Source organism: Pseudomonas sp. S150 (genome assembly GCF_004526365.1).
Lineage (GTDB): Bacteria > Pseudomonadota > Gammaproteobacteria > Pseudomonadales > Pseudomonadaceae > Aquipseudomonas > Aquipseudomonas putida_A.
The window spans coordinates 4,132,399-4,189,519 of record NZ_CP038207.1 but is presented as its reverse complement, the minus strand read 5'-3'; the positions used below and the strand labels follow the sequence as shown (position 1 = coordinate 4,189,519).

Genomic DNA, 57,121 nt, shown 5'->3' with positions numbered 1-57,121 from the left:
GTGAACTGAAGGCGCTGGCGGTGAGGCCGACGATCTGGCCGTCATCGTCCAGCGTGGTGATGACGGTGACGCCGGACGGAAACGAGCCCATGACTTGTTTGTAGATGGCAGCATCGATCATTGGACGGTCCTCGGGTGTTGTGACGCGATTTTTATGTATTTGTTGGTCTGATGGTATACCAGTATTTTTTCTTTGCAAGGGCTTTTAGGCTGAACCGATAAACGTGGTGCTTTCGTCGGAAACTCAGCGTTTATTGGGCTTTCGGCTGGCCTGCAGGCCACGGTATCAGTGAGGATGGCGTATCAGATGGCGCCACAAACTACGTATCAGTCTTGTGAAATGTTTGGAATACCATAATATGGTCTGCATCTGAGGGGCGACCCAGAGTTCCCCCGGTTTGGCTTCATACAAAGATAAGAACAGACAAACTCGAGTTCATGCATATGTCCCAGATGTCCCGGCAAGATCCGTTGATCGAGAATCACACGGTCGACTACGTCCCACTCGCGGAACGCCACGGGAAGGCCCGCGACCTTTTCACTTTATGGTTCAGCACCAACATCGCGCCACTGCCCATCGTCACCGGCGCCATGGTGGTTCAGGTGTTCCATCTCGACTTGCTCTGGGGCCTGCTGGCGATTGCGCTGGGGCACCTGATCGGCGGCGTGGTGATCGCACTGGCCTCGGCGCAGGGGCCGCGCATGGGCATTCCGCAAATGGTTCAGAGTCGTGGCCAGTTCGGGCGTTACGGCGCACTGCTGATTGTGTTTTTTGCGGCGCTGATCTACATCGGCTTTTTCATTTCCAACATCGTGCTGGCCGGTAAGTCGATTGTCGGCATCGCACCTTCGGTACCGGCGCCGCTGAGCATTCTGATCGGCGCACTGGCGGCCACGGCGATTGGCGTGATCGGCTACAACTTCATCCACACGCTCAACCGCATCGGCACCTGGGTGATGGGCAGCGCGCTGCTCGCCGGTTTCATCTACATCTTCGCCCACGACTTGCCGGCAGACTTCCTGACGCGCGGCAGCTTAAACCTGTCGGGCTGTCTGGCAACGGTGTCGCTGGGGATCATCTGGCAGATCAGTTTCTCGCCGTACGTGTCCGATTATTCGCGTTACCTGCCGGCGGATATCGGTATCGCCAAACCGTTCTGGGCCACTTATCTGGGGGCGACGCTGGGGACGATTCTGTCGTTCAGCTTTGGCGCCGTGGCGGTGTTGGCGACGCCGGAAGGCACCGAGGCGATGGCCGCAGTCAAGCAGTCCACCGGGTGGCTGGGGCCGATTCTGATGGTGCTGTTCCTGCTCAACATCATCAGCCATAACGCGCTGAATCTGTACGGCGCGGTGCTGTCGATCATCACCTCGATCCAGACGTTCGCCAGTCAGTGGACGCCGAGCATCAAGGTGCGCGTGGCGTTGTCGAGTGTGGTGCTGGCGGGTTGCTGCGTGGTGGCGCTGGGTGCCTCGGCGAATTTCATTTCGCAGTTCATCGGGCTGATTCTGGCGTTGCTGCTGGTGTTGGTGCCGTGGGCGTCGATCAACCTGATCGACTTCTACCTGATCAAGCGCGGCAGCTATGACATCACCTCGATTTTTCGCGCGGACGGCGGCATTTACGGGCGCTTCAATCCGCACGCGATCATTGCCTATTTCATCGGGATCATTGTGCAGCTGCCGTTCGCCAATACCTCGTTGTATGTCGGGCCGTACGCCAATCTGGTCGATGGCGCGGACCTGTCGTGGCTGTTCGGCCTGGTGGTGACAGTGCCGTTGTATTACTGCCTCGCCACACGTGGGCAGACCCAGAAGCAACGTGGCGAGGGGATTTATCCCCGATCGACTGCGAAGCAGTCGTGAAATCAGCGAGTGCGGGCCCCTTTGAGATGTAAAGGGGGCCGCTTCGCGCCCCATCGGGGATGAATCCCCTCACCACAAGTGATCCTCGCCCAGCCTCCGCATTCCAGTGGTCATTCAAATTGGCCATTTCGATCCCCTTTTGGCCCATCCCCCACTGTGCCGCGACTCCGCGGTCGGCAAGAATCAAACCACAACAAAACGCTGGACTTTGCTTGCCCTTGGCTACCTTTACAGCCGCTGCCGTGTACAGAACATAAAAACCATCGATCTCACGTCGCATTCCGGGGAAACAACCATGGTCACTATGAAACGCATTCTGGGTGCCACCGTGTGTGGGCTGACGCTGCTGGCCAGCGCGGTACACGCCGAACAGCGCGAGCTGCGGGTGTACAACTGGGCGGATTACATCCTGCCGTCGGTGCCCAAGGATTTCGCCGCGAAGACCGGCATCAAAGTGACCTGGGACACCTTCGACACCAACGAATCGCTGGAGGCCAAGTTGCTCACCGGCAACTCCGGCTACGACCTGGTGGTGCCGTCGAACCAGTTCATCGACACTCAGATCAAGGCCGGGGTATTCCAGAAACTCGACAAGTCAAAACTGCCGAACTGGAGTCATCAGGATCCGGCGCTGCTCAAACTGCTCGACGCCAATGACCCTGGCAACCAGTACGGCGTGCCCTACATGTACGGCACGGTACTGATCGGTTTCAACCCGGCCAAAGTCAAGGCAGCGCTCGGCGACAACGCGCCGGTGGACAGCTGGGATCTGGTGTTCAAGCCGGAGAACATGGAGAAGCTCAAATCCTGCGGCGTGGCGATGCTCGACTCGCCGTCGGAAATTCTGCCGCTGGCCCTGCATTACCTCGGCCTCGACCCGAACAGCCAGAACCCGGCCGACTATGAAAAGGCCAAGGACCTGATGCTGAAGATTCGTCCTTACGTGACCTACTTCAACTCGGCCAAGTACATGACCGACATCGCCAATGGCGACATCTGCGTGGCCATCGGTTACTCCGGCAGCTTCTACCAGTTCGGCAACCGCGCGAAAGAGGCGGGCAACGGTGTGGTGGTTGACTGGCGCTTGCCGAAGGAGGGCGCGCCGATCTGGTTCGATACTTTCGCCATTCCGAAGAGCGCGAAGAACGTCGAAGAGGCGCATGAATTCCTCAACACCTTGCTCGATCCGAAAGTCATTGCGCCGATCAGCGACTTCCTCGGCTACCCGAACGTGAACAAGGACTCGATGCCGCTGGTGAACAAAGACATCACCGGCAACCCGAACCTGACGCCGACGCCTGAGGCCCTGAAAACCCTTTATGTAGTCCAGCCACTACCGCAAAAACTCGAACGGGTACGCACGCGGGTGTGGACCAGCATCAAGTCCGACAAGTAACGCCGCGGTCACCTGTAGGAGTGAGCCTGCTCGCAAAGGCGCCGGACCAGGCAACATGGATGCTGAATGTGCCGGCCCCTTCGTGAGCAAGCCCACTCCCACCCTTTGATCTCGGCCAGCTCCGGATCCTCCATCCACTGACTATCACCTGTGGGAGCGGGCTTGCTCGCGAAGGCGTCGGGTCAGCCGACACCTTTATTGAATGTCGCACCGCATTGTGAGCAGGCTCACTCCTACAGGTTTTGTGACGCGTTTTTACTCATCACCAGACTCAACACCACCGACCCCAGAATAACCCCGCCCACCACCGCCAGTGACCATTCCACCGGCATGTGAAACCAAGGCATCAGCGTCATCTTGCCGCCGATGAACACCAGCACAATCGCCAGTCCATACTTGAGCAAATGAAAGCGGTCGGCCATGTCGGCCAGCAGGAAATACAGCGCGCGCAGACCCATGATCGCGAAGATGTTCGAGGTGAACACGATGAACGGATCGGTGGTGACCGCGAAGATCGCCGGGATGCTATCGACTGCAAACATCAGATCGCTGGCCTCGATCAGCACCAGCACCAGGAACATCGGCGTGGCCCAGCGCACGCCGTTCTGCAGCACGAAAAAGCGCTCGCCGTGAAAGCCTTGGGTGATCCGCATGTGCCCGCGCACCCAGCGCAGCAGCGGGTTTTTGTCGAGGTCCGGTTGCTGCTCGGCGAACATCAGCATCTTGATCCCGGTGATGATCAGGAACACCCCGAAGGCATACAACAGCCACTCGAACTGCGACACCAGCCACACACCGGCGAAGATCATCGCCGCGCGCATCACGATCGCCCCGAGTACGCCGTACAGCAGCACCCGGCGCTGCAATTCCGGTGGCACGGCGAAGTAGCTGAAGATCATCACGAAGACGAACATGTTGTCGATCGACAGTGACTGCTCGATCAGATAACCGGTGAGGAATTCCAGCGTCTTGCGTTGGGCAATTTCGGCGCCGAACTCGCCGTTCAAGTACCACCAGAGCAACCCGGCGAAGGCCAAGGCCAGTGCGCACCAGGCGATCACCCAACAGGATGCTTCCCGCACTGAAACGCGGTGTGCCTTGCGTCCGCCGAAGACGAACAGGTCCAGTGCAAGCATGGCGAGGACGAAGACGATAAACGCGCCCCACATCCACGGTTCGCCGATATTGATATTGTCAGTGGGCATGGCAATCTCCCTGTCTTTTATGTCGTTGGAGGCAGACCGTGACATGCTAGCGAGGAGTGAATGCCAAGGAAAAATCGTATATTCCTCAGGTAAAGTTCGATAAAAACGAAGTGTCTGGCGTTTTTTGCGGCAGGCATCTTTGCAATGGCAAGCGGCATTGATGCGTTTATACGAGAGAAATTTCAGTGCGAGTTAATTTAGAAGGCAGAGTTGCCAAACACTGCGGGCAGGCACTTACCCGTTTGGCATTGATGCGTGTTTGCGAATGACTTTCCTATTTTGGAGGATTTTAAAGAGGACCCGTCGCCAGCAGTTCTAATATGCCCTTTACTTTGTAAGATGTTCCACTGGACTCTATTTGAAAATCAAATTCTGCGTATATCGATTCCTTTATGTTGTCTCGCTTAAGTTTGATTTCGCCCTCGTCACTCGAAATGATCCCTCCAGCGGAAATGACGTTGGCACGCACAAGGCTTTTGTCATCTTTCTTAATCAGGTATGTGCCGCTTTCGAGCTTCTGATCAATGATGATAGTAATCTGGTAGAAATCGTCCGCTGTGTGATATCGGCCGATGACACTGACTGTGCCGGGAAACAAGGAAGCATAAATAAACAGATTCGGTTCGAAAATCGGAATGGACGGAAAATCAGGATTGAATTTGGCGTTGTAGTATTTGCCAACGGGTTGTTGCTTTACTTCGATGGGTAATGGCTTCAAGTTTTCATCGACGCCATGTTGTTTAAGCAGAATGTCATTGCTCATGGTTGCGTTCCTTCAGTGCTCAACGGTTTCAGGGATTTTCCAAATGGAAGTCCATCGAGCGAGAACGTTACTCGCCGTCCTGTTCGACCGCTACTGTCAGAACTGTCAGTTGCCAGTTAGGGGAGAGTGTGTTGGCAGGGTTGTATTGATGCAGAGATGAGTGACAGGGCAAGGCAGCCGAAAGCGGATTGAGACCCTTTCGAGCCTCAATCCAACCCACCTTGTTACTTGCGGGCAGCCAACGGCGGAGTACGCGGCGGCACCTGACGCTTCGAACCGGTCGCCTCGAACGCCGAGGCCAGACGCAACAGATTCGAGTCATCGTAAGCACGACCGGCGAAAGTCAGACCAACCGGCATGCCGATGTCGGCCATGATCCCCATCGGCACAGTGACAGTCGGCACACCGAGATGCCGGATCGCCAGATTGCCGTTGGCGACCCAGACGCCATTGCTCCAGGCGATGTCCGCCGATACCGGATTGATATCGGCATCCGCCGGGCCGACGTCGGCGTTGGTCGGGAACAGCACCGCGTCGAGTTTCAGCGCATCCATCCAGTCTTCCAGATCAAGCTTGCGGGTCTTTTCCAGACCGCGCAGGCCGTCCGGCAGCGTCGGGATCTGATCCCACGGAGTGATCCCGCGCTCGGCCATGCGCACGTATTCGTCCATGCCGGCGGCCAGATCGCCTTCACGGTTGGGCAGGGTGCCCGGATCGTGCGGGAAGATCTTCGGCCCGTCGACATCGGCCAGGCGATTGAGCTTCGGATCGTCGTTGGCGCGCAGGAAATCATCGAAGGCCCAGGCCGACAGATCCCACAGTTCGTGGTGCAGGAATTCCTTGGAAACGATGCCGCGATTGAACACGGTCGGCGCGCCGGGGCGGTCGCCTTCGCAGTTGGAAACCAGCGGAAAATCCACTTCGATGATGTCGGCGCCGGCCGCTTCCAGCGCGGTGCGGGCCTGTTTCCACAGGTCGATCACCGAAGCGCGAGTGTTGATGCGCTGCCCGGTCGGGCCGCCGATGCCTGGGGCTTCGCTGGTGCCGGCTTCAGGGTCGGCGTTGATGTACATCTTCGGTACACCGAGGCGTTTACCGGCCAGTGCATTGGGTTTCACTGCCAGTTCGGCGTAGGAGGCCGGGCGCACCGAAGCAACGCTCGGGATCGGCACCCACGGCTGCAGGCGCCACAGATCGCCACGGGTGTCGAGGTCTTCGGCGACCACCACGTCGAGCACCTCAAGCAGATCGGCCATGGTGCGGGCGTATGGCACGACCACGTCCATGGTCGGCGTCAGCGGCCAGTTGCCACGCACCGAAATCACCCCGCGCGACGGCGTATAGGCGCACAAACCATTGTTCGACGCCGGGCCGCGACCGCTCGACCAGGTTTCTTCCGCCAGACCGAACGCCGAGAAGCTCGCCGCGGTCGCGGTGCCGGCACCGTTGGATGAGCCGGAAGCAAACGGTGCAGTCAGATAAGCAGCGTTATACGGGCTCTCGGCCCGGCCATAGACGCCACGCTGCATGCCGCCATTGGCCATCGGCGGCATGTTGGTCTTGCCCAGACAGATCGCCCCGGCGCCGCGCAGGCGTTCGATGGTGAAGGCGTCGCGATGCGCCACCAGATCGGCGAAGGCCGGGCTGCCCGAGGCGGCGGTCAGCCCCTTGACCAGATAACTATCCTTGGCGGTGTAGGGGATGCCGTCGAGTGGGCCGAGGGTTTCGCCCTTGGCGCGGCGTGCATCGGACGCCTGGGCCTCTGACAGTGCTTCGGGATTGCGTACGACCACGGCGTTCAGTGCAGTGGCCGTGTTCGGGCCGTCATAGGCGTCGATCCGGGCCAGATAGGCCTGCACCAGTTCAACCGCGGTGGTCTGGCCGGCGTCGAGCGCCGCGCGTAATTGAGCAATGGAGACTTCAGTGACTTCGATCATGCTGTTACCGCCGACAGGTTCGCTAAAGGGGTGGGTCATTATGGTTATGGTCGAGACGTGTAGAAAATTGCGTATGGGCGAAACTCTACCCTGAAGTTTGCCGAATGGCATGTGCTAATTCGATAAATATCGACAAAGCTCAGCGAAAAAATTCCCCCGGTGTCTCGCCAAACTGTTGGCGGAAGGCTGCGATGAAGGCCGAGGTCGAGTCATAACCGCAGGCCAGAGCCACGTCGGTGACGCGTTCGCCACGTTCCAGCGGGGTCAGTGCGCCGAGCAATCGCAAGCGCTGACGCCAGGCACGGAAGGTCAGGCCGGTGTCACGTAAAAACAGGCGGCTGAGGGTTTTTTCGGTGACGCCGAATTTGTCGCTCCAGTGCTGCAGTGTGGTCTGCTGTTCCGGATGTTGCTCCAGGCTTTGATAGATCTGTCGCAGACGGCTGTCCTGCGGCAGTGGCAGCATCAGGTCGATCTGCGGCGCCTCAGCCAGTTGATCGAGGATCACCTGGGCCAACCGACCATGTGCGCCACTCTCGTCGTATTCCACCGGGACCAGACTGAACGCGCGGATCAGTTCGCGCAGCAGGTCGCTGACGCCCAACACATGACAACGTTCAAGCGCCCAGCCGGCCACGCTGCAATCGATGTACAGGCTGCGCATTTCGGTGTGCGGCGAGCTGAACACGCGATGCGGCACGCCTGCCGGAATCCACACCGCACGCTCCGGTGGCGCGACGAAACGCCCGGCGCTGGTCTGCACTTCGAGCACGCCCTGAATCGCGTACGACAATTGCACCCACGGGTGACTGTGACGCCGGGTCAGTGCGCGATTGGGCAGCGATTCGGTGCGCCCGTACAGCGCACGGGGCAGGCTGGGCAACCCGGGAATGCTGCGCCGGAAGCTTTTCTCATGTCCTTTAGGCGGCATCTGTTGGCTCTTCGGCGTTAGTCGGTAATTCCTGCTCACGTTAGAGTCGCAGTCACGTACTGGCAACCCCCGGATGAACAGACCCATGACTCGCCCAAGATTCCTGCCCGACAACTTCACCCTGACCCTGATCGGCGTCGTGCTGCTGGCCAGTTTTCTGCCGGCCAGCGGGCAGGTCGCGGTGGGGTTCGGCTGGCTGACCAATATCGCCATCGCGCTGCTGTTTTTCCTCCACGGCGCCAAGCTGTCGCGTGAGTCGATCATCGCCGGTGCCGGCCACTGGCGCCTGCACCTGTTGGTGTTCGGTCTGACCTTTGTGCTGTTCCCGCTGCTCGGGCTGGCGTTGAAACCGCTGCTGTCACCGCTGATCGGCGACAAGCTGTACATGGGCATGCTGTATCTCTGCGCGTTGCCCGCCACCGTGCAGTCGGCAATTGCCTTCACCTCGCTGGCCCGAGGCAATATCCCGGCGGCGATCTGCAGTGCAGCGGCGTCGAGCCTGTTCGGGATCTTCCTCACGCCATTGCTGGTGACGCTGCTGCTGAACGTGCACGGCGACGGTGGCTCGACCCTGGATGCGATCCTGAAGATCAGCGTGCAACTGCTGCTGCCGTTTATTGCCGGGCAGATCGCTCGGCGCTGGATCGGCGCGTGGGTCGGGCGCAACAAGAACTGGCTGAAGTTTGTCGATCAGGGTTCGATTCTGCTGGTGGTGTACGGCGCGTTCAGCGAGGCGGTCAACGAAGGTATCTGGCATCAGATTCCGGTAGTCGATCTGCTGGGGCTGGTGGTGGTCTGCTGCATTCTGCTGGCGCTGGTGCTGTTGGCGTCGACCTTGCTTGGCAAGGCGTTCGGTTTCAGCCAGGAAGACCGCATCACCATTCTGTTCTGCGGTTCGAAGAAGAGCCTGGCCACCGGCGTGCCGATGGCACAGGTGTTGTTTGCCGGCAGCACGATTGGTGTGTTGATTCTGCCGCTGATGCTGTTCCATCAGATTCAACTGATGGTCTGCGCGGTGTTGGCGCAGCGCTATGCCAAACGGCCGGAATCGGTGCCGGAGCTGATGGCGCAGGTTGATCCATAATGCAGTGATGCCCGGCGGTCAGCCATCGCGAGCAGGCTCGCTCCCACAGTTGACCGCGCAGGGCATTACAGCGCAAGAATCCTTCAGTCCTGAGTCACGTGTTTCGGGCCGGCCAGTGCCCAGGCAATCAGGCCAAACAACGGCACGAACACGATGGCGATAATCCACACGCCTTTGTTGCTGCCTTTGCCTGCGCTCTTGCGCACGCGGTTGATCGCCCACAATTCAACGATCACAAGAACGACGGCGAGTACGATCCAGACGGGTTCAATTTGCATGGGCTACCTCCTGATGGTCTTTCAGTTAGGTGGGTCCAAGCGCGCAGGGTTCATTTAAATTGTGCCGCTGCCTCCCGAATATTTCACCGCAGCGGCCGCCCGCGACGGCACATTGAGCGTTCGCAACAGCGACGACACGTGGATGCGCACGGTGAACGGCGAGATATCCAGTTCTCGGGCGATCTCCTTGTTGGTCTTGCCTTGGGCGATCAGCCGCAATACATCCTGCTGACGCGGGGTGAGGGCGGTGCCGGTCTCCAGCGGCAACAGCCCGGAAGGCGCAAACCTGACCAGCACTTCGCCTTCGCGGATCGCCAGAATCGCCTGGCCGATCTCATCCGGGACAATGTTCTTGCCGATGAAACCGTCGATGCCGGCCGCCATCACCTCACCGATCAACGCCTCGTCGTCGACCATCGACACCACAATCAGCGTGGTGCGCGGCAGTTTTCGGCGCAGTTCGGCGAGTTGGCTGATGCAGGTCAGGCCGGGGAAGCGCAGGTCGAGAATCAGTGTGTCCGGCTCGCTGCCGTCGGGCAGCAAGGCCAGCACGGCGTCGAGGTCGCCGGCCTCCTCGATAGTCGCCTCGGGCAACAGGCGCTGCACGGTGCGCCGCATGGCTTCGCGAAACAACGGGTGATCGTCGGCTATGATGATGCGGCATGTCATGACGTGACCCTCCCTGGATCAGCGTGGTTTACGGCATGCACCTTAGCACCGCGTACGCAGATTGCCTGCCGGCCGCTGCTGAATCTGACGACTGTCGCACAAGGACGTTGCCCATGAAGTTCGAGAAAAACACCGAGCTGGATCAGGCCAATCTGCGGATCATCATCGCCAGCATTGCCATGGTTTACATCTGCGTGCTCGGTGTATTGCCGGGTCAGCGCTTCGATGTCTATCTGCCGGTGGTGGTCTACATCACGCTGTTTCTGCTGGCGTCGATTGTCCTGCGCCAGGCCATCGCGCGCTGGCCGGGGCATTACCCGGCGCGACGAATATTCGCGATGATCCACGATTACACCGGCACCTGTTTCGGCCTGGTGCTCGGCGGTGAAGCGGCGTTGCCGCTGTACGCGGTGATCATCTGGGTCAACCTGGGCAACGGCATGCGCTATGGCTCGCGCTATCTGGCGATTGCCACGGGGTTGGCGCTGCTGGCGTTGCTGGCGGTCTATCGGTTGACGCCGGTGTGGCAGGCGCAGCCGTACATGGTGCTGATGTTGATGCTCACCAGCACCGTGATTCCGTTCTACGCGCACTTGCTGCTGGAGCGCACGCGCAAGGCCTCCGAAGAGGCGGTCGCGGCCAATCTGGAAAAGTCGCGGTTTCTCGCCCAGGCCAGCCATGATCTGCGCCAGCCGATTCACTCCATCGGTCTGTTCACGGCGTGCCTGCGTGAATCGAGTCTGGGCGAGCAGGAACGGCAACTGGTCGACAACATCGACCGTTCGCTGCTCAACGTCTCGCAGTTGTTCCGTTCGATTCTTGACCTCTACACCCTCGACAACGGGCGCATTCTGCCGAGGCTGCAGGTGTTCAATCTCGGCGAGTGGCTGGCCGACCTGATCCGCCAGAACGCCGAGGCGGCACGCTGGGCCGGTGTGGAATTGCGCCTGCGTCCGTGCCAGCACTGGGTGCAGAGCGATCCAGCGTTGCTCGCGACCATGGTGCAGAACGTGCTTTCCAATTGCTTCAAATACGGCGCGCAACGCCCGGTACTGATCGGCGTGCGCAAACGCGGTGTCGGGCTGGCCATCGTGATTTATGACCGCGGCAGCGGCATTGCCGAGGAGCATCTGCCGAAGGTCTTCGAGGAGTTTTATCGAGTGCGTCAGGTGCGCGACAAGGACGTGGAAGGCGTCGGCCTCGGGCTGTCGATCGTCAAGCGTCTGGGGCAGTTGATCGGCGTCGATGTGGCCTTGCGCTCGCAGCTTGGGCACGGCACGGCGGTCTCCCTGTATGGCTTGCCGGTGGCCGTGGCGCCGCAGTTGCCGGTCATGCGTGACGATGTGCGGCAGGCCGGCCTGTTGACCGGGCTGAAGGTGTGTCTGGTGGAGGATGATCGCAACGTCTTGCTGGCGACCTCGGCGCTGCTCGAGCGCTGGGGCTGCGTGGTGCAAGGCGAATTGAGCGGGCAGGGGCTGGTCACCGATTGCGACATCATCGTCGCCGATTACGATCTGGGTCCACATTCCACGGGCATCGAGTGCATTGACGAGGTGCGGCGCCAGCGTGGTTTTGCGGTGCCGGCGATGATCATCACCGGGCATGACATCGAGAAAATACAGGCGGCCTTGCACGACCGCCAAATTGCCATCCTGTCCAAACCGGTACGCCCGGCCGAGCTGCGCGCGACCTTGCGCAGCCTGCGCGACCGGCAAACCGAGCCGGCCGAGCAGGTTTGACTCAACGCTTGCAGAGGTAGTCCTGAGTGATGGTGGTTTGCAGGCAGTTGAACTGGCCCATGGCGCGGCAGATGTTCTTCTCGGAACCGGTCACCTCGGCGTTCTTGTAACCCCAGGTCTTGCAGCGCTCCATCGCCACAGTCAGGCCTTGCGCGGCGTTGGTCTGGCCGCTTTCGAACTGACCCAATTCGTAGGAGACCTGGACCACGCCGTCGTTCTTGCTGCCACCGGTGGCTTCCCATTGTTTGGGCGTGGCGCAGCCTGTCAGAGCGAGGGCGGTGAGAGTGAGAGTTGCGATCAGGATTTTCATGATGGAACGTAGTCCTTTACCGGGGATGAAGGTTTACTGGAACGGAATCGGCGAGGCGCCTTTGGGCAGGCACGACAGCGGCGGGGTCATGATGCCCATGCTCGCCACCGCGATAATCGCGCCGCTGGGCAACTCGCAGTTGTACTCGCCGGCGGGGGTGTACGCGGTGTAGTAGGTGAGGGTACTGTCGCTGCGGATGTTGTCGATTTTCGACACCGGCTTGCCGATGACCGTCTGGGCGCGTTCTTTCATGCTGGCTTCGGTAGGTTTGGCGGTCTGGCAGCCGCTGGCACCAAGCAGCAGGGCGCTGACGATCGCCACTTTGAGAAGGTTGGAATGCAGTTTCATGGTGTTTCTTCCTTGGTGTTGTTCTGATTTCCAGGCACGACGATCCCGCGCACTGCACAGCGGCAATGTTGGGGAGCATCGGGGGTTGCGAGGGAATATAACGCCGGTGGGCGGGGCGGTCGATTAGCACAAATGTGCTAGTGCGGCGGAGGGAGAGGCGACCCAACGGGTCGCCCCGCGCCGATTACTGAGGAGAGTTGAACTGGTCGGAATAGCTGCCGGTCATCAGCGCCGAAGCGACGCGATCAGAACCGACGCCGACGCGTGAGTAGGCATAGCGATTGGCGCCGACCTTGTCGGTGCCGTCGGAAGCCAGTGCGCCTGCGCCGACGTGATCGGAGCCATCAGAGGCGACTGTGCCAGCCCCGACGTGATCGGAACCATCCGAGGCGACTGCACCAGCCCCGAGATGATCAGAACCGTCCGAGGCGACTGCACCAGCCCCGACATGATCCGAACCGTCCGAGGCGACTGCTCCAGCGCCGACATGATCGGAACCGTCCGAGGCGACTGCACCAGCCCCGACATGATCGGAACCGTCCGAGGCGACTGCGCCAGCGCCGACACGATCGGAACCGTCCGAGGCGACTGCGCCAGCGCCGACGTGATCGGAACCGTCCGAGGCGACAGCACCAGCGCCGACATGATCGGAACCGTCCGAGGCGACAGCACCAGCGCCGACATGATCGGAACCATCCGAGGCGACTGCGCCAGCCCCGACATGATCGGAACCGTCCGAGGCGACTGCTCCAGCCCCGACATGATCCGAACCATCAGAGGCCACCGCCTGCGGCTGCGCAGCCCAAACCGTTGGCAGCATCACGGTCGCCGCGACCGCAAGGATGGCGCCTGACAAAAGCGTGTGTTTCATGATTTTCTCCACGACCCATCAGCCACACAGCATTCGTTGGCCCGGGGTTGACCAAGTTGGCAATTGGCACGGGCGCGCTCGATGGGCGCACGGGTGTCGACGTTTTTGCATGAAACCGCGTTAGCGAACTGAAAAGTATAGATCGGCAAAATGCAGGCGCAGGTGCAACAACATGCAAGCGATAGTCGGTTAACTTCCTTGCACAGGGGCGCTTGAAGGAAATCAGTCTAAAAACACCACCCGCGACTCGATGGCTTTTGCTAGCCTCAAAGGTGTAGGCGAAGACGCAGACTGATGCGCAAGCGGATAGCAAGGGGACGTGGGGCGCGTTCCGAAGGGTACACGGTTAGAAAGATCTCCGCGCTGAGATCCAGCCCTTATGCCGTGTGAGGCAGCAAAGCACCGCTCTTTTTCCATGGTTGCTTTTGTACTGTGAGAGGCCCGATAAACCTTGTAAGCCAGAGACCAGCACTGGCCGCCTACTCGAATAAACCAAAGCCCGCATTACTGCGGGCTTTGTCGTTGTTGCGGGATCAGATTTTGGTCAGTGCGTACGCCAGATCAGCGCGCAGGTCTTCGAGATCTTCGACCCCCACCGACAGACGCACCAGGCCGTCGCCGATGCCCAGTTTGGCGCGGGTTTCAGCTGGAATGGTCGCGTGGGTCATGATCGCCGGATGCTCGATCAGGCTTTCAACACCGCCCAGACTCTCGGCCAAGGCAAAGATCTTCACGTTTTCCAGAAAGCGCCGTGCACCCTCCAGATCACTGTTCAGATCCACCGAGATCATCCCGCCAAAACCATGCATCTGCCGTTTGGCCAACTCATGCTGCGGGTGCGACGGCAGGCCCGGGTAGTAGACGCGTTTGACCTGTGGCTGCTGCTCCAGCCACTTGGCCAGTTCCAGCGCGTTGCTGCAATGACGCTCCATGCGCAGCGCCAGAGTCTTCACCCCGCGCAAGGTCAGGAACGCGTCGAACGGCCCGGAAATCGCGCCGACGGCGTTCTGCAGGAAGCCGAGTTTGTCCGCCAGTTCGGCATTCTGCCCAACCACCGCGATACCACCGATCACGTCGGAGTGACCGTTCAGGTACTTGGTGGTCGAGTGCAGCACGATGTCGAAACCCAGCTCCAGCGGGCGCTGGATATAGGGGCTGGCGAAGGTGTTGTCGGCAACGCTGATGATCCCCCGTGCGCGGCAGATGCGCGCAATCGCGGCCAGATCCGACAGGCTCAGCAGCGGGTTGGTCGGCGACTCGACAATCACCAGGCGGGTGTCGTCCTGCAGCGCCGCTTCGAACGCCGCCAGGTCAGTCAGATCGACGTAGCTGAAGCGATGCCCGGCGCTGCGCTGACGGACCTTGTCGAACAGGCGGAACGTGCCGCCGTACAGGTCATTGCCGGAGATCACGTGCGAACCGGCATCGATCAGTTCGAGCACGGTGGAAATGGTCGCCAGCCCGGAAGCGAACGCGAACGCGCGGGTGCCACCTTCCAGATCCGCCACGCAACGCTCCAGCGCAAAACGCGTCGGGTTGTGCGAGCGCCCGTAGTCGAAGCCCTTGTGCACGCCGGGGCTGTCTTGCAGGTACGTCGAGTTGGCGTAGATCGGCGGCATCAGCGCGCCGGTGGTCGGGTCAGGCGTTTGCCCGGCATGGATCACCCGGGTCGCGAAGCCTTGGGATTTATCGTCGTGCTGACTCATGCGAGGGATCTCCGTAATTGGTTGAGCATGTCGGTGCGGGTAATCAGGCCGTGGAAGCCCGAAGCATCGGCAATGATCGCGACGAGGCCGCGACTGAGCACCGCTTCCAGCTCGGCGAGGTTGGCACCGGGGGCGAGGGTTTGCAGTTTGTCGGTCATCACGCTGGACACCGATTGACTGAAGCGCGCAGCGTCTTCGTGCACGGGCAGCAGGATGTCCGATTCGTCGATCACACCGACCAGTTGTTTACCTTCAACCAGCACCGGCAACTGCGAGACATCCGCCAGGCGCATGCGCTGGAACGCGGTCAGCAGGGTGTCGTCGGGGCCGACGCTGATCACGCGGCCATCTTCGAAACGGCGGGCGATCAGATCGCGCAGGTCGCCATAGCGTTTGCGCTGCAACAGGCCCTGATCGGTCATCCACTGGTCGTTGTAAACCTTGGACAGATAGCGCGTGCCGGTGTCGCAGACGAAGCTGACCACGCGTTTCGGCTCGGTCTGTTCGCGGCAATAACGCAGCGCGGCGGCGAGCAAGGTGCCGGTCGACGAGCCACCGAGAATGCCTTCGGCGCGCAGCAACTGGCGGGCGTGGTCGAAGCTTTCTTCATCGCTGATCGAGTAGGCGTGACGCACGCTGCTGAGGTCGGTGATCGACGGAATGAAGTCTTCGCCGATGCCTTCCACCGCCCACGAACCGGGCGTCGGCATCGTGCCGTCGCGGCTGTACTGAGCCATCACCGAACCGACCGGGTCGGCGAGGACCATTTGCAGATCCGGCTGTACCCGTTTGAAGAAGCGGCTCAGCCCGGTCAGGGTGCCGGCGGAACCGACGCCGACCACGATCGCGTCCAGATCATGTTCGGTCTGCGCCCAGATCTCCGGCGCGGTGCTGCACTCGTGGGCCAGCGGGTTGGCGGGGTTGTTGAACTGGTCGGCGAAGAACGCGCCGGGAATGTCTTTTGCCAGGCGTGCGGCCACGTCCTGGTAATACTCGGGGTGGCCCTTGCCGACGTCCGAGCGAGTGATGTGCACCTCGGCACCCATGGCTTTCAAGTGCAGGACTTTCTCGGTGGACATCTTGTCCGGGACTACCAGCACCACGCGGTAGCCTTTGGCCCGGCCGACCAGCGCCAGACCCAGACCGGTGTTGCCGGCGGTGGCCTCGACGATGGTGCCACCCGGTTGCAGGCGCCCGTCGCGTTCAGCGGCATCGATCATCGCCAGACCGACGCGGTCCTTGATCGAGCCGCCGGGGTTTTGTGATTCCAGTTTGAGAAACAGTGTGCAGAGGCCGGTATCGAAGCGGGTAACTTGTACCAGCGGCGTATTGCCGATCAGCCCAAGTACGGCAGGGCGTGAATCCTTTGACATTTCTTCACCTCTTGTAGTGGTGTTGATCGCGTTCCATTCGCGGGGAAAAGCTCGCGTGCAACATAGGCTTAGACATGATCCGTCGCAACCTTTAACCCGCCGCTGCGCCAGCCATTTCGATCTAACCATAGAACAGAATCGCAGCCTGCAAGGGCGCGGGTTCAGAGGGTTTACATCAAGGCGCCATCGAGTATTCAAAGGGCGTCGTGAGCTTCGCCGGCAGCTTGATCTGCGGATGAATATCCTGCAGGGCAAACCGTGTTTTCAGCGGAAAAACAGCTCACATCTGATCATGAGAGAAACTCGTGATCATCAAGATTAAAATGAGTTTGTCTCACTAGTGCCCGATCCTGACAATGACCGTCATCAACAAGACATTGGAGTTGTTTGTCATGGCACTGGCCCATTCCCTCGGATTTCCGCGCATTGGTCGCGACCGCGAACTGAAAAAAGCGCAAGAGGCGTTCTGGAAAGGAGAACTGAACGAGGCCGGCCTGCGTGAAGTGGGTCGTGAATTACGCAAGGCCCACTGGGACCTGCAGAAAAACGCCGGCATCGAGCTGCTGCCGGTAGGCGATTTCGCCTGGTACGACCAAGTGCTGACCCACTCGCTGATGTTCGGGGTGATCCCCGAGCGTTTCCGTCCGCACGATGGCAAGGCCAGCCTGCAGACCCTGTTCAGCATGGCCCGTGGTGTCAGCGACAGTTGCTGCGGCGGTGCCCATGCGCAGGAAATGACCAAGTGGTTCGACACCAACTACCACTATCTGGTCCCGGAATTCAGCGTTGATCAACAGTTCCAGCTCGGATGGGAACAGTTGTTCGAAGAAGTCGAAGAGGCCCGTGCCCTCGGTCATAACGTCAAACCGGTGATCATCGGCCCACTGACTTATCTATGGCTGGGCAAGGCCAAAGGCGCCGAGTTCGACAAGCTGGAATTGCTTGATCGTTTGCTGCCGCTGTACGGGCAGATCTTCGCCCGGCTGGCCGCACTCGGTGTGGAATGGGTGCAGATCGACGAGCCGATTCTGGTGCTTGACCTGCCGCAGGAATGGAAGAACGCTTTCGAGCGTGCGTACAACCAGATCCAGCGTGATCCGCTGAAGAAACTGCTCGCCACTTACTTCGGTGGTCTGGAAGAGAACCTCGGTCTGGCCGCCAATCTGCCGGTCGACGGTTTGCACATCGACCTGGTGCGTGCAGCGGAACAGTATCCGACCATTCTTGATCGCCTGCCGACCTACAAGGTGCTGTCGCTGGGTGTGGTCAACGGCCGCAACGTCTGGCGCTGCGATCTGGAACATGCGTTGGCGACGTTGCAGCATGCGCATGAGCGTCTGGGGGATCGGCTGTGGGTCGCGCCGTCCTGCTCGTTGCTGCACAGCCCGGTGGATCTGAGCCGCGAAGACCAGCTCGATGCCGAGCTGAAAAGCTGGTTGGCGTTTGCCGTGCAGAAGTGCGAAGAAGTCGCCGTGCTGGCGCAGGCGGTCAGCGAGCCGGAAGCGCCGAAAGTGCTCCGCGCCTTGGCCCAAAGCCGCTCGGTACAGACCAGCCGCGCCGCCTCGCCTCGTATTCACAAACCGGCAGTGCAGGCCCGTGTGGCGGCCATTACCGCGCAGGACAGCCAGCGCCAATCGCCGTTTACCCAGCGCATCGCCAAACAGCGCGCCGGCCTCGATCTGCCACTGTTCCCGACCACCACTATCGGCTCATTCCCGCAGACCGCGTCGATCCGCCTGGCGCGTCAGTCGTTCAAGCAAGGCAAACTGAGCGAAGCCGAATACACCGAAGCCATGTACAGCGAGATCCGTCACGCCGTGCAAATTCAGGAGCAGTTGGGCCTCGACGTGCTGGTGCACGGTGAAGCCGAGCGCAACGACATGGTCGAGTACTTCGCCGAGCAACTCGACGGCTACGTATTCACCCGTTTCGGCTGGGTGCAGAGCTATGGTTCGCGTTGCGTGAAACCGGCGGTGATCTTCGGTGATCTGAGTCGTCCGCAAGCCATGACCGTGGAGTGGATCCGCTACGCCCAGGGCCTGACCGACAAGGTTATTAAAGGCATGCTGACCGGCCCGGTGACCATGCTGATGTGGTCGTTCCCCCGCGAAGACGTGTCCCGTGAAGTGCAGGCGCGGCAACTGGCGCTGGCGCTCCGTGACGAAGTGGTGGATCTGGAGTCCGCCGGGATCAAAATCGTGCAGATCGACGAAGCCGCATTCCGCGAAGGCCTGCCGCTGCGCCGCGCGCAATGGCAGCACTATCTGGACTGGGCAACCGAAGCGTTCCGCCTGTGTGCCTCCGGTGTACGCGACGAAACGCAGATCCACACGCACATGTGCTACAGCGAATTCAATGATGTGATCGAGTCCATCGCCGCCATGGACGCCGACGTGATCACCATCGAAACCTCGCGTTCGGACATGGAACTGCTCAATGCCTTTGAAGCATTCGATTACCCGAACGAGATCGGGCCGGGCGTCTACGACATTCACTCGCCTCGCGTTCCCGATGCTTCGGAGATGGCCAATTTGCTGCGCAAGGCGGCGCAGCGGATTCCGGCGGAGCGGTTGTGGGTCAACCCGGATTGCGGTCTGAAAACCCGTGGCTGGCCGGAGACTGAAGCGGCGCTGGTGCACATGGTTGCCGCCGCCCGCCAGCTCCGCAAAGAACTGGCCTGAGAGGACAACCACCAAAACCTGTGGGAGCGGGCTTGCTCGCGAAAGCGGAGTGTCAGCTAAATAATTTTCGACTGACACTCCGCCTTCGCGAGCAAGCCCGCTCCCACACTGGGTTCAGTGATTGGTCAGTGACGGCTCATCAAGCCGTGCAACACACCGAGGCGCAGCCCCGGTTCCGACGGCACCATCTGCGAAATGCCAAACACCTTGAACGCCGCCAGCATCAGCACCAGCCCTCCCGGGAGGATGCTCTGGCGATGCGGTTGCAGACCGGCGAGCTTCAGTTGTTGAACGTTCTTCACCTTCAGCAGCAACAGCGACAGGCGCAACAACCCACCATAGGTAATGCCGTCCTGACCGAAATCGTTCAAGCGATTGGCTTTAAGCACCTTCGCCAGCATCCGCGCCGTGCCGGAGGAACCAATGGTCTGCTGCCAGCCCTGAGCGCGATAGCGGCGGGCGACTTTTTCGAATTGCAGGATCGCCACGCGCTCGGCTTCCTGCAGCGCACCGGGCGCGATGCGCCCGTCAGGGAAATAGCGTGCGCCCAGTGTGCCGCTGCCAATGGCGATGCTTTCGGTGAGCAACGGTTGCGACCCCTGGCCGAGAATCAGCTCGGTGGAACCACCGCCAATGTCTACCACCAGCCGCATGTCCTCCGCCCCCGGCAGGGAGTGGGCGACGCCGGCATACACCAGTTGCGCCTCTTCATGGCCGGAAATGACGTCGATGCGAAACCCGAGATGGCGTTCGGCACTGTGCAGAAACAACTGCGCATTGTCGGCCTCGCGCACCGCGCTGGTCGCCACGGCCCGCACCTTGCCGGCCTCGAAGCCGCGCAGTTTCTTGCCGAACCGCGCCAGCGCCTGCCAGCCACGATCCAGCGCCATTTCGTCCAGCGCACCGCCGTCGAAGCCCTCGGCCAGCCGCACCGGTTCACGCAGGGTTTTGACTTCCTGAATCATGAAGCCTTTTCGACTGCGAACCGACTGGCCGATCATCAGGCGAAACGCATTCGAGCCCAGGTCGATGGCGGCAAACAACGAGGCGTCTTCTTTCATGGGAATCCCTGCGAAACATCCGTCGAAGGCTCAAGACGGTTTGCGAGGATTCTGCGGTGCGCTTGATGACATCCTGATGACGGGGCAGGGGCGGTTCAGTGAATTGTTGGCTGTCATGACACTGTCATTATCCGGCGTCTATCCTGAGCCCAATACATCGCGTGTTCTTAAAGTTTTTGCTGCCTCTTTGGGCAGCTTTTTTTTGCCCGCGATTTGGCAAGCCTTGCGCAAGGTTTGCAATCGTGGGCGTCCCTTGGCTAATATACGATCCATATACACTTCGTATCGGATTCGGATATGGGCATCGTAAAGATTTCAGAAGACATGCACGAGAACCTGCGCATCTCCAGCACCGCGCTCAGCCGCTCGATCAACGCGCAGGCCGAGCACTGGATGCGCATCGGCATGCTCGCCGAGCTGCACCCCAACCTCGACCACAGCGCCATTTGCCGCTTGCTGATCCGCGCCGAACAGAACGGCGGGCTGGATCTGCATCAACTGACTCAGGAAGCCGTCAGCGCATGAGAAATCAGATCAAGATCAATACCCCTGCGGAAATCGCGAAGTCGCGCGCGGCGGGCAAACTCGCCGCCGAAGTGCTGGCGATGCTGGTGCCGCACGTCAAGGCTGGGGTGACGACCGATGAGCTGGATCGGTTGTGCAACGACTACATCGTCAACGTGCAGAAAGCCATTCCGGCCAACGTCGGTTATCACGGCTTCCCGAAAACCGTCTGCGCCTCGGTCAACGATGTGGTGTGCCACGGCATCCCGTCGGGCACGCCGCTGAAGGATGGCGACATCGTCAACCTCGACATCGCGGTAATCAAGGATGGCTGGTTCGGCGACACCAGCCGCATGTACGTGGTCGGCGAGGCGACGCCTGAAGCACAACACCTGATCAAGACCACCTACGACGCGATGTGCGCGGGCATCCGCATGGTGCGTCCGGGCGCGACACTGGGCGACATCGGTCATGCGATCCAGAGCCTGGCGGAGAAAGAAGGTTTCAGTGTGGTGCGCGAGTACTGCGGGCATGGCATCGGCAAGGTTTACCACGATGAACCGCAGATCCTGCATTACGGTTTTCCCAATCAGGGCATGAAGCTCAAGGCGGGGATGATCTTCACCGTCGAGCCGATGCTCAATGCCGGCAAGCGCCATGTGAAGAACATGCCGGATGGCTGGACGGTGCTGACCAAGGATGGCTCGCTGTCGGCGCAGTGGGAGCATATGGTCGCGGTGACGGAGACAGGTTTTGAAATCCTGACGGCGTGGCCGGATCAGATTGAAGGATTTGCACCGATTAGCTGAGCGCCACAAAAAAACTGTGGGAGCGGGCTTGCTCGCGAAGGCGGTGTGTCATTCAACATAAACAGTGACTGACACACCGCCTTCGCGAGCAAGCCCGCTCCCACAAGGGGATTTGCGGGGTTACCGAGATCCTCAGTGGGCGCCGGCGGCTTTGTTGAGGTCGCTTTCAGCCCATTCGGTGTAGACGCAGGCATCCGCCGTGGCCCAGCGCACTCGCACCGGATCGCCAGCCTTGAGCGGCATGCCCGCCGCCGACAGCGCTTTAACCGTCATCGAAGTCCCGCCCGACGTCACCACGCTGCAGGTCTGGCTTTCACCAAGAAACAGTACCTCCACGACCTTGGCCGACACTTCATTCCAACCAGCGGCCAACGGCTCCTCGCTCGCCTGTTGCACGCTCAGCGCCACAGCTTTTTCTGGCCGCACCATCAGCAGCACATCCTGCTCGGTGTGCAAGCCGGCAGTCAGGCGAATCGACAACGACTGCCCCTCGAAACTCGCCGCCGCATTGCCCTGGGCCTTGAGCTTGAGGAAGTTCGAGTTGCCGAGGAACGACGCGACAAACGCATTCGGCGGATTCTGATACAGGTCATAACCGCTGCCCAAACCAACAATCTTGCCGTGACTGAAAATCGCGATGCGCTGCGACAGACGCATGGCTTCTTCCTGATCGTGGGTCACGTAGACGATGGTGATGCCCAGGCGCCGATGCAGCTGGCGCAGTTCATCCTGCAAGTCTTCACGCAGTTTTTTGTCCAGCGCACCGAGCGGTTCGTCCATCAGCAGAATGCGTGGCTCGTAGACCAGCGCCCGGGCGATGGCGACGCGTTGCTGTTGTCCGCCAGACAACTGCGAAGGGCGGCGATGGGCGAATTGTTCGAGCTGCACCAGTTTCAACATCGCATCGACACGCTTGTCACGTTCGGTGGCGGCGAGTTTGCGGATCGCCAGCGGGAAGGCGATGTTGTCGCGCACCGACAGATGCGGGAACAGCGAATAGCGCTGGAACACCATGCCGATGTCGCGCTTGTGCGGCGGCACGTTGACCAGCGACTGACCGTTGACCAGGATCTCGCCGCTGCTCGGGGTTTCGAACCCGGCGAGCATCGACAGCGTGGTGCTTTTGCCCGAGCCGCTGGAACCGAGGAAGGTCAGGAACTCGCCGTCGTTGATGTCCAGCGAGATGTTGTCGACGGCGGCAAAGTCGCCGTAGTGCTTGTTCAGATTGCGCAGGCTGACCAGGGGTTTGTCGTTCTGCTGGGATGCGTCTTTGATCACGGCACTCATGTCGTACTCCTGGGCGCTCAGGCGCTGATTTCGTTGCGCCGGCGCAGCGCGGCGGCGATCACCATGACCAACACCGACAGGCCGATCAGCAGCGTCGAAGCGACGGCGATCACCGGGGTCAGGTCCTGGCGCAGGGTGGTCCACATTTTCACGGGAAGGGTTTGCAGGGTCGGGCTGGCCATCATCACGCTGAGCACCACTTCGTCCCACGAAACCAGAAAGGCGAAGAGGGCGCCGGCGACCATGCCCGGACGGATCGCCGGGAACGTCACCTTGAACACCGCTTGCAGGCGTGAGGCGCCGCAGATCACCGCCGCGTCTTCAATCGACTGATCGAACAGCTTCAGCGAGTTGATGATCGAGATGATGGTGAACGGCAGCGCGACGATCACATGGCTGACCACGAAGGCAAACATGGTCCCGGTGTAACCGAGCTTGAGAAATAGCGCGTACACCGCCACCGCGATGATCACCAGCGGCACGATCATCGGCAGGGTGAACAGGCCGTAGAGCATTTCCCGACCGGGGAAGCGCCCGCGCACCAGAGCAAACGCGGTTGGCAGACCGAGGGCCACGGCGCAGATCGTAGTCAGCACGGCAACCTTGAGGCTGGCCGCCGCAGCGTTCATCCAGTCGGCGTTGGAGAAGAACTGGCCGTACCATTTCAGCGTCCAGCCCGGCGGTGGGAACACCAGCCACTGCGACGAGCCGAACGACAGCAGGACGATGAACACGATCGGCAACAGCAGGAACAAACCGATCAGTCCGGTGGTTGCATACAAGCCGAAACGCATCCGGCGGCTCATGGCATTGGGAGTCAGGAGCATCTCGGCTTACCTCGCGTTGCTGGCGCCAACCGGGGATTCCGGCTGAAGCTTCAGGTAGAAGTAGAACAGCACCAGGGTGATCGCGATCAGCAACGCGGCGCCGGCACTGGCCAGGCCCCAGTTGAGGAACGATTGCACCTGCTGAATGATGAATTCCGGCAGCATCATGTTCTGCGCCCCACCCAGCAGCGCCGGGGTGACGTAGTACCCGAGCGACATCACGAACACCATCAACCCACCGGACGCCAGACCTGGCCGGCACAGCGGCAGGAACACCCGGAAGAAGTTGGTCCACGGGCTGGCGCCGCAGATCGAACCGGCCTGCAGGATCATCGGGTCGATGGCCTGCATGGTCGCCTGCAACGGCAGGACGATGAACGGGATCATGATGTAGCTCATGCCGATCACCACACCGGTCAGGTTGTGCACCATTTCCAGCGGCTGATCGATGATCCCCAGCGCCATCAGCGCCTTGTTGATCACGCCCGAGGCTTGCAGCAACACCAGCCACGAATAGGTGCGGGCGAGCAGGCTGGTCCACATCGACAGCAGCACGATGTTGAGAATCCAGCGGCCCCAGCCGCGCGGTACCAGGGTGATCGCCCAGGCCAGCGGAAAACCCAGCAACAGGCTGAAAATCGTCACCAGTCCGGCCACCGAAAAGGTGTTGAGCAGCACCCGTGCATACGCCGAGTTGGCGAACAGTTGTTCATAGTTGCCAAGGCCCGGGGTCGGTTCCAATACGCCGCGCAACAGCAGGCCAATCAACGGCGCGAGAAAGAACAGGCCGAGGAACAGCAGTGCCGGAACCAGGTTGCCGGCACCTTTCCAGCGTTGTCTGAAGGTGTGGGTCGAGCCGGCAGCGCCGGTGGCGCTCCCGGTCACCGTTGCAGGACGGGGCGCAGTGGCCGCCATTTTCATTTGACCAGCCATTCGTTCCACCGTGTCGCGATGGCTTGACCGTTCTTGGCCCAGTACGCGAAATCAAGAGTGATCTGATCCTTGGCGTAGGCAGTCGGCAGGTTCGGGGCCAGCACCGAGTCCAGGCGCGCCACGCTGTCGACGTTGACCGGGGCGTAGGCGGTCAGGTTGGAGAAGTCGGCCTGGCCTTTGGCACTGCTGGCATTGGCCAGAAACTTCATCGCCGCGTCCTTGTTTTTCGAGCCTTTTGGAATTACCAGAATGTCGGCCATGACCAGGTTCTGTTTCCAGCTCACACCCACCGGCGCGCCGTCTTCCTGCAGAGCGTGAATCCGGCCGTTCCAGAACTGACCCATGCTCGCTTCACCGGAGGCCAGCAGTTGCTGCGACTGCGCGCCGCCGCCCCACCAGACGATGTCTTTCTTGATGGTGTCGAGTTTCTTGAAGGCGCGATCCAGATCCAGCGGGTAGAGCTTGTCAGCCGCTACGCCGTCGGCCAGCAGCGCCAGTTCGAGCACGCCGGGGCTTGGCCATTTGTACAGGGCGCGTTTGCCGGGGTAGGTCTTGGTGTCGAACAGCGCGGTCCAGTCTTGCGGCTTGGCCGCGCCAAGTTTGCCTTCGTTGTAGCCGAGGACGAAGGAGAAGAAGAACGAGCCGACGCCGTAGTCGCTGACGAAACGCGGGTCGATCTTGTCGCGCTGGATGACTTTGAAATCGAGGGGTTCGAGCAGGCCTTCAGCGGCGGCGCGCAGGGCGAAATCGGCTTCGACATCGACCACGTCCCATTGCACGTTGCCGCTTTCGACCATGGCCTTGAGTTTGCCGTAGTCGGTCGGGCCATCCTGCACCACGGTGATGCCGCTGGCCTTGCTGAATGGATCGGCCCATGCCTGTTTCTGCGCATCCTGGGTGCTACCGCCCCAGCTGACGAAGTTCACGCTTTCGGCGGCCATTGCAGCCTGGCCGGTCACGCTCAGCAGTCCCGCAAAAAGGATTGCGGTTGCAGCTTTGTTCAACACCATTTTTACGCCCTCATTGTTGTGTTTTTGAGCGGGCTTGCGTTGTTGCCCGCCTGTCGGGAGCAGTAGCCGGATGGTTTTTCAGGTCGTCCGGTCTATGGAATATCATATTATGGTATTCCAAACTTTGTGCAAGCACTTTGCCTTACCGGTTATCTGTTGATTCTGGTTTTTTGCCTGTGCTCGGCATGAGTCATAGGGCGCACTTTAGAACCAGCCCCTCACCCCAGCCCTCTCCCAATGGGAGAGAGGAAAGGGAGCCGATCTCCATGCTGTTTAAAACTTGAGTTCGACTCGCAGTTTCAGGTCGATGTATAGCGGTAGAACAACTCGGTCGGCTCCCTCTACCTCCGGGAGAGGGCTGGGGTGAGGGCAGTGTTATTCGGTGAAGGGGATGCTCTCGACCACCTCCAGGTCATACCCGGTCAACCCGGCATATTTGAGCGGCGGCCCCAGATGCCGCAGCTTGCCCACCCCCAGGTTCTGCAGAATCTGCGCCCCGGTGCCCACCTCCGAATAAATCCGCGATTGCGAGCGACTGAACTGCCTAGGCGGCTGGGTCAGTTGCGGCACGCGCTCGAGAAGCGCCTGTGACGATTCATGATTGGCCAACACCACCACAACCCCATGACCTTCCGCCGCGACCCGTTGCAACGCCGCCCAGAGCGTCCAGTTGCTTGGCCCGCTGTACTCGGCGCCGACCAGATCACGCAGCGGATCGATCACATGCACGCGTACTAACGTCGGCTCTTCGCGGCGCAGATCGCCCATCACCATCGCCATGTGCACGCCACCCTCGATGCGGTCTTCAAAGGTGATCAGACGGAACGTGCCATGCACCGTCGGCAGCTCACGTTCGCCGATGCGTTCGATGGTGTGCTCGGTGCTGAGGCGGTAGTGGATCAGGTCGGCGATGGTGCCGATCCTGATCCCGTGCTTGCGGGCGAACACTTCCAGATCCGGACGCCGGGCCATGGTGCCGTCATCGTTCATCACCTCGACGATCACCGAGGCCGGGGTGAAACCGGCGAGGCGGGCGAGGTCGCAGCCGGCCTCGGTGTGGCCGGCGCGGGTCAGCACGCCGCCTTCCTTGGCGCGCAGCGGGAAGATGTGCCCAGGCTGCACCAGGTCTTCGGCGCGGGCGTCTTTGGCCACGGCAGCCGCGACCGTCCGCGCGCGGTCAGCTGCAGAAATGCCAGTGGTGACCCCGACCGCCGCTTCGATCGACACGGTAAACGCAGTGCTGAACACGCTGCCATTGCTCGGCACCATCTGCTCAAGGCCCAGGCGTTGGCAGTGTTCGTCGGTCAACGTCAGGCAGATCAACCCGCGTGCTTCACGGGCCATGAAGCTGATCGCTTCGGGCGTGCAGCAGTCGGCGGCCAGCAGCAGGTCGCCTTCGTTTTCCCGATCTTCGTCATCGACCAGCAGGACCATTTTGCCGAGGCGATAATCTTCGAGGATTTCTTCGATGCTGTTGAAGGCCATGCTGGACTCTCAGGGTTTGTTGGAAATATATTGGTATACCATAATACAAAATCAACAAAGAGGTCACTATGAAGGCGTACTGGATTGCCCACGTGGATGTCGACGATGCCGAGCACTACAGCCAATACACCCAGCGCGCACCGGCAGCCTTCGCCGCGTTCGGCGCGAGATTTCTGGCCCGGGGCGGGCGCAGCGAAGCGCTGGAGGGCAGGGCTACTCCTCAGCGTAGCGTGGTGATCGAGTTCGAGAGCTATGAGAAGGCCGTGGCGTGCTACCACTCGGCGGCGTATCAGGAGGCGAAACGTTATCGCGAGGAATGGGCGAGGGCGGAGATCGTCATTGTCGAGGGCATTGCTCCACTTTAAGCAACATCGCAAATCCCCTGTGGGAGCGGGCTTGCTCGCGAAGGCGTCGTGTCAGTCGATAGAAATGTTGAATGATTGACCGCATTCGCGAGCAAGCCCGCTCCCACAGGGGGCGAAGGTGATCCTCAGCGGATGAAGTGGATCTTGCCGCTGTCATCATTGCCCATGTAGATCCCATACACCCCGGCCTGACGCTCCTCGATGTAACGCTCGAGAATCTGCCGGATCGCCGGGTAATAGATCTGCTCCCACGGAATGTCTTCAGGGGCAAAGAACTTGTAGTCCAGGGTCTCAGGGCCGAACTGGCCGGTGATCTCCAGCGCGATCGCGCGGAAGATGATGTACACCTCGCTGATCTTCGGCACGCTGAAGATCGAATACGGCGAGACGATTTCCGCGCGCACGCCGCTTTCTTCCCAGACTTCACGCAGCGCTGCCTGCTCGGTAGTCTCGCCGCTTTCCATGAAGCCGGCCGGCAGCGTCCAGGTGCCCGGACGCGGGGGGATCGCCCGTTGGCACAAGAGGTATTTGCCGTCCTGCTCGATGATGCAGCCGGCGATGATCTTCGGATTGACGTAGTGGATGTAGCCGCAGCCGCGGCACATCAGGCGCTCGTGCGTATCGCCCGGCGGTACCTGCTGACCAAGGTCAGGGCCACCGCATTTCGGGCAAAAGCTCGGGCTGAACATGTCAGTGACCTATACGCGGTTCTTTCAGCGCGATCGGCAGAGTGATGTTCGGCGTGGCGCCGGTCTCTTCCTGTTTGCGCTTGAGATAGTCGAGGGCCACGGCCGCAGCGGCGCGCACGTGATCGACACAGGCCTGATGCGCCGCCAGCGGATCGCCGCTCTTGATCGCCTCGACCATTTTTTCCATCTCGTGGTTACTGGCGCCGCGACGGTTTTCCTGAGACACCGAGGTCGCCCGCAGGTAGCTGATGCGCGCCTGCAACTGGCGCAATTGAGTGGCCGCAACGTGGTTGCCCGAGCCTTCGAGCAGCACGTCGTAGAAGCCCTGCACCGAGTCGATCACCTGCTGCAGTTCGCCGTCCTTGAGCGCCTTGCGGTTCTCGTCGAGGGCTTTTTCCAGGGCCTTGATGTCCTTGGCCTTGGCGCGCAGGGTGAACAACTGGACGATCAGGCCTTCGAGCACGCAGCGCAGCTCGTAGATGTCGACCGCATCGGCGAGGGTGATGATCGCCACCCGTGGGCCTTTGGCATCGGCGAACTCGACCAGACCTTCGGACTCCAGGTGACGCAGGGCTTCGCGCACCGATGTGCGGCTGACACCGAGGCGATCGCATAGATCGCGCTCCACCAGTCGATCGCCGGGCATGAGCTGGAAATTCATGATCGCGCTACGCAGTTTATCCAGCACGATTTCGCGCAGGGTAACGGGGTTGCGATTGACCTTGAAGCTGTCGTCGAGTGGCTGGCGTTTCATGGGGTCCGCTCTTTACTGTGGCTGTCCATGCCAGACGGGCATCAAAACAGCCGAGGGGTTAACTGGAGGCCTCGGCGTCGGCTTCGGCGAAGGCTTCACGGGCGAGCCGGAAACTGTCCACGGCTGCCGGGACGCCGCAATAAATACCGACCTGAAGCAGAATTTCGCGTATTTGCTCACGACTCAGGCCGTTACGCAAGGCGCCGCGCACATGCAGCTTGAGTTCGTGCGGGCGGTTGAGCGCCGAGATCATCGCCAGGTTGATCATGCTGCGCTCTTTGAGCGACAAACCCTCACGGCCCCAGACATGGCCCCAGCAGTATTCGGTGACCATTTCCTGGAACGGGCGGGTAAAGTCGTCGGCGTTCTCTATTGAACGCTGCACGTAGGCTTCGCCCAGCACCTGGGTGCGGATCTTCAGGCCTTTTTCGTACTTTTCGTTACTCATCATTCCTCCTCACAACAGAGACCCCCTTTTGGAATGAAACCTGTGGTGAGGGGATTTATCCCCGACGGGGTGCGAAGCGCCCCCAAACCTGCAACCGCGAATTGCCAGACACACCTCGTGCAAGGATCTTACGACTGCTTCGCAGCCGGTCGGGGATAAATCCCCTCACCACAATGGGCAGTTCCACAGTGGGATCTATGTATCCATCAGGCCAGGGTTGGCAACGGCCCGAGCTTGCCCTTGTGATAAATCATCGGCGTCACCGGTTGCTCGGGCAGGATCAGGTTCTTCACCGCGCCGACAATGATCGCGTGATCACCACCGTCGTATTCACGCCACAACTCGCACTCAATGATCGCCGTGGCCTTGGCGAGGATCGGGTTACCGAGTTCGCTCAAATGCCACTTGATGCCGTTAGCCTTGTCCTTGCCTTTACCGGCGAAAGCGTAGGCCTCGGCGGTCTGGTCGGCGGACAGCAAATGGATCGCGAATTTCTTGCTGTCGCGCAGCACCGGGTAGGTGTCGGAAGCGTAGTTGGGGCAGAACAGCACCAGCGCCGGGTCAATCGACAGCGCACTGAAGGCGCTGGCGGTGATGCCGACGATGGCGCCCTCCGGGTCGAGGGTGGTGACCACCGTGACTCCGGACGGAAACGAGCTCATGACGTCTTTGTAAATGCCGGGTTCGATCATGTCGCAGGACTCCTAGCGCATCACAAACGGATCAGGCATCGGCGCCTGAGAGAGATTGATCCACACCGTTTTCAGTTCGGTGTAGGCCAGCACCGAATCGATGCCGCTTTCGCGTCCATAGCCACTGTTCTTGAAGCCGCCGATCGGCGCCATCGCCGACACCGCACGGTAGGTATTGACCCAGATGATTCCCGAACGCACATCCCGCGCCAGACGATGGGCGCGGCCCAGGTCGCGAGTCCAGATGCCGGCGGCGAGGCCGAATTGCGAGTCGTTGGCGATTGCCAGCGCCTCGGCTTCGTCTTTGAAGCGAATCACCGATGCCACCGGGCCGAAGACTTCTTCCTGCATGATCTTCATCGAGTTGCGGTCGCACTCGAACAGCGTCGGCTCGTAGAACCAGCCGTCACCCAGATCCGCCGGACGCTTGCCGCCCGTGCGCAACCGCGCACCTTCAGCGATGGCATCGGCCACCAGCCCTTCGACCACCGCCAGTTGCTGCGCAGTGGCCATCGGACCCATTTCGCTGTGATCTTCCTGCGGGTTGCCGATGCGGATGCGCTGGGCGCGTTCGACCAGGCGGTTGACGAACTCGTCGTAGATTTCGTCCTGCACCAACAAACGTGAGCCGGACACGCAGCTCTGGCCCGAGGCCGCATAGATCCCGGCAATCGCGCCGTTGATCGCGCTGTCCAGATCGGCGTCGGCGAAGATGATGTTCGGCGACTTGCCGCCCAGTTCCAGCGACAGTTTGGCGAAGTTTTCGGCGCTGCTGCGCACCACGTGCCGGGCCGTGGCCGCGCCGCCGGTGAAGGCGATCTTGCGGATCAGCGGATGGCGGGTGAGGGCGGCGCCGGTGCTCGGGCCGTAACCGGTGACGACGTTGACCACGCCCGGCGGAATTCCGGCTTCGAGGGCCAGACGTGCCAGCTCAAGGATGGTCGCCGAAGCATGTTCGGAAGGCTTGATCACGATGGTGTTGCCGGCGGCGAGGGCCGGCGCCAGTTTGATCGCGGTCAGGTACAGCGGGCTGTTCCACGGAATGATCGCGGCAACCACACCCATCGCTTCGTGCACGGTGTAGGCAAACAGGTCGGGCTTATCCAGCGGCAGGGTGCCGCCTTCGAGCTTGTCGGCCAAGCCTGCGGTGTAGTGGAAGAACTCCGGCAGATAGCCGACCTGACCCCGGGTTTCGCGGATCAGTTTGCCGTTGTCGCGGCTTTCCAGCTGCGCCAGTTGTTCCTTGTTTTCCGCGATCAGGTCACCGAGACGGCGCAGCAGTTTGCCGCGTGCGGTGGCGGTGAGGCCGCGCCAGGCCGGGCTGTCGAAAGCCGTCTGCGCCGCTTGCACGGCGCGTTCGACGTCGGCTTCATCGGCATCGGGCAGTTCGGCCCAGGCTTGCGCGCTGGCCGGGTTGAGGCTTTCGAAGGTCTTGCCGGAGAGGGCGTCGACCCATTCTCCGCCGATGCACATCTGGAAGCGTGCGAGTGTCATGCAACGATCCCCTTTATAGGGTTTTGTCGGGAGTGTGCGAATTCGAGAAATTCCAGCAGCGTCTGGTTGACCAGGCGCGGCGACTCTACCGGCATCATATGCCGTTGCTCGGGCAGCACCGCAACCTTCGCACCGGGGATGCGCCGGGCCAGTTGCTCGGCCATTTCCGGGGTGGAACCGGGGTCGAGTTCGCCGGTGGCGATCAGCGTCGGCGCCTGGATGCTGCCGAGGTCGTCGGCGGGGTACATGTCCTGCGTGGCGAACAATTCGTAGGTGGTCAGGTAACCCTGCGGATCGTTGCCGGCCAGGGTCTGACGAATGGCCGCGATCTGCGCCGGGTTGGCCGCCTGATATTCACGGCTGAACCAGCGTGACAGCGCCGCTTCGGCGTTGGCATCCGGCCCGTGTTCGGCCGCCTGCGCGGTCCGGGCGATGACCCCGGCGCGCTGTTCTTCACTGCGGTTGAACACGCTGTTAAGCACAACCAGGCTTTGCATGCGCTCCGGGTAGTGCAGGGCAAACGCCCGTGCCACCAGTCCGCCCATGGAGAAACCGATCACCGCTGCCTGGGGCAGACTCAGGTGATCGAGCAGCTCCAGCAACTGATCGGCATAACCGAGCAGGCCGGTGCCGCTGGCCGGGCGCGGGCTGGCGCCGTGGCCGAGCATGTCGTAGGCGATCACCTGGTACTGGGCAGACAGGCCAACGATCTGGCCGCCCCACATTTCTTTGTTCAGGCCCACGCCGTGGATCAAGACCACGGGCTGGCCTTGGCCGGTCGCCAGGTAACTGGTGCCAGCCGGGGTGAGTTCAGCGGTGAGCCGAATCATGGAGCGCTCCTGCAATGCCTTTTTATTGTGATTACTGGGCTTTTTCGGCGGCCAGTTCTTCCAGATCGATGTAGCGGTTGCCGATGCGCGGGTGCAGGCGGCCACCGTCGGCGCAACCGAGCACCACGACGATTTCGTCGGCACGCGGCGCGTCTTCGATCTGCATTTCCAGGGTGATGTAGTGCGAGCGCAGCCCTTCGTCGTCCTTGTGCATCATCGGGATCTGGATCGAGGTTCCCGGGCCGCCGCGCTTGTTGGTGAAGCTCAGGTAGCTCTTGGCCTTGACCGCTTCGCGGTAGTGATTGCCGAAGCGCAGGGTGTGGATCACCGCCGAGGCGTGTTCGATCTCGCCGTCGGCGCCGACCACTGCCGCTTTGCCGTACGCCTCGATCTTCTCGGCGCCGCCGATGATGCCCACCAGACGCTCGACCATCATGGCGCCGAGGTCGGAGCAGTTGGCGCGGATCTGCGGTTTCAAATCCTCGACGAAGCCGTTACCGACCCACGGGTTCTTCATCACCACAGCCAGCCCGACCATGGTCACTGGCTTGTCAGTGACCTTGCCGCCTTCGATGAAGGTTTCTTCGACATAGCTGACGATCTTGCGAATTTCGAAACTCATGAGCTGCTCCGTAGGGGGATTGAGAGTGTCTGTGCGTCTGATGGTATACCATAATACCGATCGTGCAAGTCCCTCACGCAAGATTTGCCGCATCCATCCGGCGAATGGCGGTGTATTCACTGCCAGCCCCAATCTCACAAACACCATTACACCCTGTGGGAGGGGGCTTGCTCCCGAAAGCGGTGGATCGGTCGACATCTCGGGTGCCTGACACAGCGCCTTCGGGAGCAAGCCCCCTCCCACGATGGAAATCACCGCTGACAGGAGGGTCATCCGGTTAACAAAAGATAACGTGGCGCCGATTGTCAGACGTTTCCAAAGCCCGATAGGATGAGCCAGCTTCCCAAGGCGCTCTGGACTGCGGGTTTCACGGCTATGCTTGTGACCTGTCAGTTACCACGAGCACCCTTGCGGCGCCCTAAGGCCCAATGGCCTAACAATAATAAATAGGGGAAGGTCTATGAGTCGTTGCCGCCCGCCGGCGTTTCGCAACACCGCGTTGCTGGCCACAGCCCTCACACTGCTGGGCTGTGCTGCCTTGTCGGCACCCGTGCTGGCCGCCGAAGCGCCCGCCGACGGGGTGTATTCCACCGAATCGGCCAAAGCCGCCAAAAGCCTGATGCTCGATGTCGTCCACGCCGGCACCCGCTTGGTGGCGGTGGGTGATCGCGGGCACATTCTCTATTCCGATGACCAGGGCAAGACCTGGACCCAGGCCAAGGTGCCGACCCGGCAACTGCTGACGGCGGTGTATTTCGTCGACGACAAGCACGGCTGGGCGGTCGGTCACGACGCGCAGATTCTCGCCAGCGAAGACGGCGGCCTGACCTGGAGCAAACAGTTCGAAGACCTCAAGCGCGAAGCACCGCTGCTCGACGTCTGGTTCCAGGACGTTAATCACGGTGTTGCGGTCGGTGCTTACGGTGCATTGCTGGAAACCACCGACGGCGGCAAGAACTGGCAAGACGTCAGCGACCGTCTCGACAACCAGGACCAGTTCCACCTCAACGCCATCGCCGCCGTCAAGGACGCCGGGCTGTTCATCGTCGGCGAGCAGGGCAGCATGTTCCGCTCCCCGGACTGGGGCCAGACCTGGGAGAAAATCCAGGGCCCGTATCAAGGCTCGCTGTTCGGCGTGATCGGCACCGCGCAGGCGCAGACTCTGTTGGCCTACGGCCTGCGCGGCAACCTCTACCGCTCCAGCGATTTCGGCAGCACCTGGCAGCAGGTCGAACTCAAGGCCGCGCGCGGTGCGCTGGAGTTCGGTCTGTCCGGCGCGACCCTGCTCGCGGATGGCTCGATTGTGATCGTCGGCAACGGCGGCTCGGTGATCAGCAGCAGCGACAACGGCGAAACCTTCAGCGTGTTCAACCGCCCGGACCGCATCTCGCTGTCCTCGGTGACGGCGGCCGGCGACGGCAATCTGATTCTGACCGGGCAGGGCGGCGTGCACACCACGCAGCCCAACGGCGCCGAAATCAATAATAAGAAGGCGGGGCTATGACTTCCTTGATCACTCCTCAGCAGGACAAAGCGACGCTCCTCGAACGTCTGATTTTCAACAACCGCCCGGCCGTGATCCTGATCTGCCTGGTGGTCAGCATCTTCCTGTTCTGGCAGGCCACGCTGATCCGGCCGTCCACCAGTTTCGAAAAAATGATCCCGCTCAAGCATCCGTTCATCGAAAAGATGATGGAGCACCGCAACGATCTGGCGAACCTGGGCAACACCGTACGGATTTCGGTGGAAGCCAAAGACGGCGACATCTTCTCCAAGGAGTACATGGAGACCCTGCGGCAGATCAACGACGAGGTGTTCTACATCTCCGGCGTCGACCGCTCCGGCCTCAAGTCGCTGTGGAGTCCGAGCGTACGCTGGACCGAAGTGACCGAGGAAGGTTTTGCCGGCGGTGAAGTGATTCCGCAGAGCTACGACGGCTCGCCGGACAGCCTCGACATGCTGCGCAACAACGTCCTCAAGTCGGGGCAGGTCGGGCGTCTGGTGTCCAATGACTTCAAGTCGAGCATCGTCGACATCCCGCTGCTGGAGTCCTACCCGGACCCGCAGGACCAAGGCAAGTTGCTGGCGCTGGACTACCGCCAGTTCTCCCATGAACTCGAAGACAAGATCCGCAACAAGTTCGAAGCGCAGAACCCCAACGTCAAGATCCACATCGTCGGTTTCGCCAAGAAGGTCGGTGACCTGATCGACGGTCTGGTGATGGTGGTGATGTTCTTCGGCATCGCCTTCGTCATCACCCTGATCCTGCTGCTGTGGTTCACCAACTGCCTGCGCAGTACCGTGGCGGTGTTGAGTACCACACTGGTGGCGGTGGTCTGGCAGCTCGGGCTGATGCACTTCTTCGGTTTCGGACTCGATCCGTATTCGATGCTGGTGCCGTTCCTGATCTTCGCCATCGGCATTTCCCACGGCGTGCAGAAGATCAACGGGATCGCCCTGCAATCCAGCGAAGCCGATAACGCCCTGACGGCGGCGCGGCGCACCTTCCGGCAACTGTTCCTGCCGGGGATGATCGCGATTCTCGCCGACGCCGTCGGCTTCATCACGCTGCTGATCATCGACATCGGGGTGATCCGCGAGCTGGCGATCGGCGCGTCCATCGGCGTGGCGGTGATCGTGTTCACCAACCTGATCCTGCTGCCGGTGGCGATTTCCTATGTCGGCATCAGCAAACGCGCGATTGCCAAGAGCAAGAAGGACGCGAATCGCGAGCATCCGTTCTGGCGTTTCCTGTCGAACTTCGCCAGCCCGAAAGTCGCACCGATCTCCATCGCTCTGGCGCTGATCGCTTTCGGCGGCGGCCTCTGGTACAGCCAGAACCTGAAAATCGGCGACCTCGATCAAGGTGCGCCGGAGCTGCGCCCTGACTCGCGCTACAACAAGGACAACAATTTCATCATCAACATCTATTCCACCAGTTCCGATGTGCTGGTGGTGATGGTCAAGACCGCCACCGAAGGCTGCTCGCGCTACGAAGCCATGGCGCCGATCGATGAGCTGATGTGGAAGATGCAGAACACCGAGGGCGTGCAGTCGGCGATCTCGCTGGTGACCGTGTCCAAGCAGATGATCAAGGGCATGAACGAGGGCAACCTGAAATGGGAAACCCTGTCGCGCAACCCGGATGTGCTGAACAACTCGATCGCCCGCGCTGACGGCCTGTACAACAACAGCTGTTCGCTGGCGCCGGTGCTGATCTTCCTCAACGACCACAAGGCCGAAACCCTCGACCGTGCGGTACACGCGGTGCAGGAATTCGCCAAGGCCAACAACAAGGACGGCCTGGAATTCATCCTCGCCGCCGGTAACGCCGGGATCGAGGCGGCCACCAACGAAGTGATCAAACAGGCCGAACTGACCATCCTGATCCTGGTGTACATCTGCGTCGCGGTGATGTGCATGATCACCTTCCGTTCATGGGCGGCGACCCTGTGCATCGTCCTGCCGCTGGTCCTGACCTCGGTGCTGGGCAACGCGCTGATGGCGTTCATGGGCATCGGCGTCAAGGTCGCGACCCTGCCGGTGGTGGCGCTGGGCGTGGGGATTGGCGTGGACTACGGGATCTACATCTACAGCCGTCTGGAAAGTTTCCTGCGCGCCGGGCTGCCGTTGCAGGAAGCCTATTACCAGACCCTGAAATCCACCGGTAAAGCGGTGCTGTTCACCGGTCTGTGCCTGGCCATCGGCGTGTGTACCTGGATCTTCTCGGCGATCAAGTTCCAGGCCGACATGGGCCTGATGCTGACCTTCATGTTGCTGTGGAACATGTTCGGTGCGCTGTGGCTGCTGCCGGCGCTGGCGAAGTTCCTGATCAAACCGGAGAAGCTGGCGGGGCAGAAGGGCAATTCGCTGTTTGCTCACTGATCCGGATGCCTGAAACGACGAAGCCGCAACCTTAGGGTTGCGGCTTTTTTATGAGTCAAGATCAAAAGCCCCTCACCCTAGCCCTCTCCCAGAGGGAGAGGGGACTGACCGAGGTGTGCGGCTTGATACATCGACCTGGAAATACCGAATCGATTATGGATTCACAGCAAATCATGAGATTTGAGATACCAGCCGATTATGGATTCAAAGCAAATCGTTCACGTCGGTGTAGGTCGTCAATATTCCCGGATCGGTCCCCTCTCCCTCGGGGAGAGGGCTAGGGTGAGGGCAAGCGGTCTCAAGGCTTACGAAAGATCCGCCCCAAGCACAACACTCAAGGCACTGCGCGCATCATCCAGCTGAACCAGCGTCGCGTGGCGGGCGCCAAGGGCATCACGGTTCTCAATTGCGGTGAGAATCGCCTTGTGCCGCGGCAGCGCCAGTTCATGCAGATTCGGCCGTTGATTCGAATGCTTCAACGCCTCGGCAATCGCCACCGAAAGCATGTTGCACAGGTTCGCCAGCAGATCGTTATGGGTCGCGTCAGCGATGCGGCTGTGGAAGTCCAGGTCCGGTTGCAGCAAGGCTTCCGGCGTCGGCGCTGATTCCATGCGCTGATAGGCTTCGCCGATGGCGGCGATGTCGGCCTCTGTCGCGTGCTGGGCGGCGAGGGCGGCAGCGGCCGGTTCGATGATGCTGCGCACGCTGGTCAGCACATTGAAGAATTCATTCTGCGGACTGCTTTGCATCAGCCAGTGCAGCACGTCCGGGTCGAGCATGTGCCACTCGCGACGGGCCTTGACCACCGTACCGACGCGCGGTTTTGAATACACCAGCCCCTTGGCCACCAGCACCCGCGTGGCTTCGCGCAACACCGGCCGGCTCACCGCGTATTCCTCGCACAACAGCGCTTCGGCGGGCAGTTTGTCGTCGGGCAAAAAACGTCCGGAGACGATCTGCATGCCCAGTTCCTGGACAATGCGCGAGTGCATGCTTTTACGGTCGGAAGGTTTGCGGTAATCCATGGGGAACGGCGCGATCCTGAGCGATGGAGATGCCGCGCATCATAGCAGGCGTGCGGCGATCTTGAGGCTGATGCATAGCAAATGTAGGAGTGAGCCTGCTCGCGATGGCGGTGTGTCAGTCAGCATCGATACCAACTGGCGGACCGCTATCGCGAGCAGGCTCACTCCTACAGTAGATCTGCGGTGTCAGTGAGAATGACGCGGGACTTCCGCCCCTCGGCAACCCACCAGGAAGTCGAAGTCACAGCCCTGATCCGCCTGCAGCACATGGTCGATGTACAGCTGACGATAGCCGCCGACCAGTAGCTGCTGCGGTGGTTGCAGATCCGCCATGCGCGCCGCCAGTTCGGCATCCGGAATGTCCAGATGCAAACGCCCGCTGGCGCAATCCAGCTCGATCCAGTCGCCTTCCTGCACCACCGCCAACGGCCCGCCGGCCGCCGCTTCCGGGGCGACGTGCAAAACCACCGTGCCGTACGCGGTGCCGCTCATTCGCGCATCAGAAATGCGCACCATATCGGTCACACCCTGCGCCAGCAGCTTGGCCGGCAAGCCCATGTTGCCGACCTCGGCCATGCCCGGATAACCCTTCGGCCCACAGTTTTTCATCACCAGAATCGAATCTTTATCGACATCCAGTTCCGGATCATTGATCCGCGCCTTGTACATGTCGAAGTTCTCGAACACCACCGCACGACCGCGATGCTGCATCAGCTCAGGCGTAGCGGCGGACGGCTTGAGCACCGCACCCAGCGGCGCCAGATTACCGCGCAGCACGCAGATGCCGCCGTCAGCGCGGATCGGATTGTCGAGGGTGCGGATCACTTCGTCCTCCCCATAGATCGGCGCATCCTTGGTGTTCTCGCCCAGCGATTTACCGTTGACGGTCAGTGCATCGGGATTGGGGATCAGATTGGCCTCGCCGAGACGGCGCAGTACCGCTGGCAAACCACCGGCGTAGTAAAACTCTTCCATCAGAAAGCGCCCGGACGGTTGCAGGTCGACAATGGTCGGCATGCCGCGCCCGATGCGCGTCCAGTCATCCAGATCCAGCTCGACACCGATGCGCCCGGCGATGGCTTTCAAGTGGATCACCGCGTTGGTCGAACCGCCAATAGCCGCGTTGACCCGAATGGCGTTTTCAAAGGCTTCCTTGGTCAGGATCTTCGACAGGCGCAAGTCTTCGCGCACCATCTCCACCGCACGCATGCCGGACATGTGCGCCAACACGTAACGCCGCGCATCGACTGCCGGAATCGCCGCGTTGTGCGGCAGGGACGTGCCCAGTGCTTCGGCCATGCAAGCCATGGTCGACGCGGTGCCCATAGTGTTACAGGTGCCCGCCGAGCGTGACATGCCGCCCTCGGCCGCGAGGAAGTCGTCAATGGTGATAGTGCCGGCCTTGACCTGTTCGCTGAGCTGCCAGACCACGGTGCCGGAGCCGATGTCCTTGCCCTTGTGCTTGCCGTTGAGCATCGGCCCGCCGGTGACGACGATCGCCGGCACGTCGCAACTGGCCGCGCCCATCAGCAGCGCCGGGGTGGTTTTGTCGCAGCCGGTCAGCAGCACCACGCCGTCAATCGGGTTGCCGCGAATCGCTTCTTCGACGTCCATGCTCGCCAGGTTGCGGGTGAGCATGGCGGTCGGGCGCAGGTTCGACTCGCCGTTGGAGAACACCGGGAATTCCACCGGAAAGCCACCGGCCTCGATCACCCCGCGTTTGACGTGCTCCGCAATCTGGCGGAAATGCGCGTTGCACGGGGTCAGTTCCGACCAGGTGTTGCAGATGCCGATGATCGGCTTGCCATGAAACTGGTGGTCGGCGATGCCCTGATTCTTCATCCAGCTGCGGTACATGAAGCCGTTCTTGTCGGCAGTGCCAAACCATTGGGCCGAGCGCAGGGTGGGTTTCTTCTCAGACATGATCGATTCTCTTATTGTAAGACTATTGTTTGCGAGTCACGGCTAAACATAAGCGCAAAATCGCCGCTTTGGAAGTGTTGTTGGGTAATTAGTATTACTATATAGTCGTTTTCGGTGGAGGGATCGGCCCTGGCGGTTTTCCGCGAGAGGCGTCCCCCGAGGTTCTATAAAAACAACAATTGGAGACCGATCCCATGAGCCAGGAACTGCGGCTTGTTCGCCGCATCACGCTGAAACTGATTCCCTTCCTGATCCTGCTGTACCTGATCGCCTATGTGGATCGCTCCGCCGTCGGCTTCGCCAAACTGCACATGGGCACCGACATCGGCATCGGTGATGCGGCCTACGGTCTCGGTGCCGGACTGTTTTTCATCGGCTACTTTCTTCTCGAAATCCCCAGCAACCTGATGCTCGAGCGCTTCGGTGCGCGGCGCTGGTTTGCGCGGATCATGATCACCTGGGGCGCGATCACCATCGGTATGGCGTTCGTCCAGGGCCCGCACAGTTTCTACGTGATGCGCTTTCTGCTCGGCGCGGCGGAGGCGGGGTTCTTCCCCGGCGTTCTCTACTACATCACCCAATGGTTCCCGGTGCGCCATCGCGGCAAGATCCTCGGCCTGTTCATCCTCTCTCAACCGATCGCGATGATGATCACCGGCCCGGTGTCCGGCGGCTTGCTGGGCATGGACGGCATCCTCGGGCTGCACGGCTGGCAGTGGCTGTTCATCGTCATCGGCACCCCGGCGATCCTGCTGACCTGGCCGGTACTGCGCTGGCTGCCCGATGGCCCGCAAAACGTGAAGTGGATGGATCAGGCCGAGAAAGACTGGCTGACCGGCGAACTGAAAAAAGATCTTCAGGAATACGGCCAGACCCGTCACGGCAACCCGCTGCATGCGCTCAAAGACAAACGCGTGTTGCTGCTGGCGCTGTTCTACCTGCCGGTGACCCTGAGTATTTATGGCCTCGGCCTGTGGCTGCCGACGCTGATCAAACAGTTCGGCGGCAGCGATCTGGTGACCGGTTTTGTCTCGGCGGTGCCGTACATCTTTGGCATCGTCGGTCTGCTGATCGTGCCGCGCAGTTCCGACCGCATGAATGATCGCTACGGCCATCTGGCGGTGCTCTATGTACTGGGCGCGCTGGGCCTGTTCTTCAGCGCGTGGCTGACCCTGCCGGTGGCGCAACTGGCGGCGCTGTGCCTGGTGGCGTTTGCGCTGTTTTCCTGCACGGCGGTGTTCTGGACCTTGCCGGGACGATTCTTCGCTGGGGCGAGTGCGGCGGCGGGGATTGCGCTGATCAACTCGGTGGGCAACCTCGGCGGCTACATCGGCCCGTTCGTGATCGGCGCGCTGAAGGAATACACCGGGAATCTGGCTTCGGGGCTGTATTTCCTCAGCGGGGTGATGGTGTTCGGTTTGATTCTTACCGGAATCGTCTACCGCGTGCTTGAGCGCAAACACGTGCTACCGGTCGAGCAGTTCGCCGCCAGTGCACGCGGTGCCACCCGAACCTGAATCTGCAGAACAACATGGAACCCATGTGGGAGCGGGCTTGCTCGCGAATGCGGTGGGTCAGCCACCCTCATCGTTGAATGACACACCGCTTTCGCGAGCAAGCTCGCTCCCACAATGGATCGGCGTCGAACTCAAGACTGGTTTACAGGAGAGGACATATGCATCTGGTTCAATTCGAATTGATTAACGGCGAGCGCCGCGTCGGCGTGGTCGACAACGGGCTGATCCGCGAAGTGCAGGACGCCCGCAGCGTACGCGATCTCGCGCTGGCCGCGATTGAGGCCGGCGGTACTCTGGAGCAGCAAGTACAAACCCACGGCCTGGGCATCAGTCATGACTATGCGCAGTTGCTCAAAGACCGGCGCATCCTGCCACCGCTGGATCACCCGGACCCGGCGCACCTGCTGGTCAGCGGTACCGGCCTCACGCATCTGGGCAGCGCCTCGGCGCGGGACAAGATGCACCAGCAGGCCGGCGACGAAGCGCAAATGACTGACACCATGCGCATCTTCAAATGGGGCGTGGAGGGCGGCAAACCGGCGGCGGGGCAGGCGGGCGTGCAGCCGGAATGGTTCTACAAGGGCGACGGCAGCATCGTCGTGCGTCCGGGCGAGGCGTTCCCGTTGCCACCGTTTGCCGAGGATGCCGGCGAGGAACCGGAAATGGCCGGGCTCTACGTCATCGGCCACGACGGCAAACCGTATCGCCTCGGTTTCGCAGTGGGCAACGAGTTCTCCGACCACGTCATGGAGCGCAAAAACTACCTGTACCTGGCCCACTCGAAACTGCGCAGTTGCAGCTACGGCCCGGAACTGCGCACCGGCGAATTGCCGCAGCATCTGGCCGGCACCAGCCGCATCCTGCGTGACGGTAAAGTGCTGTGGCAGAGCGAATTCCTCAGCGGCGAAGCCAACATGTGCCACAGCCTCGCCAACCTTGAATACCACCATTTCAAATACCGCCAGTTCCTGCGTCCCGGCGACGTGCACATCCACTTTTTCGGCACCGCGACCCTGTCGTTCGCCGATGGCATCCGCACCCAACCGGGCGACCGGTTTGAAATCAGTCAGGCCGAATTCGGCGCCCCGCTGGTCAACGGTATCGCCCCGGCAGCAGCGGCTTTTCAACCGGACAGCATCGGCACCCTTTAAGGAGCTCCCATGACTCAGATTCTTGGCCACAACTACATCGGCGGACAGCGCAGCGCAGCAGGCAACGTCAAACTGCACAGCGTCGACGCGACTACTGGCGAACAGCTGCCGTACGATTTCATTCAAGCGACGGAAGCCGAAGTCGATGCCGCCGCCAAAGCCGCCGCCGCAGCGTACCCGGCTTATCGCAGCCTTAGCGCCGAACGCCGTGCGCAATTTCTCGACGCGATTGCCGATGAGCTGGATGCGTTGGGTGATGATTTCGTCGCGCTGGTCTGCCGCGAAACCGCGCTGCCGGCGGGGCGGATTCAGGGCGAGCGCGGGCGCACCAGCGGGCAGATGCGCCTGTTCGCCAAAGTCCTGCGGCGCGGTGATTTCTACGGTGCGCGAATCGATTTGCCATTGCCGGATCGTCAGCCATTGCCGCGTCCCGATCTGCGGCAGTACCGCATCGGCCTCGGCCCGGTCGCGGTGTTCGGTGCGAGCAACTTTCCGCTGGCGTTTTCCACTGCGGGTGGCGATACCGCTGCCGCGCTGGCCGCCGGTTGCCCGGTGGTGTTCAAGGCTCACTCGGGTCACATGGCAACCGCTGAACTTGTCGCCGACGCACTGATTCGCGCCGCCGAAAAAACCGCGATGCCGGCAGGCGTTTTCAACATGATCTACGGCGGTGGCGTTGGCGAATGGCTGGTCAAGCATCCGGCGATCCAGGCAGTCGGTTTCACCGGTTCGCTCAAGGGCGGTCGGGCACTGTGCGACATGGCGGCGGCGCGGCCGCAACCGATCCCGGTGTTCGCCGAGATGTCGAGCATCAACCCGGTGATCGTTCTGCCTCAAGCCTTGGCCGAACGCTCGGAAACCATCGCCCGCGACCTGACCGCTTCGGTGGTGCAGGGCTGCGGCCAGTTCTGCACCAATCCGGGTTTGGTCATTGGTATTCGCTCGCCGCAGTTCAGCGCCTTCGTCCAGCAAGTCGCCGGGCTGATTGGCGACCAACCGGCGCAAACCATGCTCAACGCCGGCACCCTCGGCAGCTATGGCAAAGGTCTGCAAAAGTTGCTGGCGCATTCCGGCATCAAGCATCTGGCGGGTAATGCGCAGCAGGGCAGTCAGGCGCAGCCGCAACTGTTCAAGGCAGACGTCAGCCTGTTGATCAACGGCGATGAAGTGCTGCAGGAAGAAGTATTTGGCCCGACCACAGTCATCGTCGAAGTGGCGGACAAGGCCGAGCTCAGCGCGGCGCTGCATGGGCTGCATGGACAGCTGACGGCGACGATGATCGGCGAACTGGTCGACTTCGAACGCTTCCCGGAGCTGACACCGCTGCTCGAACAGAAAGTCGGGCGGATCCTGCTCAATGGCTATCCGACGGGTGTGGAAGTGTGTGATTCGATGGTGCATGGCGGGCCGTATCCGGCGACATCCGATGCGCGCGGAACGTCGGTGGGGACGTTGGCGATTGATCGTTTCCTGCGCCCGGTGTGCTTCCAGAACTACCCCGACAGCTTGCTGCCGGAACCGCTGAAGAATGGCAATCCGTTGCGCATCCAGCGGCTGGTGGATGGCAAGCCCTCGCGCGACGCGTTGTAAATCGCGCCGCACACCCCCTGTGGGAGCGGGCTTGCTCGCGAAGGCATTCTTTCAGTCAGTGATTGATTGCCTGACACACCGCTTTCGCGAGCAAGCCCGCTCCCACAGGGATCTCCAGCGACAATGAGCTATCATTGGCCCTTTCCCCCCTAAGAAAGACTGTTTGCCATGACTGCCCAAACCCTTCTCAACGCCCTCGAACACTGCGGCATGGTCGAAATCGATGGCTTGCATGCCTTCGAATTCGCCCTCGACGAAGACGACAACCTGCACATCGAATGCATCGATGGCCGCACGGCCAAGCATTGGGAGTTCACCCCGGCGCAGGTTACGGCGGCGACGTTTGACGAAGATCTGCAGAGCTGGCTGATCATTGGCTACGCCAGCGACACCAAAACCACCGGCGAGCACCGTTTGGTCTGCGTCGGCGACGTAGTCAGCAGCAGCGATGACGAGGAAGATGATCAATGAACATGCGTAAATTCTGGCCACTGCTGATGGCCGGCAGCGTCGGTGCGATGGGCCTGTCCAGTGCCAGCGCCGAGACCTATCAATTGCTGGTGGGCTCCTACACCGCCGGCACCAGCCAGGGCATCTATCGAATGAATTTCGATAGCGCCACCGGACAGATCGCTGCCAAGCCGCTGCAAGTGGTGAAGAGCGAAAACCCGTCGTGGCTGACCCTGTCCAAAGACCAGCATCGGCTGTTCGTGGTCAACGAAAACGGCCCCGGCCAGAAAGACCCGGTGGGCCGCGTCAGCAGCTACTCGATCGATCCGAAGACCCACACTCTGACCCTGATCAATCAAGTGCAGAGCCTGGGCAACGAGCCGACCCATTCGAGCCTCAGCGGCGATGCCAGCCATCTGTTCGTCAGCAACTATTCGGTGGTGGAAGATCCGGGCGGCACCCTCGCGGTGTTGCCGGTCGGCGCCGATGGCAAGCTCAAACCGGTGGTGCAGATGAGCGCGCACCCGGCGAGCCGGGTCAACCCCGAGCGTCAGGCCTCGAACCACGTGCACTCGACCGTTTCCTCACCGGATGGCCGCTACGTGTTCTCCAACGACCTCGGGGCGGACAAGGTCTTCATCTACAAATTTGACCCGAAGGCCAACCCGGACCTGCCGCTGACCCCGGCGAAAACCGCTTCGGTGAGCCTGCCTGCCGGCAGTGGCCCGCGTCATCTGCTGTTCAGTGCCGACGGCAAGCATGCCTGGCTGACCATGGAAATGAGTGCGCAGGTCGCGGTGTTCGACTACCACGACGGCGTGCTGACCCAGACGCAAATGGTCGATCTGGCAGCGGGTCAGCCGACCTCGGACAAAGCCGCCGCCGCGCTGCATGCCTCGGCCGATGGCAAGTTCCTCTACGTCAGCAACCGTGGCACCGCCAATCAACTGCTGGTGTTCAGCATCGATCCGGCGACCGGTCAGCTCAAAGAGCTGCAAAAGCGTTCGGTAGAAGGCGATCACCCGCGTGAGTTCAGCCTTGATCCGAGTGGCAAGTTTCTGCTGATCGCCAACCAGAAGAGCAACGAAATTGTCGTCGTCGAGCGCGATGCCAAGACCGGTCTGCTCGGCAAAACCGTGCAAAAACTGCCGATGGACGCCCCGAGCGACCTGAAGTTTCTAGTGCGACAATAAGCCACAGGCCCCGGTTTACGGGGCCTGTCTCGTTGTATTAATCGCGCTGATATCCGGTAATGCTACAAAGCATTTCAAGCGATCAACCCTCGAGCGTTAAGTTTGCTTCACGGCCCAACCGGGCAAAGCAAGCCAACCGAATACGAGGGTTACCGCCATGAACTTCAATCTCTTCTCGATCATCGCCGCTTCCGCCATCTCCGCCACCGTTGCGTTGCCAGCCAGTGCCAACGTTGAAATAGCCGGCAAAAAATCCCACACCCAGAGCTACACCCAGAAATACCTGCAACAGAGCGCCAACTTCTACGCCGCGCTGGATCACAAAGCCCAACACTGAAATGCCCGCTTCGAACAACTCCCTGTAGGAGCTGCCGAAGGCTGCGATCTTTTGATCTTAAACGTCAAAAGATCGCAGCCTTCGGCAGCTCCTACACGTATGCGTGATCGAAAAATCTCCGCTCGATAGGTTTCCTTCAACGCCGAGATAGACCGGCTAAATAATCAACCAAGCTGATGTTTACTATGGCAAACCCTGAGTGGTTACCGCGGCTTTTTTGATTGATCCTGACGGCACTGAAACATGCCCACGGAGCACATCATGGCCAGTTCAATCATTACTTCAGCCAAGCGCGGCGCCTACCTGGCCATCGGTCTTTACCTGGCCTTGGTGCTGTTTATCAGCATCGCCGCGCAAACCCAACACAGCTTCGACGCACCGATCCAGGTCGCACACCCCGGCATCCAGTTCGAACACCGCGCAGACGTGCTGGTTGATCGCGCTGAACTCGCAGGAGTGGGCGGCGCATGAAAGGCTACAGACTCTGGGTCATCGCCGGGCTGGCACTGATAACCAATGGTGCGGCGTTGCTCGGCTTCGGCCAAGGCTCGGTGGGTGCGCTGGCGCGGGCCATAGAGGCCAATCACAGCATTGCGCACAATATCGAGCGGGCCAACTCCCAAGGGTTGCTGGCCGGCAATCCGCCGATCAAGGCTGAGGTCGATTTTCTTGGGCCGTTTGAAGTGGATTGCTCGGCACTCGGTATGTGCGCCGTGCTGGCTTAGAGTGAGCGAACCATTGTGGCGAGGGGATTCATCCCCGATGGGCCGCGAAGCGGCCCCAGACCCGGCGAACCGGATTATTCTGATACACCGAGGTGTCTGATTTCAGGGCTGCTTCGCCGCCCATCGGGGATGAATCCCCTCGCCACAAGGTGTTCGGCAAGCAGGAAGAGGGGGTTATTTCTTCATGATCGAGGTGAAGAGGTCGGATTCGAGCAAGCGCTGCAACCACGCCTGCAACCGCACATAAGGCGTCTGCGCAAACCACTCGCGATCAACATGCGCAAACTGCCGAACGAACGGCAGCAACGCGATATCCGCGAGACACGGATGATCACTCAGCAAATAATCCCGACCTTCAAGCAACTCATCCAACTGCTGCAAAAACAACGCCCCCTCAGCCCGATAAACTTCCATCGGCTGCTCGGGATAACGCTCGGCATATTTATAGCGGTTCAAATGCACCTTGAATGCCTGATCGTTGGCTTCGATCAACCCGGCAATCCGTGAATCACCGCCAAGCACCCAGTTGTCAGGATCATTCTGCGCCAACGCCCAGCGCATGATCTCCAGGCTCTCATCGATCACCCGACCCTGCGCATCCAGCACCGGCACCGTGCCTTTGGGCGAGATCGCCAGCATCGCGGCCGGTTTGGCCTTGAGGCTGACTTCGACGATCTCCACCGGCACGCCCGAATAACGCAGCGCCATCCGCGCACGCATCGCGTACGGGCAGCGGCGGAACGAGTACAGCGTATTCATTTCACCTCCAGTGTGCTCAAGCCGTTGCCTTGGCGTTGTACCTGAATCTGCACCGGAATTCGTTCGTGCATTTCCTGCACGTGGGAAATCACCGCGACTTTGCGTCCCTGGGCCTGCAAGCCGTCGAGGGCGTCCATCGCCAGTTGCAGCGACTCCGGATCGAGGCTGCCGAAGCCTTCGTCGATGAACAGCGATTCGATTTTCAGCGTGCTCGACGCCATCGATGCCAGCCCCAGTGCAAGGGCCAGCGACACCAGGAAGGTTTCGCCGCCGGACAGCGAATGCACCGAGCGCAATTCGTCGCCCATCTCGGTATCCATCACCAGCAGGCCGAGCATGCTGCCGCCGCGTTTCAAGCGATAGCGTTTGACCAGTTGGCGCAACTGCACGTTGGCGTGATGTACCAGCAGGTCGAGGTTGTAGGCCTGGGCGATCTTGCGGAAGGTGTCGCCGGTGGCCGAGCCGATCAACGCATTCAGGCGCGCCCAGCGCTGGTATTCGGCATAGGCGACGGCGATCTGCTGCGCGAGTGCCTGATTGGCGTTTTGCCGACGCTGATCTTCAGCTTGTTCGGCGCGCAGTTCGGCGCACTGTTGCTCGCTGAGGTTGAACTGGTTCTGCAGCTCGGCGAGAGCGCTGGCGAGTTGCTCGGCATCGAGATTGCCGTTGTGCTGCGCCTGATGATCGGCCAAGCGCTGATCTCGTTCCTGCAGCAGCACCTTGGCCTGTTCGATGGCTTTTTCGTTGTGCTGCAAGCGCTGGCGCAGTTCGCTGAGCTGCGTGTCATCGACGCGCAGCAGGTCTTCGAGACCGCCGTCATCCAGTTCAGGATGGCGTGCGCGCCAGTCGGCAATCTTCTGCGTCAGGTCGCTGTCTTCGCTTTGCAGCGCCTGTAAGCGTTCCTGTTGCGCCTTGAGTTCGGTACCAATTTGCACAAGTTGCGTACGCACGCTCTGCAGTTCCGCAGCGGTGCTGGTTTCGGCGTTGCGCGCCTGATCCACAGCCTGTTCCAGTTGCTGCTGCCAGTGCTCGGCGCTGCTGTGTTCGCCCAACAGTTGCGCCAGTTTCGCCTGACTGGCCTGCTGCTGCTCGGCCAGTGCGCTGAATTGCTGCTCGGCGCTTTGCAGCTGCTGGACGCGGCTGAGCTGGCGATCCTGTTCCTTGTCCAGCGTCTGCTGGCGTTGTTGCTGTTCGGCCAACTCTTCCTTCTGCTGATCAACCTGCGCCAGACGTTCGGCAATCTGCCGATCCAGCTGCATGAAGGTTGCTGCCGGCTCGATGCGCAAGGCCTCGAGGGTTTCGACTGGCAGCAAACTGGCGAACGCGCTGAGCTCTTCGTCGAGACGCTGACGGTCGCTGCTCAGTTCGCGTTGTTGGTTGCTCAAGTGTTGCGCCGCTTGCTGATGCGCAGTTTCGGCATTGCGCAGTTGCTGGGTCAGGCGCGCCGCGTCCTGTTGCAGGGTGAGCAGGGCGCTCTGGCGTTGTTCGTCCTGAGTGATGCTCTGATTCAGTTGATCGTTCTGCCGGGTCAGCCAGGCGTCACGCTTGTCGGCGTCCTGATTGAGCAACTGAGGCGCCAGCGGATGCGCCTGCAGACTCGGCGCCAGTGCCTGAAGCTGGGCGGTCAATTGCTCCTGCTGTTGCAACAGCTCTTTCTGCCGGGCGATCACGCCACCGACGTCGGCGCGCAGCTCGGTGAGTTTTTCCTTGAGCTGATCCACCGCTTGCTGCGCGCTGGCCTGCTCGGACTCATCGTGCCGGCCGAGGCTTTGCAGCAGCGCTTCCGGCTGATGATACGGATGCTCGTTGCTGCCGCAGACCGGGCACGGCTGATCGTCCTGCAACTGCGCGCGCAGCTCTTCGACACTGGCACTGCGCGCCAGACGCTGGCGTTCGAGCAGTTCTCGGGTGACGTTAAGGGTTTGTTCGGCGACGGTCAGCTCGGCCTTGGTTTTCACTCCGTCCTGGGTCAGGCGCTCGCGTTCCTGCTGTGCATCGAGCAGGCGCTGTTGCAGCTCGGCGCCGCGTTTTTCCAGCTCCTGCTGACTGGCCCAGAGTCGTGTCAGGTCTTCGATGGCGCGCAGCTGTTTGCGGTTGTCCTGTAACAGAGTGCCAAGGATGCCGATCTGCTCGGCGACGGCATCCGGCTCGGCGCCGGCCTCTTTGAACAGCACTTCCAGTTGCTGTTTCTGCGTAGCCAACGCGTCGGCGCTGTGCGCGGCGTTCTGTTCGAGGGTCGCCAGTTCGGCCTGGCCCTGGTTCAGGCGATTGCCGATCAGCATCAGCTGTTGCAGGCGATCGCGGTAGGCATTCCATGCATCACTGAGCGGCGCCAGATCCGCACTCTGCTCCAGCTCGGCGGCGATTTTCTGCAGGCGTTCAGCGACTTCGGCCTGTTTCGTCTGCAACGCCTGAATCGCGCTCTGGCCTTCGGTGCAGGCTTGCTCGGCGGACTGCCGGGCCTCGGCGCTGAGTGCGGTGTCCTTGGCGAGACGGGCGAGGGTGCTTTGCTCCTCGAATGCCTGACGCAGCAGCGGGGCGCTTTCGCTGTGTCGCTGCTGCGCTTCGCTGAGGGCGACTTGCGCTGACTCGAGCGCCTGTTCCAGTTGTGTCTGGCGTTCGCCGAGTTCGCCGTGTTGATGAGTGTGCGTGGCAATCTGCGCCGCCAGCGGCGTCAGTTGCGCATCGAGTTCGGTCTTGCGCGCGAACTGGTGACGTTGCGGGGCGAGTTGTTCCAGGCGCGTCAGTTTCAGGCGCTCGCCGGCCAGACCTTCCCACTGTTGCTGCGCACTGTGCAATTGTTCGGCGGCGGCTTGTTGCGCGTCCTGCAACTGGCGCAAATCCTTGAGCCAACTGTGCTGTTGTTCCAGTTGCTTGAGCTGCGCTTGCTGCAACTTCAATTGCTGCTGGGCAGCGTTGAAGCGTTCGTCCAGCTCGGCGCGGGCTTCGGGGGCCAGTGGAGTGACGCCAGTGGCCTGATCCTGCAGCAGCTTGTGCGCTTCGCGGGCCTCTTTGGTCTTGTCGAATGCGCGGCGGCCGAGGCGGGTGTAGAGCGCGGTGTCGGTGAGTTTTTCCAGCAGTTCGCTGCGGTCGTTGTCGTCGGCCTTGAGGAACGCGCTGAACTCACTCTGGGCCAGCAGCACGGCGCGGGTGAATTGTTCGAAATTCAGGCCCAGCGCGGCTTCGAGTTGGGTCTTGTATTCGCCTTTCTGGCTGGCGAGCAGTTGATCCTGATCGATGTCGCGCAGGCTCTGCCGGCTGGCCTGCAACTTGCCGCCGGCCTTCTCGCGGGCACGGTTGGCTTCCCAGCGCGCACGGTAACGGCGGCCATCGACGCCGACGAAATCCACCTCCGCATAACCTTCACCGGTACCACGGCGCAGCAAGGTGCGCGGGTCGCCGGTGGCGATTTCGCCGTCCGCATCCGGAACCTTGGCGTCACGGCCAGTGTTGTTCAGGCGCGGCACGGCGCCGAACAACGCCAGGCACAAGGCGTCGAGCAGGGTACTTTTACCGGCGCCGGTCGGCCCGGTGATCGCGAACAAACCGGCACTGGCCAACGGTTCGGCGGTGAAGTCAATCTCGAACGGCCCGGCCAGCGAGGCGAGGTTCTTCAAACGAATGGCGAGAATCTTCATGGCTGCTCGCCCTCCATCTGTACGTCCTGCAGCAGTTCGGCGAAGTCCTTGAGCGTCTGCTCATCGACCTCGTTGCCATAGTTGTCGAGCCAGGCGCGACTGAACAGTTCTTGCGGAGTGAGTTGATCCAGTTCGACCAGCGCGCTGCCGTCGTCGCTGCCCTCGGCGCCAAGGTTGCCGGCGTACTCGGCGGCGATCCGCACCAGACGCACGGCTTTGCCTTGCAGAGCGTTTTCCACCTGATGGCGCAGATCCGGCTGCGGCTCATCGAGGGTTACGCGCACTTCCAGCCATGGCTGGCGCTGGGTTTCGGCGAGCAGATCGATGTTCGGCAGGTCGGCCAGTTGCAGCAGGATCTCCGCCAGCGGCGCCGGGCCGATGCGTTGCAGGTTGACCGAGCGCGGGATCAGTTTCGGCTCGACGCTGACCAGGGTTTCGCCATCGAGGGTGATGTCGAGAATCTGATGCTGATAGCCGATCTCCGAGAACGACAGCGGAATCGGCGAGCCGCTGTAGCGAATGCGTTCTTCACCGTTGACCTTCTGCGGCTTGTGCAAATGGCCGAGGGCGACGTAGCTGATGCTCGGCCCGAACAGGCTGGCGGGCAGCGCTTCGGCGTTACCGATGATCAGGCTGCGCTCGGAGTCTTCCGAGACCGAACCGCCGGCCATGTGCGCGTGGCTGATGGCGACCAGCGCCTGACCCGGCTGACGCTTGGCATTCGCCGCTTCGATCAGCCATTCATGCACCTGACCGATACCGCGCAGATAGTTGTCGCCCAGATGCGCACCGGTCACTTCAGCCGGACGCAGGAACGGCAGCGCCAGGCACCACGCAGCGATCTCGCCTTGGGCATTCGGCAGCGGCAGCAGCAGACGTTCGGCGTCGAGCTGGCCGTCATCCAGCCACAACACCCGCCCCAGCGCATGGGTCCGCAAACGGCGCATCAACGGCGCCGGCAGCTCGATGCGCGAGCCGGAATCGTGGTTGCCGGCGATCATCACGATGGTCAGCAACGGCTGCTGCTCGTGAGCGCTGACGATGAAATCGTAGAGGCGTTCCTGGGCTTTGACCGGCGGATTGACCGTGTCAAAGATGTCCCCGGCAATCAGCAGCACATCCGGCTGCGCCAGTTGCAGTTGGCGCAGCAGCCATTCGAGAAAGCACGCATGCTCGAAATCGCGCTCCTGGCCATGCAGGTTTTGCCCAAGGTGCCAGTCGGAGGTGTGGAACAGACGCAAGGTGGACTCCGCTACATAAACAGGTGATGGCCGCGGGGAAATGATGGGCGGCTAAAGAGGGGGGAGTTTACTGGCAAACGGGCGGACTTGCCCAAAGGCTTGAAAAATCAGGAGGTCGTGGCGGATGCCGTCTGTCGCTACTGTCAGATCTGACAGTAGTCAGCTATCAGCACCGAGTGGTGGGATTGCCGCTGTCGCCAGGCTGTCAGGCCGGGTTGTCTGCCACTCACGGAGTTGCTTGCATGAAAACGAAATCAACATCTGAAGCCACGAATTCTGATCCTGATATCGACGCACTCAGGCCCATGACCATCAGTAAATTCGCGACCCCCGTGGAGGGCTACGACGGTGGTTTGGGGGTGGCCGGTGTGGAAGGGGGCGTGCATTTTCGGGTGAACCCCTGGCTGCACATGGAGGAGGGCGACGAGTTCAAGGTTTATTGGGCCGACGGGACGGTGCCGGTCTGGAGTAAAACCATCGAACTCGAGGATGAAAACCAAATCGTCAAAGGGGTCATCGACGAGGGGCATATCCGCAGGGGGGATGCCTATCCCGTGTTCTACAGTGTGACCCGCGCGAACCAGGCACCGGAGGAGTCGCCGCTTCAGAGGGTTCTGGTCAAGCTGGATCGCCCGGGCGGTTTCGATGACGACTTTTCCACGCCCGGCAACCAGAACCTGCGCTACCACATTCCCCAAAGCATCATCGACAATGGCGTCGGCCCCGAGGAGGCCGCGGCGGGTGTGCCGATCACGATCCTGCCGTACCCCTTCATGCGTATCAACGACCGTGTAAAGGTGGCGTGGGGCAGCGTAGAGAAAAACGTCCTTGTCGAGCAAAAACATATTGACGACCCCGACGACAACCCGCTGGTCGTGACCATCGATCAAGCACTGATCGAGGAGGCGGGCGACAGCGCCGGGGTGATGGTGATGTACCAGGTGATCGATGAGTGTGGCAACTATCCCGATCCACGTTCCCTATGGTCGGCGCCAACCCGAGTCGTGGTGGATCTGAAAGGAAATCGGCTCGATGCGCCGATCGTGCTGGAGGCCGATCCGCAGACTTACGAAATCGACCTCGACGAATTGAACGATGACGACGTGAACGTTCTGGTCAATACCCCCGCTGGCATCTTCCAGGAGCAGGATGTCGTCGCATTGACCTGGCGAGGAATCAACGCCGAGGGCGCACCGATCAACCATGGCCCGGTAGAGCTGTCGGTGACACGAGTCGGTCTTGCGCTGCCGTTCACTGTGCCGAACGACAAGGTACGAGCCATTGCCAAAGGCCGGGCCAGTGTCTCCTACATACTCAAGCGAACGGGCGTGGCCGATCGGCCGTCCAAGACCGTCGGTATCTCGGTGACGGGGGAGACCTTCCGACTGCCGTCCCCTACTGTGGACGAAGCCCCTACCGGTACGCTGAACCCGGACGAACGCTGGGCCACCGTGCGCATTCCATGGTTTGCGGGACGCGCCGCCAGTGACCTGTTGACGCTGATCTGGGAGGCCACGCGGCCCGGCGGCGGCATCGTCTATTACGAAGACCCGCGCCCGGTTGGCGATGTACCGGATGACGAGCCGGTGTTGCGCAATGTCTCGAACGCGGAGATCCAGCGTTTCGACGGCTTGAAGGTCTCGGTGTTCTATACCGTCGCCAATGATGATGAGGCGACACTCAACGTGCGCGAGTCGTTGCGGTTCGAAATGCAGGTGGGCGAAGTGCAACCGCTGTTCGTGACGCCGCGCGTGGAGGAGGCGGTGCCTGGCACGTCGTTGATCGATCCGGAAGCCGTCCCGCCGCTGGGCTGTAAATTGATTGTGACGTATCTGCAGACACAGCCCGAAGACTTGGTGAATTATCGCTGGCGCGGTACGGGCGGTAACGGCAGCACCAGTGGCTCACTGCGTCTTACAGCGCAAACTGCGGGTAAGGAAGTGCCGTTCACGGTGCCGAAACAGTTTGTGACCAACAACCTCAATCGCCGGATCGTCATCGACTATTTCATCGTGCGTGACGGCAAGACCCTGGGTTACTCCTTTCCACTGACCTTGCGGGTCGGCAATGCCCTGCTGGATTTCGATCCGCCCTCAATTGATGGCGCGCGCGGCGACCAGATCGATGCGAGCGCGGTGCCAGCGGTAGGTGCAACCGTACGTCTGGCTGCGGCGTATGGCTTGAGGGTGGGCGATAGCGGCGAGATCCGCTGGATCGGCGTTGCCGGCGGCGGTACCGCCATCGTGCCGTTTCGCGTGGAGAGCGGAGAAGCGGGGCGCGACAAACTGATCAGCGTGCCGCAGTCGGTGGTGTTGGCCAATGTCGGGCGGGAGATCTCGTTGGATTGCACCGTGGTGCGCCAAGCCGGTGGTCGCCAGTATTCGCGGGTGGCGGTTTATGACGTGCGTGCAACGCTGGGGACAGGACGCTTGCTGGTGATGGGCGCGCGCTCGCGGGGTAATTACCATATGTATGGCGGCGGGACTGCGTGGTTGACCGCGCTGGATGCAACCACCCGGCAGCCGGTCAGGGCCTGGTGGCGGTATAGCGGCGAGGAGGGCGAGGTCAGTGGTGCGACGTTCCGTGACACTCGGCCGGACCGGCTGCTGCATGTGCGGATCAGTGATGATCAGGTGACGATCAATGCGCAGAACCTGTGCGGGAACGGTAATTTTATGTCCGAGGTAGTTTTAAATAACGCAGCCTTTGCGGCGCGGACAGAGCGTGGAGCTCTGGTGGCGTGGGGCAATCCCGGCCGTGGTGGGGATTTGGGAGATTCGTTACCGGCCATTTCTGATGTCATATCGCTGAGTGCTTGCGGTTATGCCTTTGCAGCGCGTCAGGCCGGTGGTGCGGTAGTGGCATGGGGGGTGAGGGGGATGGGAGGAGACGTTTCGGAACCCATTAGTCTTATGCGGGATATCGTGGGAGTGAGCGGCAACGGTTACGCGTTCTGTGCGCTGCGTCGTGACGGGAGCCTGGTGGCGTGGGGAATCCTCGGTTTTGGGGGGGCACTTCCACCGCCGATACCTGCGCTGAGGGTCGTCAAAGTGATCGGCAATCTCAACGCCTTCGCTGCGCTTCGGGCCAATGGTTCGGTAGTGGCTTGGGGGGATCAAACCAACGGAGGTAATTTGCCTGCGGCCATCGCGGCATTGACTGACATCGTTGATATAGTCGCTACCGGCTACGCCTTTGCAGCCCTGTGTGCCAATGGTGCGGTAGTGGCATGGGGCAGTACCGGTAGAGGGGGAGTTGTGCCTGCCGAGATTGGAGTACTGATAGACGTTGTGGAACTGAGCGGAACCGAACGCGCCTTTGCCGCGCGACGCAGCAATGGCAGCGTTGTTGCCTGGGGGGGCGGGGCACACGGCGCAAACGTTCCTGCGCCGATCGCATTACTGACGGATATCCGGACGATAACGGGTAACTATGGATCATTCGTCGCATTGCTGAGCAGCGGGCGGACAGTGGGTTGGGGATCCCAGGCAATTCCGGCGCCAGTTGCATTACTGACTGACATCGTCCAGGTGGTATGCGGGGGAGTTGCTTTTGCCGCGCTGCGGGCCAACGGCACCGTTGTAGCCTGGGGGGGTGCTGATCGAGGTGGTGAAATCCCGGAGGCCATTGCGGCCAGACTGGTCAACGTCCGCGCCATTTATAGCAACACCCATGCCTTCGCCGCGCTGACCTCCAGCGGCGAAGTCGTGACCTGGGGCCGTGGCCCGGCCGGCGGTAACAGCGATGGTGTCGCCGACCAGCTCAACGGCAAAATCTTCTACGAAGCCACAGCGTTGTCCCGTGGTTTGGGAATGCGTGAGACGCGACTGCTTGAAGCGGCAGCAAGTGAACAAACGCTATAACACCATCAACGCCTGAAAGATCGCAGCCTGCGGCAGCGCCTACACGGACTAAATGTAGGAGCTGTCGCAGGCTGCGATCTTTTGCGGTTTACTTCGGATAAAGCGGCGGCAACCCGCTGTCACCCACCGGATCCTGCACCCGTTCCGCCGCCGGAATGGTACGGATCGCCCGCCACAAATCCTCGCCCTGCCAATGCTGCCCGGTCTCGCTGTACAGCGCACCATTGAGCCCGTCCAGCGCGTCCGACAACGGCACAAACCGCGCCGCCATATCTGCCAAAGTCTCCGGCTGCTGCCGCGCCCATGCATCCAGCGCCTGGCGCGTCGCTTGCGGATCATTCGCCTGGCACGCCCGCTTGATGTCGTCCAGCAAAGTGCGCGGGCTCGGCCCGGTTTGGGCGGCGCGATGCACCGCCGGTTGCCAGCGCGCACGCCACCACAGGCCGAATCCGAGCAGGGTGGTGCAGGCGAGGATCAGGGTGCTGAGTTTCCACCACCACAACACATCGTTATCGATGGCGCTCACTTGCAGAGTGCCGGCCGGGGTGTCGACCTGCAGGCTCGGGTTGTTCGCTACTTGCAGGGTGCGCGCCGGCAGGCTGGTGTGTTCCAGATGATCTTCGAAGGTGTTCCACCAGATCACGTCTACCGTCGGCAACTCGATCGCGCCGCTGCGGCTGGGCACCAGCGCTTCGCGTTCTTCACGGCTGCCGATCAGGCCGCGCTCGCCGCTCTGGTTGCTCAGCACCGGTTGATCCGGGTAACGGCGCAAGCCGTTGGCTTCGGTGCCGGGCAGGGCCGGCAACTGCGAACTGGCCAGGCCTTCGGCTTTTAAAGTCAGGCTGCGAGTCAGGGAGTCG

Annotated in this window: 50 protein-coding genes (2 of these 50 running past the window's edge); 19 read left to right on the top strand and 31 right to left on the bottom strand. The window is 61.1% G+C overall.

Going from position 1 to position 57,121, the window contains the following annotated elements; translation table 11 throughout:
• On the bottom strand, window positions 1-121 hold the 5' end (the start) of the coding sequence (locus E3Z29_RS19075) for a flavin reductase family protein (RefSeq protein WP_003225754.1). The gene continues 365 nt to the left of window position 1, outside the view; the window shows 121 of its 486 coding nt (coding positions 1-121); its start codon is at window positions 119-121; its stop codon lies off the left edge, out of view.
• Between the two features lie 323 nt (window positions 122-444).
• On the opposite strand from E3Z29_RS19075, the gene E3Z29_RS19070 reads away from it, so the two are divergent.
• Both E3Z29_RS19070 and E3Z29_RS19065 read left to right on the top strand, forming a co-directional pair.
• Window positions 445-1,866, top strand: a complete 1,422-nt coding sequence (locus E3Z29_RS19070; protein ID WP_134786619.1) for a cytosine permease — start codon at window positions 445-447, stop codon at window positions 1,864-1,866.
• Between the two features lie 295 nt (window positions 1,867-2,161).
• Complete coding sequence (locus E3Z29_RS19065; RefSeq protein WP_047598364.1) at window positions 2,162-3,262, top strand: polyamine ABC transporter substrate-binding protein; 1,101 nt, start codon at window positions 2,162-2,164, stop codon at window positions 3,260-3,262.
• 233 nt (window positions 3,263-3,495) lie between these two features.
• On the opposite strand, the gene E3Z29_RS19060 is transcribed toward E3Z29_RS19065, so the two are convergent.
• From E3Z29_RS19060 to E3Z29_RS19045, 4 genes are all read right to left on the bottom strand, one after another.
• Window positions 3,496-4,467, bottom strand: coding sequence for a TerC family protein (locus E3Z29_RS19060; RefSeq protein WP_134786618.1), 972 nt, complete (start codon window positions 4,465-4,467; stop codon window positions 3,496-3,498).
• 289 nt (window positions 4,468-4,756) lie between these two features.
• Complete coding sequence (locus tag E3Z29_RS19055; RefSeq protein ID WP_134786617.1) at window positions 4,757-5,230, bottom strand: hypothetical protein; 474 nt, start codon at window positions 5,228-5,230, stop codon at window positions 4,757-4,759.
• Window positions 5,231-5,454: 224 nt separating this feature from the next.
• The gene (locus E3Z29_RS19050) at window positions 5,455-7,167 is read right to left on the bottom strand and encodes an amidase (RefSeq protein WP_134786616.1); all 1,713 of its coding nucleotides are present in this window, start codon (window positions 7,165-7,167) and stop codon (window positions 5,455-5,457) included.
• 139 nt (window positions 7,168-7,306) lie between these two features.
• A complete protein-coding gene (locus E3Z29_RS19045; RefSeq protein WP_134786615.1) occupies window positions 7,307-8,095 on the bottom strand; it encodes a helix-turn-helix domain-containing protein in 789 nt (262 codons plus the stop codon).
• 85 nt (window positions 8,096-8,180) lie between these two features.
• Between E3Z29_RS19045 and E3Z29_RS19040 the strand changes: the two genes are divergently transcribed.
• Window positions 8,181-9,179 (top strand): bile acid:sodium symporter family protein, encoded by a 999-nt coding sequence (locus tag E3Z29_RS19040; RefSeq protein ID WP_064587897.1) that lies wholly within the window; start codon window positions 8,181-8,183, stop codon window positions 9,177-9,179.
• Window positions 9,180-9,262: 83 nt separating this feature from the next.
• Here E3Z29_RS19040 and E3Z29_RS19035 read toward each other — a convergent pair whose 3' ends face one another.
• Together E3Z29_RS19035 and E3Z29_RS19030 are read right to left on the bottom strand one after the other, a co-directional pair.
• A complete protein-coding gene (locus E3Z29_RS19035; RefSeq protein ID WP_027613057.1) occupies window positions 9,263-9,457 on the bottom strand; it encodes a PLD nuclease N-terminal domain-containing protein in 195 nt (64 codons plus the stop codon).
• 54 nt (window positions 9,458-9,511) lie between these two features.
• A complete protein-coding gene (locus tag E3Z29_RS19030) occupies window positions 9,512-10,126 on the bottom strand; it encodes a response regulator transcription factor (protein WP_134786614.1) in 615 nt (204 codons plus the stop codon).
• A 113-nt stretch (window positions 10,127-10,239) separates the two neighbouring features.
• On the opposite strand from E3Z29_RS19030, the gene E3Z29_RS19025 reads away from it, so the two are divergent.
• Complete coding sequence (locus tag E3Z29_RS19025) at window positions 10,240-11,865, top strand: hybrid sensor histidine kinase/response regulator (protein ID WP_134786613.1); 1,626 nt, start codon at window positions 10,240-10,242, stop codon at window positions 11,863-11,865.
• A gap of 1 nt (window position 11,866) precedes the next feature.
• Here E3Z29_RS19025 and yecR read toward each other — a convergent pair whose 3' ends face one another.
• The 5 genes from yecR to E3Z29_RS19000 all read right to left on the bottom strand — a co-directional run bounded on the left by yecR (window position 11,867) and on the right by E3Z29_RS19000 (window position 16,473).
• The gene (gene yecR, locus E3Z29_RS19020; protein WP_134786612.1) at window positions 11,867-12,175 is read right to left on the bottom strand and encodes a YecR family lipoprotein; all 309 of its coding nucleotides are present in this window, start codon (window positions 12,173-12,175) and stop codon (window positions 11,867-11,869) included.
• 33 nt (window positions 12,176-12,208) lie between these two features.
• Window positions 12,209-12,523, bottom strand: a complete 315-nt coding sequence (locus tag E3Z29_RS19015; protein ID WP_134786611.1) for a hypothetical protein — start codon at window positions 12,521-12,523, stop codon at window positions 12,209-12,211.
• A 184-nt stretch (window positions 12,524-12,707) separates the two neighbouring features.
• Window positions 12,708-13,394: a hypothetical protein gene (locus tag E3Z29_RS29705; RefSeq protein ID WP_256662023.1), complete on the bottom strand. Its 687-nt coding sequence runs from the start codon at window positions 13,392-13,394 to the stop codon at window positions 12,708-12,710.
• A 533-nt stretch (window positions 13,395-13,927) separates the two neighbouring features.
• Window positions 13,928-15,100, bottom strand: coding sequence for a cystathionine gamma-synthase (locus tag E3Z29_RS19005; RefSeq protein WP_041062583.1), 1,173 nt, complete (start codon window positions 15,098-15,100; stop codon window positions 13,928-13,930).
• The gene (locus E3Z29_RS19000; RefSeq protein ID WP_098964290.1) at window positions 15,097-16,473 is read right to left on the bottom strand and encodes a cystathionine beta-synthase; all 1,377 of its coding nucleotides are present in this window, start codon (window positions 16,471-16,473) and stop codon (window positions 15,097-15,099) included. The genes E3Z29_RS19005 and E3Z29_RS19000 overlap by 4 nt, the downstream gene beginning before the upstream one ends.
• 392 nt (window positions 16,474-16,865) lie before the next feature.
• Between E3Z29_RS19000 and metE the strand changes: the two genes are divergently transcribed.
• The gene (metE, locus tag E3Z29_RS18995; RefSeq protein ID WP_134787598.1) at window positions 16,866-19,154 is read left to right on the top strand and encodes a 5-methyltetrahydropteroyltriglutamate--homocysteine S-methyltransferase; all 2,289 of its coding nucleotides are present in this window, start codon (window positions 16,866-16,868) and stop codon (window positions 19,152-19,154) included.
• Window positions 19,155-19,279: 125 nt separating this feature from the next.
• Here the strand turns inward: metE and E3Z29_RS18990 are convergent, their stop codons facing one another.
• A complete protein-coding gene (locus E3Z29_RS18990; RefSeq protein WP_134786610.1) occupies window positions 19,280-20,215 on the bottom strand; it encodes a Ppx/GppA family phosphatase in 936 nt (311 codons plus the stop codon).
• 297 nt (window positions 20,216-20,512) lie between these two features.
• On the opposite strand from E3Z29_RS18990, the gene E3Z29_RS18985 reads away from it, so the two are divergent.
• Entirely contained in the window at window positions 20,513-20,740 is a 228-nt protein-coding gene (locus E3Z29_RS18985) for a ParD-like family protein (RefSeq protein ID WP_025111624.1), read from the top strand.
• The gene (gene map / locus E3Z29_RS18980; RefSeq protein WP_134786609.1) at window positions 20,737-21,528 is read left to right on the top strand and encodes a type I methionyl aminopeptidase; all 792 of its coding nucleotides are present in this window, start codon (window positions 20,737-20,739) and stop codon (window positions 21,526-21,528) included. The genes E3Z29_RS18985 and map overlap by 4 nt, the downstream gene beginning before the upstream one ends.
• Before the next feature lie 132 nt (window positions 21,529-21,660).
• On the opposite strand, the gene E3Z29_RS18970 is transcribed toward map, so the two are convergent.
• From E3Z29_RS18970 to ribBA, 5 genes are all read right to left on the bottom strand, one after another.
• Entirely contained in the window at window positions 21,661-22,815 is a 1,155-nt protein-coding gene (locus E3Z29_RS18970) for an ABC transporter ATP-binding protein (RefSeq protein ID WP_134786608.1), read from the bottom strand.
• Between the two features lie 17 nt (window positions 22,816-22,832).
• On the bottom strand, window positions 22,833-23,642 hold the full coding sequence (locus E3Z29_RS18965; protein ID WP_025111627.1) for an ABC transporter permease: 810 nt from the start codon (window positions 23,640-23,642) through the stop codon (window positions 22,833-22,835).
• A gap of 6 nt (window positions 23,643-23,648) precedes the next feature.
• Window positions 23,649-24,563, bottom strand: coding sequence for an ABC transporter permease (locus tag E3Z29_RS18960; protein ID WP_027613068.1), 915 nt, complete (start codon window positions 24,561-24,563; stop codon window positions 23,649-23,651).
• Window positions 24,560-25,585, bottom strand: a complete 1,026-nt coding sequence (locus E3Z29_RS18955; protein ID WP_083368860.1) for an ABC transporter substrate-binding protein — start codon at window positions 25,583-25,585, stop codon at window positions 24,560-24,562. Before E3Z29_RS18955 ends, E3Z29_RS18960 begins: the two co-directional genes overlap by 4 nt.
• 375 nt (window positions 25,586-25,960) lie before the next feature.
• Window positions 25,961-27,070 (bottom strand): bifunctional 3,4-dihydroxy-2-butanone-4-phosphate synthase/GTP cyclohydrolase II, encoded by a 1,110-nt coding sequence (gene ribBA / locus E3Z29_RS18950; protein ID WP_098964285.1) that lies wholly within the window; start codon window positions 27,068-27,070, stop codon window positions 25,961-25,963.
• Between the two features lie 68 nt (window positions 27,071-27,138).
• Between ribBA and E3Z29_RS18945 the strand changes: the two genes are divergently transcribed.
• Window positions 27,139-27,435: a DUF1330 domain-containing protein gene (locus tag E3Z29_RS18945; protein ID WP_134786607.1), complete on the top strand. Its 297-nt coding sequence runs from the start codon at window positions 27,139-27,141 to the stop codon at window positions 27,433-27,435.
• Between the two features lie 125 nt (window positions 27,436-27,560).
• Here E3Z29_RS18945 and E3Z29_RS18935 read toward each other — a convergent pair whose 3' ends face one another.
• The 7 genes from E3Z29_RS18935 to E3Z29_RS18905 all read right to left on the bottom strand — a co-directional run bounded on the left by E3Z29_RS18935 (window position 27,561) and on the right by E3Z29_RS18905 (window position 32,964).
• Window positions 27,561-28,124 (bottom strand): NUDIX hydrolase, encoded by a 564-nt coding sequence (locus E3Z29_RS18935; protein WP_098964282.1) that lies wholly within the window; start codon window positions 28,122-28,124, stop codon window positions 27,561-27,563.
• Between the two features lies 1 nt (window position 28,125).
• Window positions 28,126-28,878 carry a GntR family transcriptional regulator gene (locus E3Z29_RS18930; RefSeq protein WP_007968636.1) on the bottom strand — a complete coding sequence of 251 codons (753 nt, stop codon included), beginning with the start codon at window positions 28,876-28,878 and terminating at the stop codon, window positions 28,126-28,128.
• 58 nt (window positions 28,879-28,936) lie between these two features.
• Window positions 28,937-29,326: a 4-carboxymuconolactone decarboxylase gene (gene pcaC / locus E3Z29_RS18925; RefSeq protein WP_134786605.1), complete on the bottom strand. Its 390-nt coding sequence runs from the start codon at window positions 29,324-29,326 to the stop codon at window positions 28,937-28,939.
• A gap of 206 nt (window positions 29,327-29,532) precedes the next feature.
• Window positions 29,533-30,018: a flavin reductase family protein gene (locus tag E3Z29_RS18920; protein ID WP_134786604.1), complete on the bottom strand. Its 486-nt coding sequence runs from the start codon at window positions 30,016-30,018 to the stop codon at window positions 29,533-29,535.
• 12 nt (window positions 30,019-30,030) lie between these two features.
• Window positions 30,031-31,512: an aldehyde dehydrogenase gene (locus tag E3Z29_RS18915; RefSeq protein WP_134786603.1), complete on the bottom strand. Its 1,482-nt coding sequence runs from the start codon at window positions 31,510-31,512 to the stop codon at window positions 30,031-30,033.
• Window positions 31,509-32,342, bottom strand: a complete 834-nt coding sequence (locus E3Z29_RS18910) for an alpha/beta fold hydrolase (protein ID WP_134786602.1) — start codon at window positions 32,340-32,342, stop codon at window positions 31,509-31,511. Before E3Z29_RS18910 ends, E3Z29_RS18915 begins: the two co-directional genes overlap by 4 nt.
• A 31-nt stretch (window positions 32,343-32,373) precedes the next feature.
• The gene (locus tag E3Z29_RS18905) at window positions 32,374-32,964 is read right to left on the bottom strand and encodes an amino acid synthesis family protein (protein WP_095136389.1); all 591 of its coding nucleotides are present in this window, start codon (window positions 32,962-32,964) and stop codon (window positions 32,374-32,376) included.
• Between the two features lie 460 nt (window positions 32,965-33,424).
• Between E3Z29_RS18905 and E3Z29_RS18900 the strand changes: the two genes are divergently transcribed.
• Both E3Z29_RS18900 and E3Z29_RS18895 read left to right on the top strand, forming a co-directional pair.
• Window positions 33,425-34,468, top strand: a complete 1,044-nt coding sequence (locus tag E3Z29_RS18900) for a YCF48-related protein (RefSeq protein WP_098964277.1) — start codon at window positions 33,425-33,427, stop codon at window positions 34,466-34,468.
• Window positions 34,465-36,849 carry an RND family transporter gene (locus E3Z29_RS18895; protein ID WP_134786601.1) on the top strand — a complete coding sequence of 795 codons (2,385 nt, stop codon included), beginning with the start codon at window positions 34,465-34,467 and terminating at the stop codon, window positions 36,847-36,849. Before E3Z29_RS18900 ends, E3Z29_RS18895 begins: the two co-directional genes overlap by 4 nt.
• A gap of 305 nt (window positions 36,850-37,154) precedes the next feature.
• Here E3Z29_RS18895 and E3Z29_RS18890 read toward each other — a convergent pair whose 3' ends face one another.
• Both E3Z29_RS18890 and E3Z29_RS18880 read right to left on the bottom strand, forming a co-directional pair.
• Window positions 37,155-37,874, bottom strand: coding sequence for a FadR/GntR family transcriptional regulator (locus E3Z29_RS18890; RefSeq protein ID WP_134786600.1), 720 nt, complete (start codon window positions 37,872-37,874; stop codon window positions 37,155-37,157).
• Window positions 37,875-38,060: 186 nt separating this feature from the next.
• Window positions 38,061-39,797 (bottom strand): IlvD/Edd family dehydratase, encoded by a 1,737-nt coding sequence (locus tag E3Z29_RS18880; RefSeq protein WP_115984925.1) that lies wholly within the window; start codon window positions 39,795-39,797, stop codon window positions 38,061-38,063.
• 194 nt (window positions 39,798-39,991) lie between these two features.
• On the opposite strand from E3Z29_RS18880, the gene E3Z29_RS18875 reads away from it, so the two are divergent.
• The 8 genes from E3Z29_RS18875 (at window position 39,992) to E3Z29_RS18830 (ending at window position 46,760) form a co-directional block, all read left to right on the top strand.
• The gene (locus E3Z29_RS18875; protein ID WP_134786599.1) at window positions 39,992-41,314 is read left to right on the top strand and encodes an MFS transporter; all 1,323 of its coding nucleotides are present in this window, start codon (window positions 39,992-39,994) and stop codon (window positions 41,312-41,314) included.
• 158 nt (window positions 41,315-41,472) lie between these two features.
• Window positions 41,473-42,465, top strand: coding sequence for an AraD1 family protein (gene araD1 / locus E3Z29_RS18865; protein WP_134786597.1), 993 nt, complete (start codon window positions 41,473-41,475; stop codon window positions 42,463-42,465).
• A gap of 9 nt (window positions 42,466-42,474) precedes the next feature.
• Window positions 42,475-44,055, top strand: coding sequence for an aldehyde dehydrogenase (NADP(+)) (locus tag E3Z29_RS18860; RefSeq protein WP_134786596.1), 1,581 nt, complete (start codon window positions 42,475-42,477; stop codon window positions 44,053-44,055).
• 168 nt (window positions 44,056-44,223) lie between these two features.
• Window positions 44,224-44,526: a DUF5629 family protein gene (locus tag E3Z29_RS18855; protein ID WP_098964272.1), complete on the top strand. Its 303-nt coding sequence runs from the start codon at window positions 44,224-44,226 to the stop codon at window positions 44,524-44,526.
• Window positions 44,523-45,698, top strand: coding sequence for a lactonase family protein (locus tag E3Z29_RS18850; protein WP_134786595.1), 1,176 nt, complete (start codon window positions 44,523-44,525; stop codon window positions 45,696-45,698). The genes E3Z29_RS18855 and E3Z29_RS18850 overlap by 4 nt, the downstream gene beginning before the upstream one ends.
• 157 nt (window positions 45,699-45,855) lie before the next feature.
• Window positions 45,856-46,035 (top strand): hypothetical protein, encoded by a 180-nt coding sequence (locus E3Z29_RS18845; protein WP_047598402.1) that lies wholly within the window; start codon window positions 45,856-45,858, stop codon window positions 46,033-46,035.
• A 261-nt stretch (window positions 46,036-46,296) separates the two neighbouring features.
• Window positions 46,297-46,506: a hypothetical protein gene (locus E3Z29_RS18835; RefSeq protein WP_134786594.1), complete on the top strand. Its 210-nt coding sequence runs from the start codon at window positions 46,297-46,299 to the stop codon at window positions 46,504-46,506.
• Window positions 46,503-46,760 carry a hypothetical protein gene (locus tag E3Z29_RS18830; RefSeq protein WP_098964270.1) on the top strand — a complete coding sequence of 86 codons (258 nt, stop codon included), beginning with the start codon at window positions 46,503-46,505 and terminating at the stop codon, window positions 46,758-46,760. Before E3Z29_RS18835 ends, E3Z29_RS18830 begins: the two co-directional genes overlap by 4 nt.
• 174 nt (window positions 46,761-46,934) lie before the next feature.
• Here the strand turns inward: E3Z29_RS18830 and E3Z29_RS18825 are convergent, their stop codons facing one another.
• The 3 genes from E3Z29_RS18825 to E3Z29_RS18815 are packed head-to-tail and all read right to left on the bottom strand — an operon-like array spanning window position 46,935 to window position 52,398.
• Entirely contained in the window at window positions 46,935-47,519 is a 585-nt protein-coding gene (locus E3Z29_RS18825) for a glutathione S-transferase (RefSeq protein ID WP_134786593.1), read from the bottom strand.
• Window positions 47,516-51,157: an AAA family ATPase gene (locus E3Z29_RS18820; RefSeq protein WP_134786592.1), complete on the bottom strand. Its 3,642-nt coding sequence runs from the start codon at window positions 51,155-51,157 to the stop codon at window positions 47,516-47,518. The genes E3Z29_RS18825 and E3Z29_RS18820 overlap by 4 nt, the downstream gene beginning before the upstream one ends.
• A complete protein-coding gene (locus tag E3Z29_RS18815; protein WP_134786591.1) occupies window positions 51,154-52,398 on the bottom strand; it encodes an exonuclease SbcCD subunit D C-terminal domain-containing protein in 1,245 nt (414 codons plus the stop codon). Before E3Z29_RS18815 ends, E3Z29_RS18820 begins: the two co-directional genes overlap by 4 nt.
• 242 nt (window positions 52,399-52,640) lie before the next feature.
• Here E3Z29_RS18815 and E3Z29_RS18810 point away from each other — a divergent pair, with 242 nt between their 5' ends.
• Window positions 52,641-56,261 (top strand): hypothetical protein, encoded by a 3,621-nt coding sequence (locus E3Z29_RS18810; protein ID WP_134786590.1) that lies wholly within the window; start codon window positions 52,641-52,643, stop codon window positions 56,259-56,261.
• Window positions 56,262-56,349: 88 nt separating this feature from the next.
• Here E3Z29_RS18810 and E3Z29_RS18805 read toward each other — a convergent pair whose 3' ends face one another.
• On the bottom strand, window positions 56,350-57,121 hold the final stretch of the coding sequence (locus tag E3Z29_RS18805; RefSeq protein ID WP_134786589.1) for a BatD family protein. 866 nt of this gene lie beyond the right edge of the window; the window shows 772 of its 1,638 coding nt (coding positions 867-1,638); the start codon falls outside the window, past its right edge; it ends in the stop codon at window positions 56,350-56,352.

Coding starts and splice junctions, on each gene's coding strand:
- E3Z29_RS19070 (WP_134786619.1), top strand. CDS start 445: ATGTCCCAGATGTCCCGGCAAGATCCGTTGATCGAGAATCACACGGTC.
- E3Z29_RS19065 (WP_047598364.1), top strand. CDS start 2,162: ATGGTCACTATGAAACGCATTCTGGGTGCCACCGTGTGTGGGCTGACG.
- E3Z29_RS19060 (WP_134786618.1), bottom strand. CDS start 4,467: ATGCCCACTGACAATATCAATATCGGCGAACCGTGGATGTGGGGCGCG.
- E3Z29_RS19055 (WP_134786617.1), bottom strand. CDS start 5,230: ATGAGCAATGACATTCTGCTTAAACAACATGGCGTCGATGAAAACTTG.
- E3Z29_RS19050 (WP_134786616.1), bottom strand. CDS start 7,167: ATGATCGAAGTCACTGAAGTCTCCATTGCTCAATTACGCGCGGCGCTC.
- E3Z29_RS19045 (WP_134786615.1), bottom strand. CDS start 8,095: ATGCCGCCTAAAGGACATGAGAAAAGCTTCCGGCGCAGCATTCCCGGG.
- E3Z29_RS19040 (WP_064587897.1), top strand. CDS start 8,181: ATGACTCGCCCAAGATTCCTGCCCGACAACTTCACCCTGACCCTGATC.
- E3Z29_RS19035 (WP_027613057.1), bottom strand. CDS start 9,457: ATGCAAATTGAACCCGTCTGGATCGTACTCGCCGTCGTTCTTGTGATC.
- E3Z29_RS19030 (WP_134786614.1), bottom strand. CDS start 10,126: ATGACATGCCGCATCATCATAGCCGACGATCACCCGTTGTTTCGCGAA.
- E3Z29_RS19025 (WP_134786613.1), top strand. CDS start 10,240: ATGAAGTTCGAGAAAAACACCGAGCTGGATCAGGCCAATCTGCGGATC.
- yecR (WP_134786612.1), bottom strand. CDS start 12,175: ATGAAAATCCTGATCGCAACTCTCACTCTCACCGCCCTCGCTCTGACA.
- E3Z29_RS19015 (WP_134786611.1), bottom strand. CDS start 12,523: ATGAAACTGCATTCCAACCTTCTCAAAGTGGCGATCGTCAGCGCCCTG.
- E3Z29_RS29705 (WP_256662023.1), bottom strand. CDS start 13,394: ATGAAACACACGCTTTTGTCAGGCGCCATCCTTGCGGTCGCGGCGACC.
- E3Z29_RS19005 (WP_041062583.1), bottom strand. CDS start 15,100: ATGAGTCAGCACGACGATAAATCCCAAGGCTTCGCGACCCGGGTGATC.
- E3Z29_RS19000 (WP_098964290.1), bottom strand. CDS start 16,473: ATGTCAAAGGATTCACGCCCTGCCGTACTTGGGCTGATCGGCAATACG.
- metE (WP_134787598.1), top strand. CDS start 16,866: ATGGCACTGGCCCATTCCCTCGGATTTCCGCGCATTGGTCGCGACCGC.
- E3Z29_RS18990 (WP_134786610.1), bottom strand. CDS start 20,215: ATGAAAGAAGACGCCTCGTTGTTTGCCGCCATCGACCTGGGCTCGAAT.
- E3Z29_RS18985 (WP_025111624.1), top strand. CDS start 20,513: ATGGGCATCGTAAAGATTTCAGAAGACATGCACGAGAACCTGCGCATC.
- map (WP_134786609.1), top strand. CDS start 20,737: ATGAGAAATCAGATCAAGATCAATACCCCTGCGGAAATCGCGAAGTCG.
- E3Z29_RS18970 (WP_134786608.1), bottom strand. CDS start 22,815: ATGAGTGCCGTGATCAAAGACGCATCCCAGCAGAACGACAAACCCCTG.
- E3Z29_RS18965 (WP_025111627.1), bottom strand. CDS start 23,642: ATGCTCCTGACTCCCAATGCCATGAGCCGCCGGATGCGTTTCGGCTTG.
- E3Z29_RS18960 (WP_027613068.1), bottom strand. CDS start 24,563: ATGAAAATGGCGGCCACTGCGCCCCGTCCTGCAACGGTGACCGGGAGC.
- E3Z29_RS18955 (WP_083368860.1), bottom strand. CDS start 25,585: ATGGTGTTGAACAAAGCTGCAACCGCAATCCTTTTTGCGGGACTGCTG.
- ribBA (WP_098964285.1), bottom strand. CDS start 27,070: ATGGCCTTCAACAGCATCGAAGAAATCCTCGAAGATTATCGCCTCGGC.
- E3Z29_RS18945 (WP_134786607.1), top strand. CDS start 27,139: ATGAAGGCGTACTGGATTGCCCACGTGGATGTCGACGATGCCGAGCAC.
- E3Z29_RS18935 (WP_098964282.1), bottom strand. CDS start 28,124: ATGTTCAGCCCGAGCTTTTGCCCGAAATGCGGTGGCCCTGACCTTGGT.
- E3Z29_RS18930 (WP_007968636.1), bottom strand. CDS start 28,878: ATGAAACGCCAGCCACTCGACGACAGCTTCAAGGTCAATCGCAACCCC.
- pcaC (WP_134786605.1), bottom strand. CDS start 29,326: ATGAGTAACGAAAAGTACGAAAAAGGCCTGAAGATCCGCACCCAGGTG.
- E3Z29_RS18920 (WP_134786604.1), bottom strand. CDS start 30,018: ATGATCGAACCCGGCATTTACAAAGACGTCATGAGCTCGTTTCCGTCC.
- E3Z29_RS18915 (WP_134786603.1), bottom strand. CDS start 31,512: ATGACACTCGCACGCTTCCAGATGTGCATCGGCGGAGAATGGGTCGAC.
- E3Z29_RS18910 (WP_134786602.1), bottom strand. CDS start 32,342: ATGATTCGGCTCACCGCTGAACTCACCCCGGCTGGCACCAGTTACCTG.
- E3Z29_RS18905 (WP_095136389.1), bottom strand. CDS start 32,964: ATGAGTTTCGAAATTCGCAAGATCGTCAGCTATGTCGAAGAAACCTTC.
- E3Z29_RS18900 (WP_098964277.1), top strand. CDS start 33,425: ATGAGTCGTTGCCGCCCGCCGGCGTTTCGCAACACCGCGTTGCTGGCC.
- E3Z29_RS18895 (WP_134786601.1), top strand. CDS start 34,465: ATGACTTCCTTGATCACTCCTCAGCAGGACAAAGCGACGCTCCTCGAA.
- E3Z29_RS18890 (WP_134786600.1), bottom strand. CDS start 37,874: ATGGATTACCGCAAACCTTCCGACCGTAAAAGCATGCACTCGCGCATT.
- E3Z29_RS18880 (WP_115984925.1), bottom strand. CDS start 39,797: ATGTCTGAGAAGAAACCCACCCTGCGCTCGGCCCAATGGTTTGGCACT.
- E3Z29_RS18875 (WP_134786599.1), top strand. CDS start 39,992: ATGAGCCAGGAACTGCGGCTTGTTCGCCGCATCACGCTGAAACTGATT.
- araD1 (WP_134786597.1), top strand. CDS start 41,473: ATGCATCTGGTTCAATTCGAATTGATTAACGGCGAGCGCCGCGTCGGC.
- E3Z29_RS18860 (WP_134786596.1), top strand. CDS start 42,475: ATGACTCAGATTCTTGGCCACAACTACATCGGCGGACAGCGCAGCGCA.
- E3Z29_RS18855 (WP_098964272.1), top strand. CDS start 44,224: ATGACTGCCCAAACCCTTCTCAACGCCCTCGAACACTGCGGCATGGTC.
- E3Z29_RS18850 (WP_134786595.1), top strand. CDS start 44,523: ATGAACATGCGTAAATTCTGGCCACTGCTGATGGCCGGCAGCGTCGGT.
- E3Z29_RS18845 (WP_047598402.1), top strand. CDS start 45,856: ATGAACTTCAATCTCTTCTCGATCATCGCCGCTTCCGCCATCTCCGCC.
- E3Z29_RS18835 (WP_134786594.1), top strand. CDS start 46,297: ATGGCCAGTTCAATCATTACTTCAGCCAAGCGCGGCGCCTACCTGGCC.
- E3Z29_RS18830 (WP_098964270.1), top strand. CDS start 46,503: ATGAAAGGCTACAGACTCTGGGTCATCGCCGGGCTGGCACTGATAACC.
- E3Z29_RS18825 (WP_134786593.1), bottom strand. CDS start 47,519: ATGAATACGCTGTACTCGTTCCGCCGCTGCCCGTACGCGATGCGTGCG.
- E3Z29_RS18820 (WP_134786592.1), bottom strand. CDS start 51,157: ATGAAGATTCTCGCCATTCGTTTGAAGAACCTCGCCTCGCTGGCCGGG.
- E3Z29_RS18810 (WP_134786590.1), top strand. CDS start 52,641: ATGAAAACGAAATCAACATCTGAAGCCACGAATTCTGATCCTGATATC.